General features: G+C 46.9%; 49 protein-coding genes, 1 other RNA gene and 1 pseudogene. 14 read left to right on the top strand and 37 right to left on the bottom strand.

What is annotated here, in order from left to right; genetic code table 11:
* Positions 1–325, top strand: a 325-nt coding sequence (locus CIK04_RS33185; RefSeq protein WP_325205696.1) for a hypothetical protein, incomplete at its 5' end; no start/stop codon positions are given.
* Here CIK04_RS33185 and CIK04_RS05645 read toward each other — a convergent pair.
* The gene (locus CIK04_RS05645) at positions 309–1589 is read right to left on the bottom strand and encodes a dicarboxylate/amino acid:cation symporter (protein WP_038963539.1); all 1281 of its coding nucleotides are present in this window, start codon (positions 1587–1589) and stop codon (positions 309–311) included. The two genes, CIK04_RS33185 and CIK04_RS05645, sit on opposite strands and share 17 nt — an antisense overlap.
* A 282-nt stretch (positions 1590–1871) precedes the next feature.
* The gene (gene grpE, locus CIK04_RS05640) at positions 1872–2468 is read right to left on the bottom strand and encodes a nucleotide exchange factor GrpE (RefSeq protein ID WP_097353366.1); all 597 of its coding nucleotides are present in this window, start codon (positions 2466–2468) and stop codon (positions 1872–1874) included.
* Between the two features lie 145 nt (positions 2469–2613).
* Here grpE and nadK point away from each other — a divergent pair.
* From nadK to bamE, 3 genes and pseudogenes are all read left to right on the top strand, one after another.
* Positions 2614–3497: pseudogene (nadK, locus tag CIK04_RS05635) on the top strand (NAD(+) kinase).
* Between the two features lie 259 nt (positions 3498–3756).
* The gene (gene recN, locus CIK04_RS05630; RefSeq protein WP_038969453.1) at positions 3757–5421 is read left to right on the top strand and encodes a DNA repair protein RecN; all 1665 of its coding nucleotides are present in this window, start codon (positions 3757–3759) and stop codon (positions 5419–5421) included.
* A gap of 177 nt (positions 5422–5598) precedes the next feature.
* Entirely contained in the window at positions 5599–5958 is a 360-nt protein-coding gene (gene bamE / locus CIK04_RS05625; protein WP_017789139.1) for an outer membrane protein assembly factor BamE, read from the top strand.
* Positions 5959–6054: 96 nt separating this feature from the next.
* Here bamE and CIK04_RS05620 read toward each other — a convergent pair whose 3' ends face one another.
* Entirely contained in the window at positions 6055–6408 is a 354-nt protein-coding gene (locus tag CIK04_RS05620; RefSeq protein WP_017420009.1) for an RnfH family protein, read from the bottom strand.
* Positions 6405–6836: an SRPBCC family protein gene (locus CIK04_RS05615; protein ID WP_026050324.1), complete on the bottom strand. Its 432-nt coding sequence runs from the start codon at positions 6834–6836 to the stop codon at positions 6405–6407. The genes CIK04_RS05620 and CIK04_RS05615 overlap by 4 nt, the downstream gene beginning before the upstream one ends.
* Positions 6837–6952: 116 nt before the next feature.
* Between CIK04_RS05615 and smpB the strand changes: the two genes are divergently transcribed.
* Together smpB and ssrA are read left to right on the top strand one after the other, a co-directional pair.
* Positions 6953–7438 (top strand): SsrA-binding protein SmpB, encoded by a 486-nt coding sequence (gene smpB, locus CIK04_RS05610; protein ID WP_017420008.1) that lies wholly within the window; start codon positions 6953–6955, stop codon positions 7436–7438.
* Positions 7439–7505: 67 nt separating this feature from the next.
* Positions 7506–7872, top strand: a transfer-messenger RNA (tmRNA) gene (gene ssrA, locus CIK04_RS05605).
* A gap of 228 nt (positions 7873–8100) precedes the next feature.
* On the opposite strand, the gene CIK04_RS05600 is transcribed toward ssrA, so the two are convergent.
* The 6 genes from CIK04_RS05600 to CIK04_RS05575 are packed head-to-tail and all read right to left on the bottom strand — an operon-like array spanning position 8101 to position 13426.
* Positions 8101–9843, bottom strand: coding sequence for a lysophospholipid acyltransferase family protein (locus tag CIK04_RS05600; RefSeq protein WP_097353365.1), 1743 nt, complete (start codon positions 9841–9843; stop codon positions 8101–8103).
* A gap of 42 nt (positions 9844–9885) precedes the next feature.
* Positions 9886–10323, bottom strand: a complete 438-nt coding sequence (locus tag CIK04_RS05595) for a YHS domain-containing (seleno)protein (protein ID WP_017420004.1) — start codon at positions 10321–10323, stop codon at positions 9886–9888.
* Between the two features lie 14 nt (positions 10324–10337).
* Positions 10338–11093, bottom strand: coding sequence for an NRDE family protein (locus tag CIK04_RS05590; protein ID WP_097353364.1), 756 nt, complete (start codon positions 11091–11093; stop codon positions 10338–10340).
* Position 11094: 1 nt separating this feature from the next.
* Positions 11095–11649 (bottom strand): hypothetical protein, encoded by a 555-nt coding sequence (locus CIK04_RS05585; RefSeq protein WP_097353363.1) that lies wholly within the window; start codon positions 11647–11649, stop codon positions 11095–11097.
* A 23-nt stretch (positions 11650–11672) separates the two neighbouring features.
* The gene (locus tag CIK04_RS05580) at positions 11673–12800 is read right to left on the bottom strand and encodes a D-alanine--D-alanine ligase (protein ID WP_176463289.1); all 1128 of its coding nucleotides are present in this window, start codon (positions 12798–12800) and stop codon (positions 11673–11675) included.
* A complete protein-coding gene (locus tag CIK04_RS05575; RefSeq protein ID WP_097353361.1) occupies positions 12797–13426 on the bottom strand; it encodes a DedA family protein in 630 nt (209 codons plus the stop codon). Before CIK04_RS05575 ends, CIK04_RS05580 begins: the two co-directional genes overlap by 4 nt.
* Positions 13427–13710: 284 nt before the next feature.
* Here CIK04_RS05575 and CIK04_RS05570 point away from each other — a divergent pair, with 284 nt between their 5' ends.
* From CIK04_RS05570 to CIK04_RS05560, 3 genes are all read left to right on the top strand, one after another.
* Positions 13711–14673 carry an L-threonylcarbamoyladenylate synthase gene (locus CIK04_RS05570; protein WP_038969448.1) on the top strand — a complete coding sequence of 321 codons (963 nt, stop codon included), beginning with the start codon at positions 13711–13713 and terminating at the stop codon, positions 14671–14673.
* Positions 14674–14973: 300 nt separating this feature from the next.
* On the top strand, positions 14974–15579 hold the full coding sequence (locus tag CIK04_RS05565; protein WP_039539125.1) for a DedA family protein: 606 nt from the start codon (positions 14974–14976) through the stop codon (positions 15577–15579).
* A 224-nt stretch (positions 15580–15803) separates the two neighbouring features.
* A complete protein-coding gene (locus CIK04_RS05560) occupies positions 15804–17717 on the top strand; it encodes a BCCT family transporter (protein WP_011149614.1) in 1914 nt (637 codons plus the stop codon).
* Positions 17718–17765: 48 nt separating this feature from the next.
* Here CIK04_RS05560 and CIK04_RS05555 read toward each other — a convergent pair whose 3' ends face one another.
* The gene (locus tag CIK04_RS05555) at positions 17766–18743 is read right to left on the bottom strand and encodes an ion channel (protein ID WP_017419997.1); all 978 of its coding nucleotides are present in this window, start codon (positions 18741–18743) and stop codon (positions 17766–17768) included.
* A gap of 89 nt (positions 18744–18832) precedes the next feature.
* Positions 18833–19735: a LysR substrate-binding domain-containing protein gene (locus CIK04_RS05550; protein WP_038939502.1), complete on the bottom strand. Its 903-nt coding sequence runs from the start codon at positions 19733–19735 to the stop codon at positions 18833–18835.
* 109 nt (positions 19736–19844) lie between these two features.
* Between CIK04_RS05550 and CIK04_RS05545 the strand changes: the two genes are divergently transcribed.
* Entirely contained in the window at positions 19845–21098 is a 1254-nt protein-coding gene (locus CIK04_RS05545) for a D-amino acid dehydrogenase (RefSeq protein ID WP_039451878.1), read from the top strand.
* 319 nt (positions 21099–21417) lie between these two features.
* The gene (locus CIK04_RS05540; protein WP_038939328.1) at positions 21418–22959 is read left to right on the top strand and encodes a sodium:alanine symporter family protein; all 1542 of its coding nucleotides are present in this window, start codon (positions 21418–21420) and stop codon (positions 22957–22959) included.
* 124 nt (positions 22960–23083) lie between these two features.
* On the opposite strand, the gene CIK04_RS05535 is transcribed toward CIK04_RS05540, so the two are convergent.
* From CIK04_RS05535 to guaB, 4 genes are all read right to left on the bottom strand, one after another.
* Positions 23084–23677 carry a GPR1/FUN34/YaaH family transporter gene (locus tag CIK04_RS05535; RefSeq protein WP_011078514.1) on the bottom strand — a complete coding sequence of 198 codons (594 nt, stop codon included), beginning with the start codon at positions 23675–23677 and terminating at the stop codon, positions 23084–23086.
* A gap of 160 nt (positions 23678–23837) precedes the next feature.
* On the bottom strand, positions 23838–25541 hold the full coding sequence (locus CIK04_RS05530) for a chitinase (protein ID WP_097353359.1): 1704 nt from the start codon (positions 25539–25541) through the stop codon (positions 23838–23840).
* Positions 25542–25802: 261 nt separating this feature from the next.
* Positions 25803–27356 carry a glutamine-hydrolyzing GMP synthase gene (gene guaA, locus CIK04_RS05525; RefSeq protein ID WP_011149610.1) on the bottom strand — a complete coding sequence of 518 codons (1554 nt, stop codon included), beginning with the start codon at positions 27354–27356 and terminating at the stop codon, positions 25803–25805.
* Between the two features lie 82 nt (positions 27357–27438).
* Positions 27439–28902, bottom strand: a complete 1464-nt coding sequence (gene guaB / locus CIK04_RS05520) for an IMP dehydrogenase (RefSeq protein ID WP_026130501.1) — start codon at positions 28900–28902, stop codon at positions 27439–27441.
* A gap of 233 nt (positions 28903–29135) precedes the next feature.
* Between guaB and xseA the strand changes: the two genes are divergently transcribed.
* Positions 29136–30467 carry an exodeoxyribonuclease VII large subunit gene (gene xseA / locus CIK04_RS05515; RefSeq protein ID WP_097353358.1) on the top strand — a complete coding sequence of 444 codons (1332 nt, stop codon included), beginning with the start codon at positions 29136–29138 and terminating at the stop codon, positions 30465–30467.
* A gap of 8 nt (positions 30468–30475) precedes the next feature.
* Here xseA and CIK04_RS05510 read toward each other — a convergent pair whose 3' ends face one another.
* The 21 genes from CIK04_RS05510 to trmJ all read right to left on the bottom strand — a co-directional run bounded on the left by CIK04_RS05510 (position 30476) and on the right by trmJ (position 50143).
* Positions 30476–30706 (bottom strand): zinc ribbon domain-containing protein, encoded by a 231-nt coding sequence (locus CIK04_RS05510; RefSeq protein WP_097353357.1) that lies wholly within the window; start codon positions 30704–30706, stop codon positions 30476–30478.
* A gap of 26 nt (positions 30707–30732) precedes the next feature.
* The gene (locus tag CIK04_RS05505; protein WP_097353356.1) at positions 30733–31755 is read right to left on the bottom strand and encodes a sensor domain-containing diguanylate cyclase; all 1023 of its coding nucleotides are present in this window, start codon (positions 31753–31755) and stop codon (positions 30733–30735) included.
* Between the two features lie 328 nt (positions 31756–32083).
* The gene (locus tag CIK04_RS05500; protein WP_097353355.1) at positions 32084–32959 is read right to left on the bottom strand and encodes a metal-dependent hydrolase; all 876 of its coding nucleotides are present in this window, start codon (positions 32957–32959) and stop codon (positions 32084–32086) included.
* 122 nt (positions 32960–33081) lie between these two features.
* Positions 33082–34572 (bottom strand): ribosome biogenesis GTPase Der, encoded by a 1491-nt coding sequence (gene der, locus CIK04_RS05495; protein WP_017419985.1) that lies wholly within the window; start codon positions 34570–34572, stop codon positions 33082–33084.
* Between the two features lie 201 nt (positions 34573–34773).
* The gene (gene bamB, locus CIK04_RS05490) at positions 34774–35934 is read right to left on the bottom strand and encodes an outer membrane protein assembly factor BamB (RefSeq protein WP_017789354.1); all 1161 of its coding nucleotides are present in this window, start codon (positions 35932–35934) and stop codon (positions 34774–34776) included.
* A gap of 12 nt (positions 35935–35946) precedes the next feature.
* Positions 35947–36561: a YfgM family protein gene (locus CIK04_RS05485; RefSeq protein ID WP_045627619.1), complete on the bottom strand. Its 615-nt coding sequence runs from the start codon at positions 36559–36561 to the stop codon at positions 35947–35949.
* A 69-nt stretch (positions 36562–36630) separates the two neighbouring features.
* Positions 36631–37899: a histidine--tRNA ligase gene (gene hisS / locus CIK04_RS05480; protein WP_017419982.1), complete on the bottom strand. Its 1269-nt coding sequence runs from the start codon at positions 37897–37899 to the stop codon at positions 36631–36633.
* A gap of 35 nt (positions 37900–37934) precedes the next feature.
* Entirely contained in the window at positions 37935–39053 is a 1119-nt protein-coding gene (ispG, locus tag CIK04_RS05475; protein WP_097353354.1) for a flavodoxin-dependent (E)-4-hydroxy-3-methylbut-2-enyl-diphosphate synthase, read from the bottom strand.
* Between the two features lie 5 nt (positions 39054–39058).
* Positions 39059–40021, bottom strand: coding sequence for a cytoskeleton protein RodZ (gene rodZ, locus CIK04_RS05470; RefSeq protein WP_097353353.1), 963 nt, complete (start codon positions 40019–40021; stop codon positions 39059–39061).
* Between the two features lie 364 nt (positions 40022–40385).
* On the bottom strand, positions 40386–41510 hold the full coding sequence (locus CIK04_RS05465; protein WP_011078528.1) for a bifunctional tRNA (adenosine(37)-C2)-methyltransferase TrmG/ribosomal RNA large subunit methyltransferase RlmN: 1125 nt from the start codon (positions 41508–41510) through the stop codon (positions 40386–40388).
* A 196-nt stretch (positions 41511–41706) separates the two neighbouring features.
* On the bottom strand, positions 41707–42132 hold the full coding sequence (gene ndk, locus CIK04_RS05460; RefSeq protein WP_011078529.1) for a nucleoside-diphosphate kinase: 426 nt from the start codon (positions 42130–42132) through the stop codon (positions 41707–41709).
* 63 nt (positions 42133–42195) lie between these two features.
* A complete protein-coding gene (gene pepB, locus CIK04_RS05455) occupies positions 42196–43494 on the bottom strand; it encodes an aminopeptidase PepB (protein ID WP_097353352.1) in 1299 nt (432 codons plus the stop codon).
* A 152-nt stretch (positions 43495–43646) separates the two neighbouring features.
* The gene (iscX, locus tag CIK04_RS05450; protein ID WP_011078531.1) at positions 43647–43841 is read right to left on the bottom strand and encodes a Fe-S cluster assembly protein IscX; all 195 of its coding nucleotides are present in this window, start codon (positions 43839–43841) and stop codon (positions 43647–43649) included.
* A gap of 80 nt (positions 43842–43921) precedes the next feature.
* On the bottom strand, positions 43922–44260 hold the full coding sequence (gene fdx, locus CIK04_RS05445) for an ISC system 2Fe-2S type ferredoxin (protein WP_011078532.1): 339 nt from the start codon (positions 44258–44260) through the stop codon (positions 43922–43924).
* An 11-nt stretch (positions 44261–44271) separates the two neighbouring features.
* Positions 44272–46125 carry a Fe-S protein assembly chaperone HscA gene (gene hscA, locus CIK04_RS05440; protein WP_017789359.1) on the bottom strand — a complete coding sequence of 618 codons (1854 nt, stop codon included), beginning with the start codon at positions 46123–46125 and terminating at the stop codon, positions 44272–44274.
* Positions 46126–46146: 21 nt separating this feature from the next.
* A complete protein-coding gene (gene hscB, locus CIK04_RS05435) occupies positions 46147–46662 on the bottom strand; it encodes a co-chaperone HscB (protein ID WP_039449967.1) in 516 nt (171 codons plus the stop codon).
* A 60-nt stretch (positions 46663–46722) separates the two neighbouring features.
* The gene (gene iscA / locus CIK04_RS05430; RefSeq protein ID WP_011149601.1) at positions 46723–47046 is read right to left on the bottom strand and encodes an iron-sulfur cluster assembly protein IscA; all 324 of its coding nucleotides are present in this window, start codon (positions 47044–47046) and stop codon (positions 46723–46725) included.
* 72 nt (positions 47047–47118) lie between these two features.
* Positions 47119–47502, bottom strand: coding sequence for a Fe-S cluster assembly scaffold IscU (gene iscU / locus CIK04_RS05425; protein WP_011078536.1), 384 nt, complete (start codon positions 47500–47502; stop codon positions 47119–47121).
* A gap of 43 nt (positions 47503–47545) precedes the next feature.
* Complete coding sequence (locus CIK04_RS05420; protein ID WP_013572350.1) at positions 47546–48760, bottom strand: IscS subfamily cysteine desulfurase; 1215 nt, start codon at positions 48758–48760, stop codon at positions 47546–47548.
* Between the two features lie 30 nt (positions 48761–48790).
* Entirely contained in the window at positions 48791–49297 is a 507-nt protein-coding gene (gene iscR, locus CIK04_RS05415) for a Fe-S cluster assembly transcriptional regulator IscR (RefSeq protein ID WP_013572351.1), read from the bottom strand.
* 117 nt (positions 49298–49414) lie between these two features.
* Positions 49415–50143 (bottom strand): tRNA (cytosine(32)/uridine(32)-2'-O)-methyltransferase TrmJ, encoded by a 729-nt coding sequence (gene trmJ, locus CIK04_RS05410; RefSeq protein ID WP_097353351.1) that lies wholly within the window; start codon positions 50141–50143, stop codon positions 49415–49417.
* Positions 50144–50387: 244 nt separating this feature from the next.
* On the opposite strand from trmJ, the gene suhB reads away from it, so the two are divergent.
* Together suhB and CIK04_RS05400 are read left to right on the top strand one after the other, a co-directional pair.
* Positions 50388–51191: an inositol-1-monophosphatase gene (gene suhB / locus CIK04_RS05405; RefSeq protein WP_011078540.1), complete on the top strand. Its 804-nt coding sequence runs from the start codon at positions 50388–50390 to the stop codon at positions 51189–51191.
* Positions 51192–51326: 135 nt separating this feature from the next.
* On the top strand, positions 51327–51494 hold a 168-nt coding region (locus CIK04_RS05400), incomplete at its 3' end, for a transposase domain-containing protein (protein WP_176463288.1).

Below are 51494 nucleotides of genomic sequence, written 5' to 3'. Positions count from 1 at the left end.
CTGGCTCCCTGTTAACAATGCCACCCTCAAGCACAGCATAGGTCTGACTGAGTATTGGGCTTTGCGATGTTTCGGACGCTTACCCACCTATGCTGCCGAAGCAGGTTCACTTACGTTGTGTACTGTTAACTTCCTATTGCTTCCTTCAGACTCTGCCGTTGGCCAGCAACGCCCTTGCAATTCGGATTATCTTCCCCTCAGTCAGGGCGATTCGGGCTTCTTTCAACCCGACGGGTTTGCCAGCTTCGCTGGGCAAACAAAAAAGCGAAGCCACTTGGCTTCGCTTTTGTTTGGCAGAAAAAGTGTGCTTACGCATTCGCTGTAGTTGAAGCCGCTGTTTGCGCTTCGTCCGCTTCCACACCAATTTCCCCTTCAGATTTCGCAACGATGGTGTTCACCGCGGTATCACCCACCACGTTAGATGAAGTACAGAACATATCGTTGATACGGTCTACCGCGGCAATAATAGCAAGACCTTCAGGTGGCAAGCCAAGTTGATGAAGCAATACACCCACCATCACCACGCCGCCGCCTGGTACACCACCAGCACCAATCGAAAGAAGAAGAATCGTCAAACCCAGTGTAAAGATGTCTGCCGTGTTAATTGGCTGGCCAAATGCGTTTGCCACAAACATGGTCGCCAACGCAATGTAAATAGACACACCTGACATGTTCATGGTCGCGCCCAGCGGCACACCAAAACCAGCCACAGACTTTGATACATTAAGCTTCTCAGTCAGGGTTCTCATGGTCACAGGGATAGTTGCATTCGAGCTCGCGGTCGATAGTGAGAACAAAATCTGCTCACGAGTTGCCCGCAAAAATGCTTTGGGAGTGATCCCAGTTGTAATTCCCACCACCATTGGGTAGAAAAAGAAGATCCAAAACACCAGCATGGCCACAACTAACGCGACATAGCCCGCTACCGACATCAGCGTGTTGGCGTCCAAAGTCGCCCCAAGTTGGATCATCAAAGCAAACACACCGTAAGGCGCAAGGCTCATCACAAGGCCAACCAGCTTCATCATGATCTCATTGGCCATTTTGAAAGTACGGATAGCAGGGCCACCACGAGAATCCAGCGCTTGGATTGCCAAACCAGTCAAAATCGCCATAAAGATAATTTGCAGCATGTCACCATTGGCGAAAGCTTGCACTGGATTGCTTGGCACAATGTTCACCACCAACGAAAAGATATCCGGCGTTTCCGTTGTGGTCAGTTTTACCGTTTGTGAAATGGTACCCGCAAGATGTGCATCCGCCCCTGGCTGGAAGATAAGACCAACCGTCAGCGCTGCCGCAATCGCAATAATGGTATTGATAATGTAAAGCGCAAAAGTTTTACCACCAAGGCGACCGAACGCAGTAATGTCTTTTAGGTCAACAATACCACACACTATCGAAACATACACAAGTGGCACAACCAGCAGCTTGATTAGTGATACAAACATACCGCCAGCGCCCTCTGCAGCACCCAGTAAATAAGTATCAAAGATAGCAACGCCACTAAAGAGATACTGAATAGCAGTACCGATAAGTAGACCAGCAAACAAGCCTACAAAAATCTTACTTGAAAGTGATTTATCCATCCTTCACTCCAGAATGTTGTGTTTGTAATTTATGGTTTTATAGTTAAAACCGCCTATATTTCAGACGGAGTTCGCACATAATACACGCATGAGTTACAAAATGAAGCTTTTGTTTACAATAATGATACAAATTTCCAATCAGAAATTAAATTTCAATTAAAGGAAAAGCAAAGAATAATCGACTAAATCAAAGGGTTGGTTTGCTAGACGCGGCGGCTTTGGAGACATAAAAAAAGAGCGGCAAAAGCCGCTCTGTGTGTTTGAATCGATATATTGGTTTGCTTATTTCGAAACCATAACCATCGCAGGACGAATCACTCGACCATTCAATTCGTAGCCTTTTTGCATCACGAACATCACGGTGTTTGACTCGTGATCTGGGCTTTCCTGAATCGACATCGCCTGATGCCATTCTGGGTTAAATGGCTGGCCTTCAGGATTGATCTCTTTCAAACCAAACTTACTGACCACATCAACAAACGTTTTATGCGTTAATTCAACGCCTTCTAGCAGTGGTTTTACCGCTTCGCTTTCAGCGTCAGCAGCTTGAATCGCACGCTCTAGATTATCAATCACAGGCAGCAGTTCTTCAGCAAAGCGATTCAACGCATATTTACGCGCTTTATCAATTTCTTGCTCAGTACGACGACGCATGTTTTCCACTTCTGCTTTCGCACGTAGCATTGAATCTTGCTGCTCTTTCACACGCGCTTCGCTGGCCAATAAAGCGGCTTCCAGCTCAGCGATCTTCGCCGCTGATTCATCCGCTTCTTCGTTCCATTCGATATCAGCATCAGTGCCAACAGCTTCTACTTCTACTTCCGCAGCGTCTTGCTGTTTAAGCGCTTCTTCGTTGATTTTGTTTTCTTCGTTGCTCATGATATCTCCAGAATTCAACTATTTGTCCTTAAAGCCTTTCACGTTTTAAAGGCTTTATCTTCACAAAAATTCGCAAAGTTAGATAACTTGCCATTATTATGGGGATGATGAATCCCGATTCAAGCCTCTTTAGTGCGGAAAAGCTATGAAAAAACCATTTAACGTGATCGCCATTATCGGTAAGCCAAGAGATCAACAAGCGATTCAGACACATCGCGACCTATATCATTGGTTGAACTCACTCGGCTATCAGGTATTTATTGACGATCGACTTTCCGCCATTCTCAATGATGTTCCCGAAGAGCACTTTGCTGGTTTGGTCGAGTTAGGTGAAAAAGCCGATTTGGCCATCGTGGTTGGTGGTGATGGCAATATGCTCGGTGCAGCACGTATTCTCTCTCGCTTCAACACCCGTGTTATCGGAGTAAACAGAGGCAATCTTGGATTCTTGACCGACTTGAACCCTGAAGATTTCCAGCAATCTCTGAAAGCCGTGTTGGACGGAGCCTACATCGAGGAAGAACGTTTTTTGCTTGAAGCAGAAATCCACCGGCATGGGCAAGTAAAAAGCCACAACGCGGCACTCAATGAAGCGGTGCTCCATCCTGGGCAAGTCGCGCATATGATTGAGTTTGAGGTTTACATCGATGAGAGCTTTGCGTTTTCCCTACGTGCAGACGGTTTAATTGTCTCCACACCAACAGGTTCAACCGCTTACTCGCTCTCTGGCGGGGCCCAATTTTATCACCGAGCCTGAACGCCATTTCTTTGGTGCCAATGTTCCCTCATACACTTTCAAGTAGACCATTAGTCGTAGATGGCAATCGCAGAATTAAACTACTGGTATCGCCAGACAACCGAGGAACACAAGAAGTCAGCTGTGATGGCCAAGTCTCTCTTCCCGTATCTCCCGGCGATGAGATTCACATCTACCAGAGCCCAAATCGACTTCGTCTGATCCATCCAAAAGACTACAGCTACTATCACGTATTACGTAACAAGCTTGGTTGGTCGAGCAAGTTGTTCTAAATCTCCTTCCTTAAAAGGGTTAAGGCGTACCTTAACCCTCTGTACGATCATCAAAAAACACTCTTCCGACAAAGGAAATTCAACTTATCACCTTAACCATCACCTTAGCTTTGCCTTTACGTTTTCTTCTATGGAAACAGCACTCTATTGATGAATAAAACCGCCTTCACATTTTTTATCTTTGAGATCTTTACTGTATAAAGAAACAGTATATACTGCATTTATATACAGTATTGTTCAGTTATACAGGTAAACCAAAATGCTGGCTCATTTAAGTGTTAATAATTTTGCTATTGTTAAGTCTTTACAACTCGAGCTGTCAAAAGGCATGACAACCATTACCGGTGAAACCGGAGCAGGTAAATCCATTGCCATTGATGCACTGGGGCTATGCCTTGGTGGACGCGCAGAAGCCAGCATGGTGAGGCAGGGCGAGGACAAAACAGAAGTCAGTGCCGCCTTTCTACTCGACAACAATCTTCACGCCACACGCTGGCTAGAAGACAACGAACTTTTAGACGGCAGTGAATGTATTTTACGCCGCATTATTACCAGTGAAGGGCGCTCTAGAGCCTTCATCAACGGCAGTCCGGTTCCCCTTTCTCAGCTAAAAGCATTGGGACAATTGCTGATCAACATTCACGGCCAGCATGCCCATCATCAATTGATGAAGAGCGAACATCAAATGGCCATGGTGGATCAATACGCTGGCCACCTCAACTTGCTGAAAAACACACGTATCGCTTACCAAAATTGGCGCCAAGCAGATAATCACCTAAAACAGTTGCAAGAAAACAGCCTCCAAAACCAAGCCCAAAAACAGTTATTGGAATACCAAATAAAAGAACTCAATGAACTTGCGATTGGCGAAGAAGAATTTGCTGAGCTCGAACAAGAACATAAGTTGCTATCCAATAGCGGAGAGCTCGCCAGCACTTGCCAGCATGCGATAGAACTTATCTACGAAGGCGAAGAAGTCAACGCACTCGGTATTTTACAAAGCGCCAGCAATGCTTTGATTGAATTAGCGGAGCTAGACCCGAAACTCAGTGCACTTCCTGATATGGTCGCCGAAGCGATCATTCAGCTTGAAGAAGCTAACAGTGAACTCAGAAATTATCTCGATCGTATCGATGTAGATCCAGCTCGTATGGCCTATGTGGAGCAGCGTTTTTCCAAGGTAATGTCAGTGGCTCGTAAACACCACGTTCAACCTGAAGAGCTTTATCAACATCATCAAGATCTGCTGCAACAAATAGACGCGTTAGATTGCTCCGAGGAAAAAATGGATGAGTTAGCCGCAAATGTACAGGTCAAATACCAAGGCTATCTTGAACAAGCGGAGAAACTGCATAAATCCCGCTGTCGCTATGCCAAAGAACTCAACAAGCTGATTACTCAAAGTATGCATGAACTCAGCATGGAAAAGGCGGTCTTTAACATTGAAGTCAACAATGAAGGAACACACCCTTCGCCATTAGGCTTAGACACTGTGTGCTTCTTGGTTTCAACCAACCCTGGCCAACCTCTGCAACCTATTGCTAAAGTCGCTTCTGGTGGTGAGTTATCGCGTATTTCTCTTGCCATTCAAGTCATCACTGCGCAAAAAGTCGACACACCTAGCCTCATTTTTGATGAAGTAGACGTGGGTATCAGTGGGCCAACCGCGGCAGTCGTCGGAAAAATGCTGCGTAAACTGGGAGAATCAACTCAGGTACTTTGTGTAACTCACTTGCCGCAAGTTGCTGGGTGTGGTCATCAGCAAATGTTTGTGGCTAAGAACACCAAAAATGGCACCACAGAAACACAAATGCGCTTGTTAGACCAAAATCAGCGCGTATCGGAATTAGCGCGCCTACTTGGTGGAAGCCAAATTACCGAATCCACACTCGCCAATGCGAAAGAGTTGTTGATCGCAGCGTAGTGTAACCTTCTTGATCAATCAGCCAGGTTCCTTGAGCCTGGCTTTTTTCTTCATAAATGCAACTCATCTCAAAATTCGTTGTCTCATCCTACGTTCTACCCTACAGAGCTTTTTACATCTTGCCCGAGCTTGTTTATTATCGGACGCAGTATTTTTGAGGTTACTAAGAATTTAGCTATGCAATTAAAGAAGTGGCTGATTGCCCTACCTTTGACAATCACAATGCTGACAGGCTGCTCGGTATTAGAAAAACTGGTTTACCGTATCGACATCAACCAAGGTAACTATGTTGAACAACAAGCGGTTGATAAATTGAAATTTGGCATGACCAAAGCACAAGTGCGTTTTGTCATGGGCTCACCAATGCTGATCGAAAATGGCTATCCAAATACTTGGTACTATATCTACCACCATACGGAAGGGCATAAAGAGTCCATCCAGAAAAACCTTATCGTTAACTTCAACGATGATGGCACATTGGTGGATATTGCAGGCGACTTTCCTGCCAGTGATAGCTTTTTTGAAGGACTCCGCTAAGCATTATCGAGTCTCTTCCGCTTCCATTTCGATACTCCTATAACAACAAACCCCGATGAGTTCGGGGTTTTGTTTTATCCAGTATTGAAACTGAACTTAGTCCGCTTTGCGCAGTGGGCTTGGCTTGCCTCCAGTGACAGGATCCGCCACACCACTCTCTTTTGCTTGCTCAGCACGTTTACGGCGAATCTCTTTTGGATCGGCCAATAAAGGACGATAAATTTCAATACGATCTTTATCACGCACCGTTGCATCTAATTTCACCAAACGGCTAAACACCCCGACCTTATTTTTGCCAAGGTCAATCTCAGGGTAGATCTCTAACACGCCAGATTGACGAATGATCTCTTCCACTGTCGCTTGTTGGTTCACCACTAGGGTTAATACACGTTGCTCCTGAGGTAAAGCATAAACCACCTCAACGTGGATCATCTCAGATTCAATACTCATAAATACACCTGCTTCGCACGCTGAGTAAATGCATTGACCATATTGTTGGTCAGCTCATTAAAGATTTTGCCAAATGCGAGCTCAATCATCTTGCTTGAAAACTCAAACTCCAGCTTTAACTCAACTTTGCACGCTTGCTCATCTAAGGCAGTAAAAAACCACCCTCCTTTGAGTGTTTTAAAGGGGCCATCGACCAGCGTCATCATGATTGCTTCACCTGGAACAAGATGATTAGCAGTGGTGAACGTTTTGCTGATGCCAGCCTTTGCCACATCTACCGATGCGACCATATTGGAATCCGACGCCTCGATCACTCGGCTCCCAGAACAACCTGGCAAAAATTCAGGGTACTTTGCCACATCATTCACTAGGGCATACATCTGTTCTGCACTAAACGATACCAGTGCAGACCGGGTGACTTGCTTCATAGACTCTCCTCTCAATGGCTTTCATTTCAAAGCGCTGAACAATTTTACTGTTATTCTGAGCCAGCGCAAATAAAAGCATTTCCTATAAAAGTTGCACACCGTATAATGAGTTCACTATGGCAAAGAAAAATTCAAAACCAAAAGCGGGTAGTAACACTATCGCGCTGAACAAAAAAGCTCGCCACGAATATTTCATAGAAGATGAGATTGAAGCAGGCATGGAGCTACAAGGGTGGGAAGTGAAAGCTCTTCGCCAAGGCAAAGCCAATATTGCTGAAAGTTACGTATTTATGCGTGACGGTGAAGCCTTTGTTAGTGGCATGACTATCACTCCTTTGAATCAAGCATCAACGCACGTTGTAGCTAACCCTACCCGTGTGCGTAAACTGCTGATGAGCCGACGTGAACTTGATAATTTGCTTGGGCGTATCAACCGCGAAGGCATGACGTTAGCAGCACTTTCACTCTACTGGGCTCGCTCATGGGTGAAGATAAAAATTGGTGTAGCAAAAGGTAAGAAGCTACACGATAAACGTGACGACATTAAAGATCGCGATTGGCAGCGCCAGAAAGCTCGCGTGATGAAGAGCTCGCTGCGTTAAACTTAACCACTTAGACGTATACTACTGGACAGGCTAGGCTTTTCTGGTAGTATGCCCAAATTACCTTGGGGCTGATTTAGGATTCGACGGGAATTTTGCAGTCTGAGGTGCATGCCGAGGTGCGGTAGGCCTCGTTAACAAACCGCAAAAAAATAGTCGCAAACGACGAAAACTACGCACTAGCAGCTTAATAAACTGCTCAGAGCCCTCTCGCCCTAGCTTCCGCTTGTAAGACGGGGAATCACGAGGGGTCAAACCAAATCAAGCTGGCGTGGATTCCCCCACCTGAGGGATGAAGCGTAAGATACAATTCAGGTTAGCTATTCATTCGCGTGTCGGTTCGCAGGTGGTAGTGAAATTAAAGATCGACTAAGCATGTAGTACCAATGATGAATGGTTTTCGGACGGGGGTTCAACTCCCCCCAGCTCCACCAAACGTTTGGAAAGGGCGATAACTCTTTGAGTTATCGCCCTTTTTGTATTCTGTCCCTCAATCACTTGGCTGTGAGTACTAAAACAAGGTTCTAAACTAAATCCGGTTACTCGCCTTTCCTCTATCGACGTCCTTGCAAGCAACGCTATTTATTTGAGAGTCGTTCAGCAGTATAAAGGCTAATTCAAAGAGTTAGCCTTTATTAAGTCTCTTCTATTTTTTGTAAACCTTATTGCTCAAGGTAGCGCTGGGCGGCTTCCTTGCCCATATATTTGGCTAACGTTTTCAGCGGTACTTGTTTCAAGTTCACCACGATCAAACCATCCAGCGCGTGATTAAAGGCTGGGTCCACGTTAAAACACACCAGTTTCCCCTTCATGCCTAAATACTGGCGCAGCAATACTGGTAGGCCAGGGCCTTTTTCCAAACGCGAAATCACTTTAGATAGCGCAGAAACACTGGCTAATGCCGAGAGCAAATTCTTGTGCCAAAAAGGTGATGTGCTTGTTTTTAATGGTGTGGTGGGAGTCACTAATCGCGCTTTTTCTTGATCGTAATGATGAATCGAAAGCGTGGCTGCCATCAGTTGTCTCGACACTGAACTGTAGTCGTTGCTAATGCTGACCGGGCCAAACAAATGGGTGTATTGAGGATGTTGCGACACAAACGCAGCGATGCCTTTCCACAAAAGCAGCAAAGCATTCAAACTGCGCTGGTATTTGATGGCAACCACTGAGCGCCCCAATTCAATACTTTTATCCAGCGTATTGAGAAAGGCTTCGTCGTATTGAAACAAGCTTCGCGAATAGAGCCCATCAAGACCTTTCTCTACGGTAAGTTCATCCACCAGCCCTAATCGATAAGCTCCTACCAACTCACCTTCACTGTGATTCCAAACAAACAATTGTCGATAACTGGCATCAAAGGGATCCAAATCGCACGCCAAGCCACTGCCCTCTCCCACTTCACGAAAACTTTCTTCTCGAACTCGGCCAATTTCCCTGAGCATATTAGGGATCGCTGTCGATTCCACGCAGTAGACGGCGTAGTCACCTTGCTCTAGTAGTAACGCGTTTGAAGGCAGAGCCGCCAGATCGCACTCTAACAAAGCTTTCTCAACCGGTTGGATGAGCGGTTGCGTGTACACTGGCGAGCAAAAGGCAAACGGTGGATCTTGCTCTGCGCCCATGAGATACGTATTGAGCCGTAAGTAATGGACAATATCTCGCTCATGTTCAAACTCTTTCACCTCGGAATAAGGAATGGGATTTCCGATCGAAATGGCGATCGTAGAAGTACTCTTGTTCAGCAACTCTCGCCCAAGCAAAGCGGTGCGCAGCAAAGGGTGTACTTTTCCGGCTTTGTAAAAAAGCGCACTATTTTGGCCATTGATGTAAATGGGGATTGTCGTGGCTTTGGCACGAGTGACAAACTTCGCCACCGATTGGCTCCATTCAATATCGGATAGGGTTTCACTCCCCTCTCGATAGGTGGAAACTTCTCCGGCAGGAAAGACAATCAACACACCACCTTGCGCCAAATGACGATGAGCTTCTCGCACCGCGTTGGCATTCGTACGCATGGCACTGCGTCCAGCAAAAACATCGATGCCGATAAACAACTCATCAATTTCAGGCAAACGCTTGAGCAGTTGATTGGCCAGCACCTTTACATCTGAACGCACTGCGCCGACCAAGTCAGCTAAGATCACACCTTCAATTGCCCCAAGCGGATGATTGGCCACGATCACAACAGGCCCTTGCTCAGGAATGTGCGTGACTAAGCCCTGCTCGACACGATAATCGATATTCAGCGCAGAGAGGGTATAGCGCATAAATTCAAAACTGCTTTGAGTGTTTGGACGAGCTTGATAAAAGCCATCAAGCTTTGCTAAACCTGTCATCCACTCAACCAGTGATTCTCCCAAGCCAAAAGGCGTATGTCTGGGTAATCGAAATGGACTGGTTAACATACTTCTCTCTCCACGCGCGTTAAAACCAACATCAAGCGACTATCACTTCAGCATCACTGGCCAATTCGCATCGGCTTGTGTGATGTGTCGCTGCGGTGCTTCGTCCCACCATTGCTTAATTTTTTGGTCGTAGTTGAGGTAAAGCTTGCCATCAACAATCGCCCAGTATTGTGGATCTCCCGGAGCAAAATCGCTCTTTTCGGAAACGGCCCAAGCACAATAACCACCGTATTGAGGGGCGTATTTCTCTGGGTTAGCGAGAAACAAATCAAGATGCGCTTGCGATGCAAACAACCAATCTGCACCTTTGTATTGCGTTTTGAATTTGGCCTCTCCCTTCACTGGTTTGTTTTGTGTGAAGTAAGCAACGGTGTCATACCCATCCAAAGCCTTGTTGCTAAAAAAGCCCGTGTAGACTTCATCAGCGGCATAGCTCGTCGCGCTCACCAGCATCAATAAAACAGCAAACCATTTTTTCATTGTGAACTCCTTACTCAATGATCATTTGCCGCTGCAGCGGCAGGATTAATGTGATAACCGTGTTCTTCGAGTGCGCGTTCTGAAAGCTGTAAAACAGGCAACCCAGGGAGATAACTCATGCGCTTGTGCTGACGATTGACGCTGATCGCGGTGAAGCTCACGGTATGCGCATCTTCTCGTAGCATGCACGGGGAGAGGTGTGGCTCTTTTTCCTCAAAGGCACGATGAAATGCCAACAGAGACTCGCGCGTTTTCTCTTTTGCGGTGTATTCACGGTAAAGTTTCTGACGATAATGCTGCACAGCATCGAAATGCACAGCGGAAGAAAACAGCGGACTATCCACTGGCAAGATCCGTAGTGCGTCACCATTCCATTCAAATGCCATGACATCACCAAAACGCGCCGTCAACGATGGATCAAACGCCAGCAAAGTAAAAGGTGCTAAGCGTTTCAACTGAATGGTTCGAAACACTTTCACAATGTCCTCCACTCTCTGATGGGGCGAAAGATGACGCAACAATAAACCGCGACTAACCAACTCCCCGGCAGGCACCTTTCCTTGATAGTAATTAAGCAGACACAAGGAAAGCCCATGCTCATTGAGCGAGATCCAACTGCCTCGTCCTTTGGGATCAATCGGCATGAGAACCAATGTTTGTTGAATGCAAACTTGCTGAGGGGGCAACGCCAGTGGCCTTGCCTTTTGCTCATCACGATTAAAAAACAGTTGATAACCATCGGGCTCTATAAGCCAAGTCACCGAACACATGCTATTCACCTCGGATGTAAGTCGCGGTGGCTGGTGCAAGGCCAAACGCGCTATTGGTTTCCACTTGCATCACCTGCGCCGCCACTTTGGCCATAGCGAAATGATGATTGGCGTGCAGCGCCGCGAAAGCCAACTCTCGCTCAAGGGTTGATTGCATCTCTGCAATCCGAGTTTGATAGAGTGTCACTTCACTGGTCACGGAGACTTTCATCACTGCGGCTTCGGCGCTCAAATTCCCTAGCCACGTTGTAAGTTGCGCGATTTCTGCTTGCGCCTGTTCGATAGAGTGCTCAACAGCGTGACCACGGCGACGTTGGTTGTAGTCAATCTCTTCGCTGGCTAAGCGAATCGCATGAAAAATATCTAACCAATGACGAAAATGTTCTCCAATACTGCTGCTTACGTACGGGGCCGCAGGTGTCACATAATGACGATCTTCAATATCGAGTAAAAATTGCTGTGCTTGTTCAAGGGTCTCTAAACACCCCTGCACAACTGCGGGATAACTCATCACCATTCTGGCTTGTTGGTTGTCTGATTTGGCAATCATTAACATAAGGAAATTCCTAACAATGTGGGCTAATCGGTAGCGGGATACTGACGAACTAATTGACGCTCAGTTTGCCAAGCTCGAAGCAATTCACGGATTTTCGGCGTGCGGTGGCCCAGTTTTTTCTGTTGCGCACCAATTTGGAAAAGCAGTCGGTATTGCAAAAGCAGCGTAGAAAAAATCTCCAGCAAAGGCGTTTCGCTATCCCAGATATGGGCAGCCTCACTGCTGGCACCATTCACTTCTAAAATGGTGAAATTTTCTCCAGCCATAAACTGTTCAATATCTGCAAACTTGATATCCAACCGTCCATAATGAAAGCCGTTGAAATCATCAAAAATGGCATCTAAACGCTGATTCAGCTCAGGGGTGATGTATTGGTTACCATTGCGAAATATCGAACCGCGACTGTGGCTTCCCGCAAACGCTAGCTGCACTTCTTCACCAGCACCAGGCACCCAATCCAACTTGTTGCTGTGCCTTGGGAAATACAAATGCGTCAACTTCCCTGCTCGAGGCGAGTCTTCAATTAGTGCTTTCAGTGTTCGCTGACCATCACCCACCACCGATGGCGCGTACTTCAACGTGATCGAAATAATCCGCCCCTGCTTTTCTTGTGGATGACGAACGTAAAACACCCCTGCCTCCGCGGAAAAAGGCGCTTTTTTCTGCAACAGAAACCGCGCTTTCTGTGGAAAAGTGTGCAAATATTGACGGAGTTGCAGCTCGGTTTCGATAAGCTTCACGCCCGCGCCACGACAACCAAGATCGGGTTTTGCCACTAAGGGATAAGTCAATCCGGCATCAAGCAACGATTGCTCAATCTCGACCAACAAAGTCTCAATATCCTGCCCATGCTTGCTGACGGTGATAAAAGGAGAAATCCAGCGCTGCGCCTCTTTGCCCGCTAAGGTCAAAATATCATGCTTGGACTCCCCCACCATGCCGCTGAGATGTATGGCGGGATTTGCAATTAATGGCAGCGTGATGTCTCGATGCCACAAACCTTGCACGACACTCTGCGCCACCACCGGAGTATAAAAAAACCAGCTCGGCAGAAACTCATAAGGTGATATCTCACGCTTGGGTGATTGACTTAACAACGGCATGCCTGCATTCACTCGACCTTGTTCAATCATTTCAATGGCTCGATTCATATTGATATTTTTCCTTTTGACCAAGACTGGCTCACGACACGATTCATAACGGTCAGCAGTAAAAATGCGCCTAACACCCACCACCAAAGCCACGAGCTTTGCGCCAAGAAAGCTTGGCTACCTAACCAGTACACCGATCCAAACACGCCCCCGACCCAGAGCGCGCTGGCGAGCATGACCGCCAACAAAAAAACACGCATCGGCACCAGGCAATAGCCACTTAGGGTGTAACCTAAAGTGCGCAATCCAGGGATAAAGCGAATCACAAGCAAACTCACGAAAGCCTTACTTTGAATACGCCCTCTCACCTGGCGAAACGCTTTATGCTTGAGCGTGTGATAACGCAAAAAACGAACACTTTGACCATATTTGCCCAACCAATAGAGCGCTAAATCACCTGTCGTAATACCGACAAAAATGGCAACGATAGCAACCAAAGAAGGGAGGTAACCTTCCACGGCCAACCCTGCGGCCAGCACAATGGCAAGATCTTCCAAGAGATAGGAAATCAGCACGATGCCAATAAACAGCCACAGCGGCGAGCTCAGATGTAAGCTCAATATTTCTTGGATATCGGCGGCCAATGTTTCCCCTCCATGAAGTCCAATGTCACATTTGAAATGCATACGCTGCTTGAATAGACCGGAAGGGGATAAAAAAAATTACGCATTGAAGAAAAATACGCGAATGATAAGGCAGAGCGAGGTCAGCAGTTTTGCTCTGCTGACCATTTATCAATAGCTTAATGAAGGAATCAACGAGGCAATTTTGCGCGAACAAAGCACAGTACTGCTAGTGCTCGCATCTTCACACTAGTTGAGTATAATGTCGCCTTCGTTTTGAACCGCACGGCGCGGGCTCGGATAACGCAGTACATCGGTCTCTCGTGACCAATTCTGAGGAAGTAACATTGAACACGCTTTATCTTTCTGCCCTAGAGCAAAAAGACATCGATCAAGCCAAAGAGATTCTCGCCAGCGGTGAGCTCGTGGCGATCCCCACTGAAACGGTTTACGGCTTAGCCGCAGATGCCACCAATCCAGACGCTGTGAAAAAGATATTTGCCGCGAAAGGAAGACCTGCCGATCACCCTTTGATTGTGCATATTGGCCGCGTGGAGCAACTGACCGATTGGGCGATCGACATTCCTGAAGAAGCGTATACTTTGGCACAAGCCTACTGGCCAGGCCCCGTTACCTTGCTGTTGAAAAAAGCGCCTCATGTGACGCCTGTGGTTACGGGTGGCTTAGAGACCATCGGCATTCGAATGCCTGCGCATGACGTATTTGCGACTCTATTGCAATCTTCCGGAATGGCAGTTGCTGCGCCTTCAGCGAACCCGTACAAAAAACTGAGCCCGACTTCAGCCAAGCACGTCATGAATTCACTCGGTGGCAAAATTGCGGCCGTATTAGATGGAGGGGATTGTGCTCACGGGCTTGAGTCGACGATTGTCGATCTGACTGAAAAACCTTTCCGTATTTTACGTACCGGCCCAGTGACCGCTGCGCAACTCTCTACCACGTTGGGCGAGGAAGTGAGCTCTCCGGTTAGCCATAATGTTGCAGTACCCGGTAATGTCACTAGCCACTACCAGCCCAATACCCGCGTTCGTTTGGTTCAAGCTAGCGATCTGGCACTGGTTGGGGACAAGAAGATCGCCTACCTTCACTACACGCCGTTTACTGCGCAAGAGAATATTGAAGCCAGACAGATGCCCTCTTCAGTAGCCGAATACTCGCATGACTTATATCGCACACTCGATGAAGCGGACAAATGGGGCTGTGAGGAAATTTGGGTAGAAAGACCACCGGTAACCGAAAGCTGGTTTGCCGTTCATGATCGACTCAATCGAGCACAATCAAAGCTCTGATTTAAAAGAGAATAACTAGAAAACCCAGCTGCTTTTGCTGGGTTTTCTTTATGTCTATTTCCCCCACTTTTTCAGCCGTTGGTTCTGCTTTTTAAGCATTAGGATCATCATGTTCCAAATGCTTTAGGTACATGATGATCTAAATACTTCTTAAGCTGTACACATCCCCATTGCTAATTCACCGCTCGACAACTGAACGGTTTTGTAAAATCCACGCAAGAACCCATCAGCACGCTTGATTCGCGCCATAGACAGGCGTATTAACATCTCTTTATCGCATCACCCCTCAGGACAGTGACCGTGCAACATCTCAACCAACTGCTGATTTCTATGCAACCTTTGTTGGAACAATATGGCTACCTAGCGTTGATCGTCAGCATAGTGCTTGAGGGCGTAGGCGTACCGATGCCAGGACAATCGCTGATGATCGCTGCATCCATCCTCTCTTCTGATGGTGTGATGAATTTTTATTGGGTGATGATCGTCTCTTGGTTGAGCTGTTTTATCGGCAACAGCTGTGGTTATTTGTTGGGTTACCACTTTGAGTCTTGGCTGGATAAAAAAGGCTACATTTCAGGTGCTAAGTTTCACAAGCTGCAACAGGCCATTCAAAAATATGGCCCAGCGTGCTTAGTCATCAGTCGCTTTGTTGAAGGGATGAAACAATTTATGCCACTGGCATGTGGGATTGCCAAAATGCCCCTCAAAGAATTTCTCTTAGGCAATCTTCTCGCCACCAGCATTTGGGTTGCAGTATTTGGCTTACTGACTCACTTTGCCTTCGAACATTTGCATCAGATCACCCATTTTTATTCTGCCCACCACTTTGTTATTTGGGGGATCAGCGCCCTGCTCTTCTGTTCGATGATTTATGCTGTCATCAAACACCGACGCCGTTCAAAATAACCACGAATAGAAGACACGGTTATGCCTACACCACAGTAAAGGTGACGTTTCCCTTTTTGTTATTCTCAAAAGTAATTACTCACCACCAAATCTAGCACCATCATGAATACTATAAAAAATTCATGTGGTTACCATTCGATATTTCAATTGCACAAATAGACTCCCTCATTAGTATCGAACAATTAGTATTTCATACTGATTGTAATTTTGTACTAGGGAATTTTATGAAAAGGCACTTTGAACTCATCGATAAACCCACTTTTTTTGGCGCTCTAGCGCTTCTTTTTTCGGTGATTATTCCACTTCTTGTTTGGCCATCTCAGGGAGAATACTGGATAGGCGTAGCAAAAACATTCATGACCGATAAGCTTGGTTTTCTTTACCTAGGCCTTGGTTTGGCTGCATTTTTCTTCATGGTTTACATCATTTTCAGCGATATCGGTCAAATTAAACTGGGCGATGCCGATGAAAAGCCAGAGTTTGCCACAGGCTCCTGGGCGGCGATGCTTTTCTGCGGTGGGATCGGTGCCAGCATTCTTTATTGGGGCACTATCGAGTGGGCTTACTACTACCAAAATCCGCCATTCCAACTAGAAGCAGGCAGTGAAGAAGCCATTCGCTGGGCCGCTACTTACGGTATTTTCCACTGGGGGCCGATTGCATGGTCTATCTATCTGATTCCAGCTTTACCCATTGCTTACTTCTTCTATGTTCGTAAGCAGCCAGTTCTGAAAATTTCTGCGGCACTGATGCCTGTGATTGGAGAAGCAAGAAGTTACGGAAAATTGGGCAAAGTGATCGATGTTTTGTTTATTTTTGGCCTTCTTGGTGGCGCAGCCACCACGCTTGGTTTAGCTGCCCCTCTCATCAATGAAGGGATCAGCTATTTATTTGGCATCCCTTCAACAACACTCTCGCAAATTGGTGTACTGCTCCTGTGTACTGCGCTGTTCGCCTATTCCTCTTATAAAGGCATGGATGGTGGTATTAAAGTACTCAGCAACATCAATTTCTGGGGTGCGCTTGCCTTGCTCGCTTTCATCTTAGTGACAGGCCCAACACTCTTCATGCTGGAAACCGGCTTAGATTCTATCGGCCGAATGCTGTCCAATTTCTTCGTTATGGCAACATGGGCGGAACCATTTGGCGGTTATGGGCCATTCGAGGATACCCACTTCCCTCAAGACTGGACGATTTTTTACTGGGCATGGTGGCTAGTGTTTGCCCCAAGTATGGGACTGTTTGTTGCGCGAATATCTAGAGGTAGAACCATAAAGCAGATGGTGTCAGGGTCGATCTTTTTCGGCTCGATGGGCTGTGCGCTCTATTTTATGGTACTGGGTAATTTTGGTTTATCATTGCAACTTTCGGGTCAATTAGATGTAGTCGCCATTCTTAACCAGCACGGTGCGACAAGAGCCATTTTTGCCATTCTGGAACAACTTCCGCTCAGCACTGTCGTGATCGCGGTATTCACTATTTTGTGCATTATCTTCACTGCGACAACCTTCGATTCGATTTCATTTATTCTCGCGTCCGTTGTACAAAACAATGTCACGGAAGATCCACTACGCTGGAACCGACTGTTTTGGGCTTTCACCTTATCACTCATGCCTTCCATTCTCTTATTCATGGGTGGCTTAGCGACATTGCAAACCGCAGCCATTGTGGGCGGTTTACCATTGCTAGGTATCGCCATTATGTTGATGATTTCCGGAATCAAAGCCGCAAGCTTAGACTTAGCACACCAAGAAGGTTATGAAGATCCGGTTATCAATATAGAAGAGTTTCCGGATGTTGATCCTTGGTCACGAGAAGGTATGGCACTGGCGAAATTCGAACGATTGAAAGATGAAGCGGTTGAGGCCGCAGAGCAAGAACGTGAGGCTCTCGCTGCCATCTGGAAACTGAAAAAAGTGATACGTTCTGAAGCGCTCTCTCGCGGAGAAAGCGGCTTAGAACTGGGAGAAGCTCCTGAGGAACAACTTACAGAAATTCAACGCCTAACGAACGCGGCAATGGAGGCTAAAGAACACAAACTGCAAGCCTCTGAAGCGGCTCAAGCAGCGCGCATTGAGTTTAACGAGCTAATCAAAGAAAAAGAGTTGCAATCTCTTCAGTCAGAATCACTCAGTTAATCACTCATCACAACAAAGAAGCTCACTCATGTACGAGTGAGCTTTCTTTCATCGCGTCATTTTCTTTACAAACACCACCACAAACAAAGCCATGGTAAAGCTACCAAGAAACGCCTCCAATGCCGCGATAAAGCGTGCCACGCCAACCGGCGATATGTCTCCGTAACCAAGCGTGGTAAATGTAACCACACTAAAATAAAGGGCATTAAGAAACTCCAGCAAATAGAACTGCCAACCCGTCACATCGGCATAAATCGGGTTAGCCGAGGTGGTGTCTAAGAAAAAGTAGGCCGCTGCACTGGCAAATATCAAAAAGAGCGAAAACAGCACCACTCTCAATGGATCTTCACCATAACCACAAAAGAGATCGACGATCTTAGATAAAATACGCTGCAAACTGAATTTTGGCATTTGATAGCGTCGAAAGCGCATTTCTTTTTTAAAAAACAATCCTGCGGTTTCAAACAACCCTTGCTTCTCACATTGTTTACGCACGCCTCGGCAGACTTCTTCTGCTTCTTGCCATAGTGAACGCGCTTTTTTTCTGTCGCCTTTTTTTATTGCTATCCGAGCTTCATACTCTTGTTTGAGCTCATCCCCCCACTCAATGTTTTCGAGGCGGGCACGCGCCAAATCCGCTCCAAGTAAATTGCAACCCTCTAGTTTTGCACAGTGCAAATTAGCACACACCAATTTGCTCTTCATCAGTGAAGAACCGCGTAAATCTAAGCCAAAAAAGTGAGCATCACTTAAGTCTGCGCGATAGAAATCGGCACCTCGACACTGAAACCCAACCTTGCTACCACGGTTAACCAAATTGAGATCAACCAAGTTTGTTTTTGCCAACTGAAATCCGTCTAAAGGTTTACCTTCTGCTGCCCATTGCTCAACCTGCGACTTTACGTCGTCATTGCTTTTATCGACTTTGGGATCGTGCCAGTAACAAAGACCAGACTCCCCACACGGTTGATCGCAGCACCAGCCATCAGGATTTTGATAGCTGCATCGGCCTTTTTCTGACTTCATTTGCTGCCCCTCTTGTCATACCGATTTGGATTTATTTTTTATGACCACGGTATAAAACTAAGTGTAGGAGCTAGTTATTGAGTTGCCACTCAATTTGAAATTTGTTGCTTAAGCCAAGTGGTAAACGCTGCGGTACTGTCGTTTTTGCTGTTGTGGATCAAATAGTAACCCGCCTCTGCTCGGATGGGCTGAAAAGGAGAAACTAAGCGGCCGGTTTGCAACTCATCATCAATCAGCGCCATACGAGCCATAGCGATACCCACCCCGGCTTCCGCCGCTGACATTGCCATATCCGTTCGATTAAAGAAATGGCCTCTTTCGGTTGGTAAATCGAGCCGTCTCTGCGCGACCCAACTAAGCCATTCATAATCTCTAGGCGCGTTTTGCCACGGCATAGCGTCGTGCAAAAGTACCACTTGGCTCCACTCATCTGGCGCATAAACAGCATTGTGCAACCAAGCGTGCGTTTGCAAATATCTGGGGTTCATCACGGGCAGCAAATATTCATCCAATAGCAACTCGGTATTGGCTTGACGAAATGGGTGTGGGCGGTAATCAATCGCGAGGTCAAAATCTCGCGTATCACTGTTCACCAACGCGCCTTCGGCAAAAATTTGGATTTGAATATCGGGATACTGCTGGTGAAAGCTTTCCAACTTGGGTACTAGCCATTTGAAGGCAAAAGAAGGGGTCAGTTTAAGACGCACTTCCTGTGGGCGACTCTGCTCTTGCTTTAAACGTTGGATTTCCGCAGCCATTTCGCCAAAGTGCAACGCTGCACATTGATGAAGTTGCCGCCCCTTCTCCGTAAAACGGATACCACGAGAATGCCGTTCAAACAAACTAAAACCAAGTTGCTGTTCTAATTGCAATAGCTGCTGACTCACCGCTCCAGTGGTTAAGCACAGTTGCCTTGCTGCCTCGGTTAAACTGGGGTACTTACCCACTTCCACAAAAGTATGCAGTGCCGATACGTAAGTGCTTTTGATCATTTTCGCCCGCTTGCGTTTAGTTTATCTATAAGCAGCAATTAATTTATATCGATTGTTACCAAGTTGTAAACCTAAGAAACTCATGCTGTTTCTAATCAGGAGAAAATCGATGAAAGCAGTGGTATTGGGCAGCGGTGTGGTTGGCTTGATGAGCGCGTGGTATCTACAAAAAGCAGGCTATCAGGTAACCGTTGTTGACCGCCAAGCGCGCAGCGCGGAAGAAACCAGTTTTGCCAACGCAGGGCAGATCTCTTACGGCTACTCTTCGCCTTGGGCTGCACCGGGCATTCCACAAAAAGCAATTCGCTGGCTGATGGAAGAGCACGCACCACTGAAAATCAAACCCTCTCTTGATCCTCAACTGCTGAAATGGGCGACACAAATGTTGGCCAACTGCCAACTCAGTCGTTATCAAGTGAACAAAGCAAGGATGTTGGCGATTGCCAATCACAGCCGTGAATGCCTTAGCCAACTTCGCCAAGAGCACGATATTGAATACCAAGGCCGCCAACAAGGTACGTTGCAGGTTTTTCGTACGCAAAAGCAGTTGATCGCCATTGAAAAAGACATCGCATTACTTGAGCAAAGCGGTACGCGCTTTCAACGTATGAGTGTCGATGAGTGCATTAAACAAGAACCGGGATTGGCAGCCGTGAGCCATAAACTGACGGGCGGTCTCTATCTACCTGACGATGAAACGGGCGATTGCTATTTGTTTTGCCAACAGATGACAGAACTGGCACAACAGCAAGGCGTGACCTTTTTGTTCAATACGAACGTGAATAAGGTCAATACTCAAGGTAACCAAGTAGTGAGTGTGTCTACTGATGTTGGCGAGCTGCAAGCCGATGTATACGTGGTGGCCATGGGCAGTTATTCCACCGCGCTACTCGCGCAATTGGGGATAACGATACCTGTTTATCCGGTCAAGGGTTATTCCCTGACCGTTCCGATCACCGATGAAAGCCAAGCTCCGGTTTCTACGGTCATGGATGAAACCTATAAAGTGGCACTGACTCGATTTGATGACCGCATTCGCGTGGCTGGCACCGCAGAGCTCGCTGGATTCGATCCTGCGATTCCTGAGAAACGCAAAGCAACCATTTCTATGGTGGTGAACGATCTTTTCCCTCGTAGCGGTGATTTTGCCAAGGCGGAATTCTGGACTGGTTTTCGCCCTATGACACCAGACGGCACACCACTCATCGGTAAAACCCCGATCAAGAATCTCTATACCAATACCGGACATGGCACCTTAGGTTGGACCATGGCGTGTGGCTCAGGTCACTTGCTGAGCCAAATCATCACCGGCGAGCAAACGGAGAATTCGGCAGGGTTGGATCTCTTCCGCTACGCCAGCTAGCCCAACACACCATAAAACGGCCAGATAATCCATTAGAGGATTTATCTAAAATTCCCCAACATCGCAGAACTCATCTTATACAAAAGATGAATAGTTCTGCGATGCATTATTCTGCAATAAAAGTAAATAGCCACCAATATCCCGCATCTTGTTCTATACAACACTTTTAGCATTTTCCAATTAACAATTTATTAGCATTTTGTGTTCACAGTCACGAAGGTGATATGTTTTAGATATTTTAATTAACAATTGCATTACAAAAAGATTAATATACCGAACAGAAAACAAACAACACAAACATCTAACAGGGAAAATACTCATGCAGTCTTTAGTTGATTTTCTGAATGGAATTATCTGGAGCCCGGTGCTGATTTATCTGTGCTTAGGCGCTGGTCTGTTCTACTCCATCGTGACTCGCTTCGTTCAAGTGCGTCACTTCTTCGAAATGTGGCGCCTACTCCTTTCTGGCAAAAGCTCTTCAAAAGGGATCTCCTCTTTCCAAGCATTAGCCGTTTCACTTTCTGGTCGCGTCGGTACAGGTAACATCGCAGGTGTCGCAGCAGCGATCGGTTTTGGTGGTCCGGGAGCGGTATTCTGGATGTGGGTTGTTGCCTTCTTTGGTGCAGCAACCGCCTATGCAGAATCCACACTGGCGCAAATCTACAAAGAAGAAGACAACGGTGAATTCCGTGGTGGCCCTGCTTACTACATTGAAAAAGCCATGGGTCAGAAGTGGTACGCGTGGGTCTTCGCTATCGCGACTATCTTTGCGTGTGGCTTCCTGCTACCTGGCGTTCAATCAAACAGCATTGGTAATGCGGTTGAAGCGGCATTTGGCCCAGGAGAGATGATTGAAACCGCACTGGGCACTTTCAGTTTCGCAAAAATTTTAACCGGTACGGTCATCTCAATCATCTTAGCATTCATCATTTTTGGTGGTGTAAAACGTATCGCAAACTTCACCCAAGTCGTGGTGCCATTCATGGCTCTTGCTTACGTGATCACAGCGTTCGTGATTATCCTACTCAACATTGGTGAAGTACCACGCATTGTTGCCATGATCGTGGGTGATGCATTCACACCAATGGCGGGTGTCGGCGCTGCAATTGGTTGGGGTGTAAAACGTGGTGTTTACTCAAACGAAGCAGGTCAAGGTACAGGCCCTCACGCAGCAGCAGCGGCCAGTGTTGATCACCCTGCGCAGCAAGGTTTGGTGCAGTCGTTCTCAATCTACATCGATACTCTGCTCGTCTGTTCAGCGACCGCCTTTATGATTCTGATCACTGGCGCGTATAACGTTCATGGTGCAGAAGGTTTCCTTGTGCAGAACATCTCGGCAGAAATCGCAGCCAACGGCCCTGTGTTTACACAAATGGCAATTGAAAGTGCATTGCCAGGTGTAGGTAAACCATTCATTGCGGTTGCGCTGTTCTTCTTCGCCTTTACCACGATTCTTGCTTACTACTACATTGCAGAAACGAACATCGCGTACATCCGTCGCAGCTTCAAAGTGAATGGTTTGATGTTTGTACTGAAAGTGGCGCTGATTGCTGTCGTCTTCTACGGCACAGTGAAAACCGCGAACTTAGCATGGGCAATGGGTGATGTGGGCGTTGGCTTGATGGCATGGCTCAACATCGTTGGCATTCTAATCATCTTCTTCATGTCAAAACCAGCGATCAAAGCGCTGCAGGATTATGAAGAGCAACAAAAGCAAGGCGTGACCGACTACACCTTCAACCCTGTAAAACTGGGTATCTCAGGGGCGACTTACTGGGAAGAGAAATACAAGCGTAAAACCGGTCAAGATCCACAAACGGAAGAAAAACAAACCACCGTCGTGGAGCAGCCTTCACTCTAACTTCTCAGGAAGTAAACACAACATCGTACAATAAGAAAAAGGCAGTGTTGCCCTCACGGGCAAATAAGAAAAGGGGTTAGCCATTGGCTAACCCCTTTCATTTCTGTTCCCAAAACGATGTGGCTTATGCAGCAAGCTCTTGCGCGTTCACCGCAGGCGCTTTCTTTTCACCAATCGGCAAAATAGTGCGGCCATATTCGTTATTTAGCACTTGAGCCATAGCAAAGTAGATTGCGCTCGCACCACAGAAGATGCCTTCAAAGCCCGCGATCGTGCCGATAAGTTCGCTGCCCGTAAAGTCACGTGCTGCTAGCAGTGCGAAAAGAATGGTCAATGAACCAAATACCACTTGTTTGGCGGTTGGGTAGCAAAGTGAGCCAATGAACATGAAACCAGTGAAAATACCCCACAGAGCAAGGTACCAACCCATGAAATTCGCAGGGCTTGCTGGTAGGCCCATGTATGGCATCACGATCAACGCAACCAGCGTCAACCAGAATAGGCCGTAAGACGTAAACGCTGTGGTGCCAAAGGTATCACCACGCTTAAAGCACATGATGCCTACGATCACTTGGCTTAGACCACCGTAAAAGATGCCCATTGCCAAGATCATAGAGTCAATCGGGAAGAAACCTGCATTGTGAATGTTGAGCAGGATTGTAGTCATACCGAAACCCATTAGACCAAGTGGCGCTGGGTTAGCCAGTTTAGTAGACATAAACGCGTACCTTTTCAAAAATGTTTATAAAAATTACGCGCGGATTTTAATGAAGCGTTGGATAAAAGATAGCTAGCTAAAGTGCAAACTAAGATTTCATATAAAACGAGCTGAATAAACAAACTCTGGCATAGCCAGAGTTTGTTTGAGGTTGGAAAGGTTACTGACAAGAAATCTCATCCCAGAACCAGTTTGATTGCGTTGGCGTCTCCCAAACTCCTGGGCCATTTTTAGCGATAAAGCACTTACCGTTGTAAGTCACTTTTTCACCATTCGCAACCTGCGTCACTCCCAGCTCCCACTGAATAAAGGTACCTGGGACAGGGGTGGGATCTGGTGTTGGTTCAGGTGTCGGATCCGGTGTTGGCTCTGGGTCCGGAGTCGGATCTGGCGTTGGAACAGGATCCGGGGTTGGCGTTGGCTCCGTTGGTGTTCCCGCCACCAATTCCCAAGGCCCACCTAAGCTTGGATCGTTGCCTTGTGTCCACCACTTCGCCTTGTATGTCGCACCTTTGTAGGTGACTTGATCGCCAGCCACGTAAACTTTACTTGCGCTCCACTCATTGCCACCCGGTTGGGTTCCTGGGTCTACAGGGTCCAGTTTGTCAACCACACGCACTTCTGGCCAACTTGCGTGCGAGCCGTAGAAGTTAGTCACACATTTTTCGTAGTCGCCTGGTACTAACGCCGAATAGGCCGTTTGGAAGCCCACCAATTCACATTCAAAGGAATAGCCTCCTGGGCGATCGGCGTAATATTTCCAGTTGCCGTCCCAGTTGGTGTAGAGCACGTCGGTTGCACCATTGAGGTTCAAACTGCCATAAGGGGTTTGCTGCCAACAGGTGTTCTTCTCATCCGCTTCCACAGGGATTTGATAGTGTGATGCCAGCCCTTCCCAGTAACGAATACGGTTAACCGGCTGGCCTTTGTCTTTATTCTGCTCACCACACTCAATGCCACCATTGATAACGTTAATCGTGGTACCAAAGCCGTAACCAATACCCGCGTCCACTTCACGTTGGGATGGCACCCAAGTACGGTCGATCACATGCAGCATGGCTGGTTTCGGCGCTTGAGGTGTTAAGAAAAACCAAATGGCTGAAGCGAGGTTTAACCAAGAGTCCGCCACCAAAGCAGGGTTCTTAAGCAGCACGGTGGCATCACCATCGTACATCACTTCCGAAAACGCACCGTAGTTGAAGTGGTAAGAAAGCTGTTTTGCCCCACGGCCAAAATAGCCCTGCCCCGCTTCACACGGCCAACGTTTGTTTTGCCAATCGTTCTGGCCACACCCCGTGGTGTAACCGGCTTGACCTTCCGACCACCCCATTTCACGAACATGAACTAACGCTTGTTGCCACTCTTCCAGACCTAGTGGGTTATCAGAGACGTTGTCAATCGCAATGTGGCCACCGGTTTCTTGCGAGAAATGAGCAAAAGCAGTCACGATGGATTTTTTACAGATCGCATCTGAATCCCGTCCATCCGTGTACTCACCACAGAAGGCAGGGAACTTACCGATCGCCTTTAAAAAACGCGTATAAGTGTATTCGGGTGCAGCCATATGAGTGAGAAAATCCCATTCACTTTGTGGGAAAACACGTTCAGTACGCTTTACGTTATCAGGGTTGCTCGCCGCGCCGGGAGCAATGGCTTCGACGATGGTATTCGAGCGTGTTTCTAACGCCTTTGACCAAATCGCGTACATGGGATTTGAAGTTTGCGCTTGCTCTGCTGCTTGCAGATCCACTCGTGAAACGACATATCCATTCGGGTTTTGAGGGTCTGGTTGGATATTCATTGCCGCTTGCGCTCCAGCGGCTAACGTACATCCGATCAGAACCGACAGATGGGAAATCTTCATTCTTCCTTATCCTTTTTCTCTACACAAAAAATGTTACATTTCTGGCAGATTAGACCTTAATCCTTGGTAAAGTCAGAGAGATTCACCATTATTGAACAAAACTGCGAGTCATTTCAGCATCATGCAAATGGAACAACGTTCTACGACAAAGCGAATGCTACCCCTGTTCCAAAACCAACAACCCGAGTAAACAGCAATAAAAAACCCCGAGTGTTCACTCGGGGTTTATTCGATGGATCAATGCACTGCGTTAACGCAAGATTATTCCCACTCGATGGTTGCTGGTGGCTTACCAGAGATATCGTAAACCACGCGCGAGATGCCGTTTACTTCATTGATAATGCGGTTAGAAACCTTACCTAGGAAATCGTACGGTAGGTGTGCCCAATGCGCCGTCATGAAGTCGATGGTCTCTACAGCACGCAGAGAAACAACCCAGTCATACTTACGGCCATCGCCCATTACGCCTACAGAACGCACTGGTAGGAATACCGTAAACGCTTGAGATACCTTGTTGTAAAGATCCGCAGCGTGGAGCTCTTCAATAAAGATAGCGTCCGCACGACGTAGCAAATCACAGTACTCTTTCTTGATTTCACCAAGAACACGAACACCTAGACCCGGACCAGGGAATGGGTGGCGGTAAAGCATTTCGTAAGGTAGGCCAAGTTCTAGGCCAATCTTACGTACTTCATCTTTGAACAGCTCACGCAGTGGCTCAACAAGACCCATTTCCATATCGTCTGGCAGACCGCCCACGTTATGGTGAGATTTGATTACGTGCGCTTTACCTGTCTTAGAGGCTGCTGACTCGATTACGTCTGGGTAGATGGTACCTTGAGCGAGCCATTTCGCATTCTTCAGCTTCTTCGATTCTTCATCAAATACATCGACGAATACGTGACCGATGGTCTTACGCTTCTCTTCAGGATCAGATTTGCCTTCAAGTGCTTTTAGGAAGCGCTCTTCAGCATCAACTTTGATGATGTTTAGGCCAAACTTGTCGCCAAACATGTCCATCACTTGCTGACCTTCGTTTAAACGAAGTAGACCGTTATCAACAAAGACACACGTTAGCTTGTCGCCGATTGCACGGTGAACCAACATGGCTACTACTGATGAATCTACACCACCAGATAGACCTAGGATCACTTCATCGTCACCCACTTGCTCTTTAATACGAGCAACCGCATCTTCGATGATGGATTCTGAAGTCCATAGACGCTCACAACCACAGACGCCAAGAACAAAGTTCTCTAGCATTTGTAAGCCATTTTTAGTGTGCGTTACTTCTGGGTGGAACTGAACACCGTAGTATTTCTTCTCTTCGTTCGCCATTGCAGCGTAAGGACAAGTGTCTGTTTCACCTACTTTGGTGAAGCCCGCTGGAATCTCAACGACTTTGTCACCGTGGCTCATCCACACATCTTGAGTAGCTTCAAGATCTTTGAAAATAGCTGACTCACCAGACACTTTTACAGCTGCATAGCCAAACTCGCGCTCGTCAGAAGTCGATACTTTGCCGCCTAGCTGTTCAGCCATGGTCTGCATGCCGTAACACACACCCAGTACTGGCACGCCTGAATCGAATACATATTGAGGTGCGCGAGGAGAGTTATCTTCTGTCACGCTCTCTGGGCCACCAGAAAGAATAATACCGTCTGGGTTGAATTCACGAATATCCGCTTCTTCAACATCCCAGCTCCAAAGCTCACAGTAAACGCCGATTTCACGTACGCGGCGCGCAACAAGTTGAGTGTACTGCGAACCGAAATCTAGGATCAGAATACGTTGGTCATGAATATTTTTAGTCATTGAGGTTAATCTCGATATCAAATTTGGTGGATGGGGAGCCAATCTCGCTCCCCATAAGCTTTAAATTTCAACTCAGGGTCAATTAACCCAAGCGATAGTTAGGTGCTTCTTTGGTGATTTGTACATCGTGCACGTGAGACTCTTGCATGCCCGCGCCCGTGATGCGTACGAATTCGGCTTTAGTGCGCATTTCTTCAATCGTTGCACTGCCTGTTAGGCCCATGCTTGAACGCAGACCACCCATTTGCTGGTGAACGATCTCTTTTAGGCGGCCTTTGTACGCGATACGGCCTTCGATACCTTCTGGTACCAGCTTGTCTGCTGCGTTGTCTGTTTGGAAGTAACGATCTGAAGAACCTTGAGACATTGCACCCAAAGAACCCATACCACGGTAAGCTTTGTAAGAACGGCCGTTGTAAAGAATCACTTCACCCGGTGCTTCTTCAGTACCCGCAAACATAGAACCAACCATCACACAAGATGCGCCCGCCGCAATCGCTTTACAGATATCGCCAGAGAAACGGATACCACCATCAGCAATCACTGGCACGCCATATTGGTTCGCCACTTCCGCTGCGTCTGCAATCGCGGTAATTTGTGGAACGCCTACGCCAGTCACGATACGAGTCGTACAGATAGAGCCAGGGCCGATACCCACTTTCACTGCGCTAACGCCCGCTTCAATCAGGGCTTTGGCACCCGCTGCTGTTGCAACGTTGCCGCCAATGATATCAAGATTCGGGAATGCCGCTCGTGTATCACGAATACGTTGTAAAACACCTTCTGAGTGACCATGTGAAGAGTCAATCAACAATACATCAACACCGGCTTCAACCAGTGCAGCAACGCGCTCTTCGTTACCTGCACCCGCCCCAACCGCTGCGCCTACGCGTAGACGACCTTGAGCATCTTTACATGCGTTTGGTTTACGTTCTGCTTTGTGGAAGTCTTTTGCCGTGATCATACCGGTCAATTGGAAATCATCATTCACAACCAGTACTTTCTCAACGCGGGCTTCATGCATTTTTTCTTGCACTTCAGCGCGAGTTGCACCTTCTTTTACGGCAGCCAAGTTTTCTTTTGGCGTCATGACAGAAGAGACTTTCTTAGACAGATCCGTCACAAAACGTACGTCACGACCAGTGATGATACCCACTAGCTCATTGCTTTCGGTAACCACAGGGAAACCAGCAAAGCCGTGCTTGTCGGTCAGCGCAACCACATCCGCGATGGTCGCATCAGGGCTTACAGTGACAGGATCCGTTACGACACCCGCTTCAAACTTCTTCACTTTACGAACTTCAGCAGCTTGCTGTTCGATAGACATATTCTTGTGAATAAAGCCAATGCCACCTTCCTGCGCAAGTGCAATAGCGAGACGAGCTTCCGTCACGGTATCCATCGAGGCAGAGATCATAGGAATGTTCAGTGTGATGTTTTTGGTCAACTGAGTGCGAAGATCAGCTGTGTTTGGGAGAACAGTGGAGTGAGCTGGCACGAGTAGTACGTCATCGAATGTCAGCGCTTCTTTGGCAATTCTTAGCATTTGCAATATCTCACAATATGTAGAGGTAAAAAGAACAATCCAATCTCATCGTTTCGCATAATGAGGGCAGCAGGCTTTAAGCAACTTGCTACATTTGGATTAGATATTGCGGACGGATTATACGGCCAACGCAATCGCTTGACCACAAATTTTTTAATTTTTTTCTTGCATTCACCCTCTTGCTATGTATTATATTGCGGCTAACTTCCATACCCACGTCTACGGGATTAGCTTTGTCTTCTCTGACCAATCCAAACATCTTCACTGTCTCACGTTTAAATTCTGAAGTTCGTTTATTGCTTGAAAACCAATTAGGCATTGTTTGGTTAGTGGGAGAGATTTCTAACTTCTCTGCGCCGGTTTCTGGCCACTGGTATTTCACCCTCAAAGACTCAATGGCTCAAGTTAAATGTGCCATGTTTAAAGGGAATAACCGCCTCGTTTCTTTTAAGCCAACCAATGGTAATCAAGTTTTAGTCAAAGCACGTCTTTCGTTATACGAGCCACGTGGTGACTATCAGTTGATCATCGAAAGCATGCAGCCAGAGGGCGATGGTCGTCTGCAGCAGCAATTTGATGCTCTGAAGATGAAACTAGCGAGCGAAGGGCTTTTCGCTCAGTCCACGAAATTGACGATCCCAGAACACCCTAAATGCGTCGGTATTATTACCTCTAAAACTGGCGCCGCGCTTTACGACATTCTTGATGTACTCAAACGCCGAGATCCTTCCCTGCCAGTGGTCATTTATCCGACTCTGGTACAAGGAGAAGAGGCCGCCATTCAAATTGCTCAAGCAATTGGACGTGCAAACAGCCGTAACGAATGTGACGTATTGATTGTCGGCCGTGGAGGCGGTTCACTGGAAGATCTTTGGTGCTTTAACAACGAGATTGTTGCTCGAACCATTGCCGCCAGCCAAATCCCGATCATCTCTGCGGTTGGTCACGAGATTGATGTGACAATTGCGGACTTTGTTGCAGACTTGCGTGCGCCAACACCATCCGCTGCTGCAGAACTGGTTAGCCGTGATAACAGCCACAAAGATCAAGCCTTAATCAGCCGTGAGCAAAAACTGCATTCTGCCTGGCGTCATTACCTCACCGAACAAAATCGCACCATAATCTCGCTGAGTCATCGACTGGAGAAACAGCATCCTCGCTATCGCTTGATGCGTCAAACTCAACAAGCCGATGAGTTGCAAATCCGCTTACAACGAGCGATGGAAAAGTATCTGGCACAACGAGAACAAACGGTCTCTCGTGTTCAGCACAAACTGCAATTACTCTCGCCTGTTCGTCAAATCAGTGAACAAAAAAATGCGCTTGCACGAGTAGAACAGAAGATGATGGATGCAATGGACCGCAAGCTGCTAAGGTTGCGCCACCAGATCGCGATCGCCGCAGAGAAACTTGACGCAGTAAGCCCCTTGGCAACACTGAAGCGCGGCTACTCCATTACTCAGAGTGAATCTGGCGAAGTGATTACACGTCAATCACAAATCAAAACGGGCGACACTTTGATCACCCGCCTATCCGATGGTGAAATACGCTCTACCGTGAACTAAGCCATGGCTTATTCTTCGGTTTTCTCTTTGAACTGAAAGCGGATTCTTGATTTCGATTTGAGCTCGTTGCAGTGATTACAGAAATAACTCGCCGCACCGCATGCTTGCAGCTTCTCTAATTCAGCCTCACATTCTGGGCAAAAGCCAAGCTTGGTAAACTCTTTATCACATTGTTGGCAGTGATACTGTCCATTCCACTCCAGCTCTTGCTGGCAAATCGGGCAATGATTCTCGTTCATTTTCTTTTCTCGTTGTCACTATGAGATCAATTCAATCTTGCGCTCACGGTTTGGTGAGCACGCTTCACTTGATACATGCAGATGTCAGCTTGGCGAATAAGTGCATCCACGTTGGCCAAAGACTCACCTTCCGCATAGTCCGCGCCAATACTGACCGAAACAGAATAATCTTCTATCAAGAAAAACATTTTGATCTTGCTTTGTAATTGCTGATAAAACACTTGGAACGCCTGCTTGTGCACAAATGAGCAAATCGCAACAAACTCATCGCCTCCGTAACGAGAAATGACAGCTTGTTGAGGAAACTGCGCCATCAACCAGTTGGCTAAGTTGATTAACACGGCATCGCCAACATCATGGCCAAACCGGTCGTTGATGTATTTAAACTCATCAACATCAATAAAAAAACAGCCAATCCCATACTCATTGTGCCGAGCTGTCTCTAGCAAAGGTTCGGATTCCAAGTAGAAGATTCGACGGTTATAACACTGCGTCAGAGGATCTCGATTAACGTGATAGTGAAGTTGTTCTTCTAATTGGTACTTTTCTAGTGCTATTGAATAAAGCGCAGCGAGAAGATCCAAGATTTCCAGTTCTTCTTTTGCTGGTTTAGAAGGCATGTCGCTGTAGATGGCAAAGGTACCCAGCACTTTATCTTGTCGGGAAACAATCGGGACGGACCAACATGCCGCCACATTCGCCGCTTTCGCTAACTCGGCGTAGGGCTGCCAATTCGGGTGACTCTCAATATCACTCACAACCACGGACTTTCCGCTATAAGCTGCGGCTCCGCACGATCCTACCCTTTCACCAATCTCGACACCTTCAATTGCTTGATTGTAGAAATCAGGAAGATTCGGGGCGTATTCAAGATGCAGTGTATTGTGCTGTGGATCCAGCTTCAAAATCGAGGCCTTACGAGATCCAAACAAATGCTCTGATAAGGATACAATTTCTCGATTTAACTGATCTTTCTCCAAGCCTAAGGCTAACTTCCCCAATAATTGATTGATCGACCTATGGGCGTCCAAAAGTCTCATGCTATCCATAACAGCGCTCTAGTGTACTAACTTTACTCAATATTATTATGATTTACCCTAGTGTTGTTGATTCACTCAGCAACTCTAGGGTATGGTTAGCACGAATTTAACAGAACGATAACATTAATAATCAGACCTTAAACACGCTTATCGGATCTTATCTTGATCGTCTGGTTATTTTATTTTGATCAGCGATCTGCCTAAAAAAGAACATTTATATAACCACACCCCGAAAGCATAAGTTACATATGCTGCATTTCAATTTCAAACAACACAAAACTCTACATATTGATATTTAAATCTGTATTTTTGGTTTTTTATATAAAGATCATTTTCCTCAGTTGGGCGTGACTTGCGTGTGCATTTCAATGGTCTGCTCATCCAACAGCACCAATGTAACGGCAATCTCTTTCATTTCGCTCAACCCAGCAGCATGCGTTCCCCCACAAGGGATAATCGCCGTTGATGCTTCTCCCAAATCACATTGCCAGTAACGAGAGTCGGTTAAATATTCGCCATGACAGTTCATGAATATTTCGGCTCCGCGAGCAAGCCAGCGCTCAAGCTGTACATTGACCTCGGATTCAATCTCGTGAATATTTTCCACAACATCAGCACTGTTCAGCCCTCTTTTGCGTAGCGTTTTTCCCAGTCGATAGGTATCTAAACAACACTCTGGCGTCACAAAGCTACTCTCTTGAGCATAACTGTTAAAATCATAGTAGCCATGAGGGTCTTTGCGATCGGCATCTTTGCGCCAGTAACCTTGTGCCAAGACTTTATTCAATGCCAGGTAGGCTAAATGCCCTGCACTGTGACCTCGACTCAGACTTTGTTGATATTCTTTGTCGACACTCAATCGTACTTTGCTTCCAACTGCAAGTTGCCCAAGCTGGGCTTCAATTTCATGAACCACTACGAAGCTCCATCCCTCTGTATCTCGCTTTACAGGTATCGCTTGATCAACAAACAGTTGCCCCGTTGAACACTCTACAGCGCCAACCCAACAACCGATGATTGGCCATTCTTTGCCATCCGCGATAAGGCTCCCCCGATCTGCAGGATGATCTGGCCAAATATGACTGACCGGATGAAATGGCGTTTGCTGAGTCACGACATAAAGAGAATGTTCATTGACTGAAGTGAGTACAATGTCGCTCTCCAACTGCCAGATCTGATGACAAAAGCGAACCTTAGTGGGTGTTATCTGCATATTTCTTATCTCAACGATGAGGCATCATCCGCTCAATGAATGATGTGGACATGTTATCCATATTGGGAAACGGAAAATAAAAAAATGCCCAAGTAAAACTTGGGCATCAAACACAGTTCAGATTATTTCTTGCGATTTTTTACCGCACTCATCATGCGCTTACGTGCACGCTCTTGAGAAAGGGTCATCTTGTTGACACGGTTCTCAAACGGGTTATCACTGTTTTGGAACTGAATACGAATCGGCGTACCCATGATATCTAGTGACTTACGGAAGTAGTTCATTAGATAACGTTTGTAAGAATCCGGTAATTCGCGAACTTGGTTACCATGGATCACCACGATTGGTGGGTTATAACCACCAGCGTGCGCATATTTCAGTTTCACACGACGGCCACGAACCATCGGTGGTTGGTGATCTTCTGTTGCCATCTTCATGATGCGCGTCAGTACCGATGTCCCTACACGAGTGGTTGCAGAGCGGTAAGCTTCTTGTACTGATTCAAACAAATGGCCTACGCCAGTACCGTGCAACGCAGAGATGAAGTGAATGCGAGCAAAATCGACGAAGCCAAGACGACGATCGAGCTCTTTCTTCACATTCTCTTTCACTTCGTTATCCAAGCCATCCCACTTGTTCACGGCCAGTACGATAGAACGACCCGCATTAAGTGCGAAGCCCAATAAGCTCAAATCCTGATCCGAGATGTTTTCACGAGCATCAATCACTAACAGTACAACGTTGGCGTCTTCAACGGCTTTCAATGTTTTAACAACAGAGAATTTTTCAACCGTTTCATGTACTTTACCGCGACGACGAACACCTGCGGTGTCGATCAACACGTATTCGCGACCATCACGTTCCATTGGAATGTAAATGGAGTCACGCGTGGTTCCTGGCATGTCGTAGACAACAACGCGTTCTTCACCCAAAATACGGTTAGTCAGCGTTGATTTACCCACGTTTGGACGACCAATAATCGCGAGCTTAATTGGCTGATCTTGCAGTCGCTTCAGTGACTCTTCGGCGTCTTCTTCAGAGTACTCTTGCTGCTCTGCGTCTTCATCTTCCATATCGGTCAGATCTTCGATCTCACCTTCGCTGTTAGCACTGAGAAGATTGTCAAAGAATGGATCAAGTGCACGTTCAATCAGCGCAGTCACACCACGACCATGCGCAGCGGCAATTTGGTACATCTCATCAACGCCCAGTTGCCAAAAGTCTGCGCTGGCAGCATCCGCATCGATGCCGTCCACTTTGTTCACCACCAGCATGGTGGCTTTTTCGATTTTACGTAAATGGGCAGCAATCGCCTCATCGGATGGCGTCAATCCTGCGCGGCCATCCACCATAAACAACACAACGTCAGCTTCGCGAATCGCAGCAAGTGACTGTTCTGCCATTTTGGTTTCAACGCCTTCTTCAGAACCATCGATACCACCCGTATCAATCACAATAAAGTCGTGCTCACCTACTTTGGCTTGACCATATTTACGGTCACGAGTCAGACCAGGAAAGTCCGCCACCAATGCGTCACGAGAGCGAGTCAATCGGTTAAACAACGTAGATTTACCTACGTTTGGACGACCGACTAGAGCAACAACAGGTATCATAACAACCTCTACAATAATCTTTGATCTGTAGTTATAGGTAACCACTTGCTTGATAGCATTTCAAACCAGCTTTTTACCTATAACCACAATCGTCTTGTCACAACTGCAATGTTGAACTTTGCAGCGTGTTATTAAAAATTAGCAACAAAACGGCTCCTAACTGTCACCAGCCAGGAGCCGAATGTGAATTATATCACGATATTATTCGTTGATCGTCAGTTTCTTTACATCGCCATTGCGCGTGGTAATGACATAACCATCTGGCAATACCGTTGGACCAACAGCGAAACCACTGTCATTGATCATCTGCTGAGCCACGAACTCACCAGTGGTGCGATCCAACCAATGCAAATAGCCTTGGCTGTCTCCAACGACTAAGTAGTTGTTTACCATCACTGGGGCGGTCAACAAACGATACTCTAGCTGTTCATTTTGCCATAGCTCCGTTCCGCTACGTGCATCGACAGCAACCACATGATCTTTGTCAGTGACAACAAAAAGTCGACTGCCATCGGTCGCCATATCAATCGCTGACGAATAATTACGCTTCCAAACGGCATTGCCAGAACGTAAATCAAGTGCGATAAGTTGGCCATTGTAACCGACAACGTAAAGCATTCCGCCAAGCACGATTGGCGATGAATCCACATCCACCAAGCGGTCGATTTCAGTCGCGCCTTTCGGTGTACCAACTGGCTGTTGCCAAATCAACTGACCACGCTCGACGATAGCGGCCGCTAAACGGCCATTCGCCGTTCCCCAAAATACGCCACCTGATACCGCCGTCGGCGTACTATCGCCGCGCAGAGTCAAGTTAGGTACTTCGGTGCTGATGGTCCACTTTTGTTCACCATTATCTTGGTCGAATGCCATCAAAACGCCATTGCTGGTATTCACAATCACTAGACCATTTTCAGCAACGGGCTTTGCTAAGATCTCGCCGACCACAGCGATGCGCCAAGAGACCTCGCCACTCGCTTCGTCCAAAGCGATCAGATCACCATTTTCACTGCCAATGTAGACATGGCCGTAAGCCGCAGTTAAGCCACCAGACAATCTCGCTGTGTCGCCTTGCTTGACGTTTTGGCTCCACAATTGCTTACCTGATGTCGGATCCAACGCTCTGACCACACCATCACGACTGGCGATAAATAGCTTGTCGTAAGCATATTCAGGTGAGAGTTTAGAGAAGTAATGGCCGACACCATCACCCACACTGGTACTCCAAGCTGATTGCGGTGTGAACTGGCTATTCACCTGTGGCAATGGTGCCATTACAATGGTGTCTTCTTCACTGGCACAACCCGCCAACACACCCACTGTAATCATGCCTAATAAGGCTTTCCTGACCATTTTCTTCATGCCATGAAGTCCTTATTTTGCCAGATCATCCAATTTCATTTGCAGAGTTTGGCCTGCATCAGCGGCTTGTTGCGCTTCAGAATAAGCAGCATAAGCGGCTTCTTTGTCACCCTGACGCAAAGCAATATCACCACGCAATTCTGCTACACGGCCCGCCCAGCTAGCATCTGTGACTTTTGCTAGCTCCGCTTTCGCTGCATCAAAATTGCCTAACTCTGCTTCTACTCGCGCAATACGGTAAGTCGTTAACGGAATAAGAGCCGCATCTTTGCTGTTGCTCTGAGCCCATTTTAGCTGGGTTAGCGCAGCATTAAGATCACCAGCGGTTACTTGTGCTTTAGCCAGTTGTAACGCCGCCAGTACCGAATACTCTTTGACATCATTGGAGGCAATGAAAGCTTCAACATCCGCAGCCGCTTCAGCGCCTTTCGCCTGTAATGCATTAATTGCGGAAGTATAATTTTGTGAAGCGGCTTCACGCGCTTGCGTTACGCTATCTTGGTAGTAACGCCAGCCAAATAGACCACCGAGACCAACAACGGCACCGATGATCACGGCTTTGCCGTTCTCTTTCCACCAATCTTTTATCGCTTCAACTTGCTCTTCTTCAGTATTGTAAACTTCCACTTCCTGTCCTCTTTAAAACTGATTCAATGGCAGCGAATCCGCTGCCATTGTTGTGACTGTTGCCAGAGCTTAAATCAGCTCAGCAATTTTGCTGGCAATCTCTTGCTGTGAATACGTAACTTGCTCACCACCAGCGAGATCTTTCAATACAACGGTGTTGTCTGCAACTTCATTCTCACCCAGTACTAGGGCTACGACCGCACCTACTTTGTCAGCACGTTTAAATTGTTTCTTAAAGTTACCACCACCAAAGTGGTTCATCACGCGAACCCCAGGAATGGCTTCACGCACTTGCTCTGCCAACTTCATGCCAGCCATCATAGTGCCTTCACCCGCAGTGACGACGTAAACGTCCACACTACGACGAACATCCGTCAGCTCTAACGTTTCCAACATTAGCACTAAACGCTCTAAGCCCATCGCAAAACCCACCGCAGGTGTGGCTTTGCCACCAAGTTGCTCTACTAGGCCATCATAACGGCCACCACCACAAACGGTACCTTGAGAGCCTAGGCTTTCCGTGATCCATTCAAAAACCGTGCGGTTGTAGTAATCCAGACCACGAACCAAGCGTTCATTGACTGTGTATTCGATACCCGCAGCGTCAAGAAGTTCACACAAACCCGCAAAATGTTGCGTTGACTCTGTGTCTAGGTAGTCAGATAGACGTGGCGCATCGCCCAAAATCGCTTGTACATCTGGATTCTTGGTATCCAATACACGTAGTGGGTTAGTATGCATACGACGTTTGCAATCTTCATCCAACACATCGATATGTTGCTCAAGAAATGCGATCAGTGCAGTGCGATAGTTTGCGCGCGCTTCCAACGAACCAATCGAGTTCAGCTCTAGACGCACATGTTTATCAATGCCAAGTTCACGCCAAAGACGCGCAGTCATCATGATGAGCTCAGCATCGACATCAGGACCATTAAGACCAAATACTTCTACACCACACTGGTGGAACTGACGGTAACGACCTTTTTGCGGACGCTCGTGGCGGAACATAGGACCCATGTACCAAACGCGCTGCTCTTGGTTGTACAGCAAACCGTTTTCAATACCAGCACGCACACAACCTGCGGTGCCTTCAGGGCGCAATGTTAAGCTGTCACCATTACGGTCTTCAAAGGTGTACATCTCTTTTTCCACCACATCGGTCACTTCGCCAATAGCACGGCTAAATAGATGCGTCATCTCAACGATTGGCATGCGCATTTCATTGTAACCGTATGCGCTAATTACGTTCTTCACTGCGCCTTCTAGCTTCTGCCACAGTGGTGATTGAGTTGGGAGACAATCATTCATGCCTCGAATTGCTTGGATTGTTTTTGCCACAATAATTACCGTAATTTGAATGACTTCGTTGAGATTTAGTTCTGCACTTTAATATCGATGCGGTTGCTTTCATCCATGCGCGCAGCCTTTGCACGGATCTTAGCTTCTAGTTGATTCACCAGATCTTCGTTGTCGAAGCGCTCTTTTTGACGTTTACCATCTTCGTAAAAAGCGCTCTTCTTGTTGCTGCCAGCCAGACCGAGATGCGATACCTCTGCTTCACCCGGACCATTCACAACGCAACCAATGATGGAGACATCCATCGGCGTAATGATGTCTTCCAGTCGCTCTTCCAGTGCATTGACCGTGCTGATGACATCAAATTCCTGACGTGAACACGATGGACACGCGATAAAGTTGATGCCTCGCGAACGAATTCGCAATGACTTAAGAATATCAAAACCCACTTTAATCTCTTCAACGGGGTTCGCCGCCAAAGAGATACGTAGCGTATCACCAATACCTTCCGCTAAAAGCATGCCTAAGCCAACCGCCGATTTCACAGCACCAGCGCGAGCACCACCCGCTTCCGTAATGCCGAGATGCAGAGGTTGATCGATTTTCTTCGCCAACAGTCGGTAGGAATCCACCGCTAGGAAAACGTCTGACGCTTTGACACTGACTTTAAATTGATCAAAGTTGAGGCGATCAAGAATATCAACATGACGCATAGCAGACTCGACCAAAGCTTCTGGTGTCGGCTCGCCATACTTCATTTGCAGATCTTTCTCTAGCGACCCACCGTTGACACCGATGCGAATTGGTATGTTTTTGTCACGCGCACAATCAACGACTGAGCGAATACGCTCTTCATTACCAATGTTGCCAGGGTTGATGCGTAAACAATCCACCCCGTATTCGGCCACTTTCAGTGCGATACGATAATCAAAATGAATATCAGCAACTAATGGAATCGATACTTGCTGTTTAATCAGCTTGAAAGCTTCAGCCGCATCCATCGTCGGAACAGAAACACGAACAATGTCGGCGCCGACATTTTCCAATGCTTTAATTTGAGCAACGGTTGCTGCTACGTCCGTGGTGCGAGTATTGGTCATGGATTGCACCGCGATTGGCGCACCATCACCGATTGGAACATCGCCCACATAAATTCGCGTCGATTTACGACGGATAATTGGAGATACGTTGTGCATAATCTTTACAAAGGTAAGGTGAATCGAGCTACTTTGCCTGCAGTATACCGAGAAAGGTCGACAGGTTCACTTGCAAATGTCATGGTCACGCCTTCTGGCGCGCCCAAAATAACGTTAAAAGGGGCCTGACCAGATAGGTTTAAATCTTGACCCGATTTGCGGATGCCAGAAATCAATGTCTTACCACTGGCGTCTTTAACTTGAACCCAGCAGTCCGAACGAAAAGCCATTGTTAAGGCAGTTTCACCATTGGCTTGGGGGGCTTCAGATGCAACCTCAACCACTGCCGCTTGAGGTTCAACTTGCGATTCAGCGTCAGCTTCTGCTTCAACTATCGGCTCTAAAGTCTCGACTTCCAAGGCTTCTACACTTTCAGGCGATGCCGGACTTTCCTCTGAGCTCACTTCGTTTTGCTCATTGCTCTCTGTCGTCGCATCCATCTCCTGCATCACCACATCATCAATGAGTGGAGGTTCACTCTCTTCGATCACCGCGTCTTCAAGTTGAGCGGCTTGATTGACCGACTGAGCTAAGCTGTTCTCTTGCTGATTTTGCCACCACCAAAGTGAAGAAATCCCCGTAATAATGATGAAAATACCCCAAGTAATCAGCATGATGCGGCTATTGTGTTTCTCCGTATTGGTTTTACGTGAGAAGCTCTGCATCTCCTGCTCTTGGTGCTGTGCGTCACCTGTATTGTCTAACGCATCAAGAATGATTTTTTCATCAAGGCCAACCAATCTGGCGTAAGAACGTAAATACCCGCGAGTAAAAGTCGCCACTTGGCCACTTTCAAACTGGTTATCGTCAATCTGTTCAATCACGTTAACACGTAAACGTAATCGATCTGCGACTTGTTTTTGCGTGTAACCCATTGATTCGCGTTTGCGTTTGAGCAAGGTACCGACTTGTTCAATGGCGAGAGATTCTGTGGCACTGTCTTGTGAAAAATCGTTATCTGTAGTCATAACTGTCTAAAATCTTCAAATAATGAAAGTTAAGTGCGCTTATTATTCATCGTTCTTGGTTTGCACTGAACTTTGGAAAAAGTTTGCCGCGGTGCTTTGGACGCAGCCCTAATTATTTTATTAGCCAACCTACACTGCCAAAATACAGCTGCAGCTTTAAACATGATAAGCCAAACTGTGTTATTGACAAAAACTCTATGCTGAGAAATTTACCTTTAGCTCAAGCTTTTGTCCAAAGTTTGACACAAGAAATTCGATATATCGTCCAATTCGGCATGGAAAATCCACCAAACAAGCAAAAAATTACGATTAGAAGCAAAACAGCCAGAGCGAAGCTCTGGCTGTTTAATAAGAAAATGGTAGCTTATAGCGCCTTAACCTCGATGGTCTCACCTTTGGCCGCTTTCAGCATGGCGGTACGCTTGGTTCGGTCGATCACGTCCCCCACTAACTGACCACATGCGGCATCAATATCATCACCGCGCGTCTTACGAATCGTCACCGTATGCTCATATTGCATCAATGTCTTTTGGAAACGATCAATACGTGAGTTGCTTGGTTTCTTATACGGTGAGCCTGGGTATGGGTTAAATGGAATCAAGTTGATTTTACAAGGTGTATCCTTCATCAACTGCGCAAGCTCATGAGCATGTTCAGTACCATCGTTAACATGATCAAGTAGCACGTATTCCACCGTCACTTTACCGCGGTTGGCATTGGAAGAAGCAATGTAACGACGCACCGATGCTAAGAAATCCTGAATATCCCAACGATCGTTGATCGGCATAATTTCACTGCGCAATTTGTCATTAGGTGCATGCAAAGAAATCGCCAGTGCGACGTCAATTTTGCCCGTCATCTGATCTAAGCCAGAAACCACACCCGAAGTCGACACTGTCACGCGGCGTTTAGAGAGACCAAAGCCCAGATCATCCAGCATAATTTCCAAAGCCGGAATGAGGTTTTTCATGTTCAGCAACGGTTCGCCCATGCCCATCATCACCACGTTGGTGATCGGACGACGTCCAGTCTCTTTCTCAAGCCCTACCTCACGTGCCGCACGCCACACCTGACCGATGATTTCTGACACTTTTAAGTTACGGTTGAAACCTTGCTGCGCCGTTGAGCAGAATTTACATTCCAGTGCACAACCCACTTGAGATGAAACACAAAGCGTTGCGCGGTCTTCTTCTGGGATATAGACCGTTTCAACATCTTGATCACCAACACGCATGGCCCATTTGATGGTGCCATCTGATGAGTGTTGAGCTTCTGAAACAACAGGGGCGACGATCTCGCATTTCTGCTTAAGCTTCTCTCTCAACTGCTTGTTGATGTTGGTCATGTTATCGAAATCATCGACACCGAAATGGTAGATCCACTTCATTACCTGATCAGCACGAAACGCTTTTTCGCCTAACTCTTGGGCGAACAGTTCACGCATGCCTTTGCGATCAAAGTCGAGTAGATTAATTTTTTCAGTGCTCATGGTGCCTCTCAATGACTGAACAAGATTAAGGGCGCGAATTGTACAGGCTTTATGCAGTGACAACAAGGGCTGTAAAACCACGAAGATGCTAAGGCGATAAAACCAAACGATTAAAATATCACCACACTTTTCCTGAGTCAGAAAAAAGCCCAGCTTGCGTGCTGGGCTTGGGAATTCATCGACTTATTCAAACCGCTTAACGAGGACAGATTTCTGACTCTGGGAAGAAAAACGCAATTTCACGCGCTGCTGATGCTGGGCTGTCACTACCGTGCACGGAGTTGTGACGCATACTCAATGCATAGTCGGCGCGAATGGTGCCACAAGCCGCTTCTTCTGGGTTGGTTTTACCCATCAACTCACGGTAACGTGCAATGGCATTTTCGCCTTCTAGAACCTGAACCATGATGGGTCCTGAAGTCATGAACTCTTTCAATGCTGGAAAAAATTCTTTTCCTTCATGCTCAGCATAAAAGCCACTTGCTTGTTCATCATTAAGATGCACCATTTTTGCCGCGATGATGCGTAATCCCGCCTTCTCAATACGGTGGTAAATTTCACCGATTAAGTTACGTTCTACAGCGTCAGGCTTAATGATCGAAAATGTTCTTTCTAGAGCCATAAGGTGTCCCTTTATTTCATGTCGTTGTTATAGTCAGCAGCCCAATTGGACTGCTGTGAAGTATTACTTATTCGCTTGTGCCACTAACAGGTTGGCCAGAGTGCAAACCCCCATACCTGTCGCACCCGCAGACCATTTGTCGCTAGCGGCCTTACGGTAAGTGCCCGAACAATCGAAGTGCAACCAACCTGTTTGGTAATCTTGCACAAAGTAAGAAAGAAATGCCGCCGCCGTGCTGGCACCAGGAGAGTAGTCACCGCCGCCGATATTAGACAGGTCGGCAAAGTTTGATGGCAGCATTTCACGATGGAATTCTGCTAGTGGCAGTGGCCACAAGCCTTCTTTTTCTTCTGCTGCTGACTTTAGTGCTTCTTGCGCCAGTGCTTGGTCAAACGTCAATAGTGCGTGGTAATCGTTACCTAGTGCATTTTTCGCCGCGCCCGTTAAAGTCGCACAATCAATGATCAACTCTGGATTTTGTTCCGAGGCGTAAATCAGGCCATCTGCCAGCACCAAGCGACCTTCCGCATCGGTGTTCATGATTTCAACCGTCTTACCGTTTTTGTAGGTAATCACATCACCCAGTTTCAACGCTCGGCCAGAAATCATATTCTCCGCACAGCATAGGATCAGTTTTACGCGCTTGTTCAGTCCGCGCATGATCGCTAAGCCCAAACCACCCGTGATCGTACCTGAACCGCCCATGTCCGCTTTCATTGAATCCATGAAATTGGACGCTTTGATACTGTAGCCGCCCGAGTCAAAAGTAATGCCTTTTCCGACTAAACACGCCCAAACAGGGGCATTTGCATCACCCGTTGGGTTAAAGTCGAGTTGAAGCATCGCTGAAGTGCGATCAGAACCACGGCCTACGGCGTAAATGCCTTCCCAGCCTTCAGCAAGCAGATCTTTATCTTTTACGATACGCGCTGTCACTGTGCCTTCAGGAGCCACAGAACGAATGAACTCTGCCGCCATCGTCGCAAGTTGACGTGGGGCGACTTCTTCCGCCGGTTTGTTAATGATATCGCGAGTAAACTCAGTGGCTTTAATGCGAGCTTCCAGCTCTGCTTGTGCTTTCTCTTCTAACGCAACCCACTCAACTTGACTGTATTTTTTTGGATTGCGATAACCTTGGTGGAAAGCCCAAATCGCTTCCACATCCCAACCATCGCCATCTAGAAATACGTTCTTGATGCCTTGCACATCAAACTTGCGCGCTGCGCGTTGGATTTTAATTAAATCCGTGCTTTCGCCTGTATGGATAAGAGCGCCCTGCTCATTGAATGATACCAGTGCTTTATCGCCCCACTGTGGAGCTGCGACTTCGTGACTTAAAAATACAGACATCTGTGTAGACATGGTTTCTCCTTGCCTTATAACGGCGTTACCTACGCCTTTCTATTTGAATAACTCACGGATGTTAGCATTATGTAGGGTAGAAATGTCAAATTGATAAAAAAACGGACCTAAAGGTCCGCTTTTTTTGATGAATTTTGTTAACTGGGCTGGATTTATTCCCATTCATCCAACCAGCAAAGAATCACTGCTTCGAGGATCTTTTCATTGGAATGATTGGGCTCGTCATCAAAATCTTCAATCTCTAAAATCCACTGATGCAGATCGGTAAAACGCACCGTTTTTGGATCCATATCTGGAAATCGTTCACAGAGCTCGATGGCGATATCACGTGAATCTGTCCATTTCATACTCATCTTCCTTCGAAAAATTAGTCACTTGGGTATGTGTTCGCTAGGCCAATAGGCCCAACGAACTGCGTGACCATCGATTAATGGTCTTCCGATGCGTGGTTGAGCGTGTATTTTGGAATCTCAACCACTAGGTCTTCATCCGCTACTTTCGCTTGGCAGCCTAAACGCGATTCTGGCTCGAGGCCCCACGCTTTGTCGAGCATGTCATCTTCTAACTCATCGCTTTCTTCAAGTGAATCAAAGCCTTCACGAATGATGACGTGACACGTAGTACAAGCACAAGACTTCTCACACGCGTGCTCAATCGCAATCCCATTTTTCAGTGCCACATCTAATACTGTGTCACCACTGTTTGCTTCTAGCACGGCACCTTCTGGGCACAAATCTTCATGAGGCAATACAATAATCTTAGGCATAGTTGTTACTCTTAAATAGTGTCAATTGACTGGCCAGCCAGTGCTGCACGAATAGACTTATCCATTCGACGAGAGGCAAAATCTTGGCTCGCTTTGTCAGTGTCTTTAATACCTTGCTCAATCGCATTCGCTTCGTTGCCATTGCGCAGTTCAATCAAGGATTCAATCGCTTGCAGTAAGGTGGCTTTTTCAGCTTCGCTGAGTAGCTCATCCCCGTCAGCTTGCATCGCGGCAATAAGACCTTCAATCACTCGATCCGCTTCTACACGTTGCTCAGCTAAAGCGCGAGCTTGCATGTCTTCTTTGGCATACGTCATTGAGTCACGAAGCATGTTCGCCACTTCGTCATCACTCAGACCATAAGATGGCTTCACTTGGATTTCTGATTGAACACCTGTGCTTTTCTCCATCGCGGTCACTGACAGCAGGCCATCTGCATCCACTTGGTAGGTAACGCGAATATGAGCAGCACCCGCAGCCATTGGCGGAATGCCTTTGAGTGAAAAGCGAGCGAGCGAACGACAGTCATCCACCATCTCACGTTCACCTTGAACAATATGAACGCTCATTGCGGTTTGGCCATCTTTAAACGTGGTGAACTCTTGAGCGCGTGCTACCGGAATGGTGGTATTGCGAGGAATGATTTTCTCAACCAAACCACCCATGGTTTCAATCCCCAACGAAAGAGGGATCACATCCAGCAATAGCATTTCAGAATCAGGCTTGTTGCCCGCCAGAATATCCGCTTGAATACCAGCGCCAATGGCAACCACTTCATCAGGGTTGATGTTGGTTAATGGTGTGCGACCAAAGAACTCACCCACCATTTCGCGAACCAATAAAGTGCGAGTAGAACCGCCAACCATGACCACTTCAAGTACTTCGTCAGCGTCCACATCTGCGTCTTTCAACGCTCGACGGCAGGACATCAGCGTTTTTTTCACAAGCGGACGAATCAGCTCTTCAAATTGCTCACGCGTAACTATTCCTTTCCAACCAAAGATATCCACTTCAACTGAGTCTTGCTCAGAGAAGGCAATCTTAGTGGTCGTCGCAATGTTCAGTAGGGTGCGGTTTTTTTCTGCGCTCAAAGGCATCTCTAAGCCCGCTTGCTCGGCAAGAAAATCGGCCAACAGATGGTCAAAATCATCGCCACCCAACGCAGAATCACCGCCGGTGGCCAGCACTTCAAACACCCCTTTTGAAAGGCGCAAAATTGAGATATCAAATGTACCACCACCCAAATCGTAGACCGCAATGACCCCTTCTTGACCAGAATCTAAACCATACGCAATGGCGGCGGCAGTCGGTTCGTTCAGTAAGCGAAGCACATGCAGGCCAGCAAGTTTCGCTGCATCTTTAGTGCCAGCTCGCTGCGCATCATCAAAGTAGGCAGGAACGGTAATGACGACACCAGAAAGCTCACCACCGAGGCTCTCTTCTGCGCGTTTTGCTAGCACTTTTAGGATATCGGCAGAAACTTCAATTGGGTTTTTGTCCCCTTGAGTCGTCTCAAGAACAGGCAAACCATTCTCACTGGCTTTAAAACGATAAGGCAAAGAAGGATAACGAGTCTGAATGTCCGTTAACGAACGACCCAATAAGCGTTTTACCGAGATAATGGTATCTTGCGGCTGAGATTCAGACAGTGCTTTCGCCGCGTAACCGACAATCGCCTCGTCATTAGCATAATTAACAATCGATGGAAGAAGACTACGACCTTGAGCATCTTTCAAAGTGTCTGCGGTGCCGCTTCTGACTGAAGCGACCAAAGAGTTGGTGGTACCAAGATCGATACCGGCTGCTCTTTTGTGCTCATGAGGTGCCGAGCTTTGGCCCGGTTCTGCGATTTGAAGTAATGCCATGATGGATCCTTGTTTTTCAAACTAGCCGAAGAGTTTCTCTTCCACTAGCTCTATTTCATTCTTTAGTTTGGCAATAAATTTCAGCTTACGTACGCGATCGGCGGCTTGTGGCCACTGAGCGTCATTCAGCTCTTGCTCAATCGTTGCGAGATGTTGTTTGTACATTTTGCTCACTCTGGCATCAAACGCAGCCAAAGCACTCTCAGCATCTGAGCTTTGAGGGATCTCTTCCAACTCTTCACGCAATTCCATCTGTTCCATCAGAAACATGGGATCTTGCATGGTTTGCTGCTCACCGCGGATTTCTAAACCGTTTTGCGACAAAAGGTATTCCGCACGAGAAATGGGATTTTTCAGCACCTGGTAAGCGTCATTAATTTGCGCTGCTTTTTGCACCGCTAACAAACGATCGCGTTCAGAAGCGGTCGCAAAATTGTCCGGATGGAAGCGTTTTTGCAATTCTCGGAACTGAGAAGAAAGAAGGCTACCATCCAGCGAAAACTGAGGTGGTAGCCCAAACAATTCAAAGTGATTCATTGATCTATGGTCCTTGAATAAACCTTCTGAGCCGACGGTAACGGCTCAGAATTTCAGTCATTAGACGTTGAAGCTTTCACCGCAACCACATTCACTTTTCGCATTTGGGTTGTTGAATTCAAAGCCTTCATTCAACCCTTCTTTTACGTAGTCAAGTTGCGTGCCGTCGAGGTACACCAAGCTCTTTTTATCGATAATCACCTTAACGCCTGAATGTTCAAACACTTCGTCTTCTTCATTCAGTTCGTCAACAAACTCAAGGACATAGGCCATACCCGAACAACCAGTCGTCTTCACACCTAAACGTAAACCAATGCCTTTGCCTCGGTTATCTAGGAATGCTCTTACTCGATTTGCTGCGGAATCTGTTAATGTAACGGCCATACTGCACCTTAGTTAAATAGTTTACCAATGGAATGGGAGCATAAGGCCCCCATTATAACCTCAAAAAAAACCTTAAAGTTGGTGTTTTTTCTTGTAGTCAGCCACTGCGGCTTTAATTGCATCTTCTGCAAGAATTGAACAGTGCACTTTCACTGGTGGCAATTCAAGCTCTTCTGCAATTTCCGAGTTTTTGATCGAAGCCGCTTCTTCGATGCTCTTGCCTTTTACCCATTCGGTAACCAATGAGCTTGATGCAATCGCACTACCACAACCGTAAGTCTTGAACTTTGCGTCTTCAATGATGCCTTCTGGCGTTACTTTGATTTGCAGTTTCATTACGTCACCACATGCAGGAGCACCAACCATGCCGCTACCTACCGATGGATCTTCTTTGTCAAACGAACCAACGTTACGTGGGTTCTCATAGTGATCAATTACTTTTTCGCTGTATGCCATGATATTTACCTCGAATCCTCTATAACTTGTCTATGAATTGATCTTAGTGGTGAGCCCACTCAACCGTGTTGAGATCAATTCCTTCCTTGTACATATCCCATAGAGGAGACATGTCGCGCAGCTTTTCAACCGCTACACGGATTTGTTCAATTGCGTAGTCGATCTCTTCTTCCGTGGTAAAACGGCCAAAAGAGAAACGAATCGAGCTATGTGCTAACTCATCATTTAGACCGAGAGCACGCAGCACATAAGAAGGCTCTAGACTCGCTGAAGTACAAGCACTGCCTGACGATACAGCAAGATCTTTTAGAGACATCAGTAACGACTCACCTTCAACAAAAGCAAAGCTGATGTTCAAGTTGTGTGGAACACGCTGCTCAAGATCGCCGTTGATGGTCACCGCTTCCATGTCTTTCACGCCATCTAACAGACGGTTACGAAGCGCTAACGCATGTTGGTAATCTTTTTCCATATCAAGCTTGGCGATACGGAAAGCTTCACCCATGCCAACAATTTGGTGAGTCGGTAGCGTACCTGAACGGAAACCACGTTCATGACCACCACCATGCATTTGAGCCTCAAGACGAATACGTGGCTTACGGCGTACATAAAGCGCGCCGATACCTTTCGGACCGTAAATCTTATGTGCAGACAGCGAGATCAAGTCTACTTTTAGCTTCTGTACATCAATCGCCACTTTGCCCGCTGACTGCGCTGCATCGACGTGGAAAATGATTTTACGAGAACGGCAAAGTTCGCCAATGGCTTCAATATCTTGAATCACACCAATTTCATTGTTCACGTGCATAATAGACACAAGAACAGTGTCGTCACGCATTGCGGCTTCAAGCTTGCTTAGGCTGATAAGACCATTTGATTCAGGCTCGAGATAAGTCACTTCAAAACCTTCACGCTCAAGCTGACGGCAAGTATCCAGTACGGCTTTATGCTCAGTTTTGCTAGTAATGACGTGCTTACCTTGTTTTGAGTAGAAGTGAGCTGCGCCTTTGATCGCTAGGTTATCTGATTCTGTTGCACCAGATGTAAACACAATTTCACGAGGGTCGGCATTCAACAATTCTGCGATTTGCTCACGCGCGGTATCAACCGCTTCTTCTGCCTGCCAACCGTAGCGATGAGAACGTGACGCTGGGTTACCAAAGGTACCATCCATCGTCATGTACTGAACCATTTTCTCAGCGACACGTGGATCTACCGGGCAAGTTGCCGAATAGTCTAGATAAATAGGCAGTTTCATTCTTCACTCCAATGTAAACTTTTTGGCCGCTTAAGAGCGGAAATTTACACCGATGGGCGCGGTGTTAATTGTTTTGTTAGCCAACCCATGATTTACCGCAAGATCAATATCCTGACGGTCGGAAATTTCGATGACTTCATTATCACTCATGAGCTCGCCAAGCGTGATGTTGTTTAGGAAGTCTGTAATGCGCGAACTCAGGTCACGCCAAAGTGTATGAGTAAGGCAGCGAGTGCCGCCTTGGCAATCTCCTTTGCCCTGACACTTAGTTGCGTCAACCGATTCGTCAACGGCCGCGATCACCGTTCCAATTGAAATGGTAAATGCGTCTGCGCCAAGACGGTAACCTCCGCCAGGACCACGAACACTCGCAACCAAACCTGCTTTACGCAATTTGGAAAAAAGTTGCTCTAAGTAAGAGAGCGAAATCCCCTGACGCTCGGAAATATCTGCCAGAGGTACAGGACTTTTTTGCGAATGCAGTGCCACATCCAGCATTGCCGTTACCGCATATCTTCCTTTAGATGTCAGTTTCATATCACACCGTATCCACACTGTTTGTAATGATACGGATTTTTCCATACCCGACTAAAATGGTCAAGTATTTATTTGACTAAAATAGTCAGGTATTCATCCCTATGAATAGCAGGGATACTATTGCTTATTGATGCTCTTTTCTAACGAAGTCAAAATGCCACGCAAAATGTTCAACTCTTGCGCTTCTGGACGAGCTCGGCTGAACAGTCGGCGCATTTTATTCATGACTTGGTTAGGTTGATCAGCTCGCACAAATTCGGTTGTCAGTAACACTTTCTCTAAGTGCTGATAAAACAGTTCAAGTTCACTGTGGCGTGGGTATTCCGCAGTTTCTTGCGTTGGATACTGGCTTTGTTGATGACGCAAATAAGCCATACGAACTTCGTAACTTAAGGTCTGTACTGCCATCGCGAGATTCAATGAGCTGTATTCTGGGTTTGCAGGAATACAAACGTGATAATGGCAGCGTTGAAGCTCATCGTTTGTGAGACCAGTACGCTCACGGCCAAACACCAAAGCCACATGACTCGTTTGCCCCTCTTGGACAAACTTTTCCGCACATTCAAACGGTTCCAACATCGGCCATTCAAGGGTACGAGAGCGGGCACTCGAACCGACAACCAGCGCACAATCGGCCACCGCTTCTTCTAACGAATTCACCACTAAGGCATTCAATGCGATATCCGCCGCTCCCGATGCCAAAGCGATGGCTTGAGCGTCAACCTCACATTCAGGCTGAACAAGCACAAGCTGCGATAAACCCATCACCTTCATGGCACGAGCTGCAGACCCAATATTTCCGGAGTGAGAGGTACCAACAAGGACGACTTTTACTTTATCTAACATGCAAACTTTCAATGGCTGATTTCAAACCGCGGGATTTTATCATAGTTTTTTCCCACACCCTATATTGGATATGATGAGAACAGGCCTCACGCCCTCTCTTCCCTTTTTCATGTAAACGATTTCTTGAGTTTCGTCACACCAGTCAACCTCAAAAGAACAAAAATTAACCACTTCCCTTTTGGGTTTTCTCTGGTATACTCCCCGCCGCTTTTATTTGTTCTTTAACATCCGTTGGGAAAATCGTATGCATCCAATGCTAAACATTGCTATTCGCGCTGCGCGAAAAGCAGGTAACCATATTGCTAAATCACTAGAAAACGTTGAGAAGATTGAATCTACACTAAAAGGCACAAACGACTTTGTGACTAACGTAGATAAAGAAGCTGAAACAATCATCATCGACACCATCAAGAGCTCATACCCTGAGCATTGCATCGTGGCTGAAGAAAACGGCCTGATCAACGGTAAAGATAAAGATGTGCAATGGATCATCGACCCACTGGATGGCACGACAAACTTTGTAAAAGGTTTGCCTCACTTCGCTGTTTCAATCGCGGTACGCATCAAAGGCAAAACCGAAGTTGCTTGTGTATACGACCCAATGCTAAACGAGCTATTCACCGCTCAACGTGGTGCTGGCGCTCAACTTAACAACGCACGTATCCGCGTTAAACAACCAAAAGACCTTCAAGGCGCAATCATCGCAACAGGTTTCCCATTCAAGCAAAAGCAACACTCAGAGTCTTACTTCAAGATCATGTCTGCGATGTTTGTAGAAGTGGCAGATTTCCGCCGCGCTGGCTCAGCTGCACTTGATCTATGTTACGTGGCAGCTGGCCGTGTAGATGGTTACTTTGAGCTAGGCCTAAAACCTTGGGATATCGCTGCAGGTGAACTGATTGCTCGTGAAGCAGGCGCGATCATCACTGACTTTGCTGGCGGTACAGAATACATCAAGTCAGGTAACGTTGTTGCATCAAGTGCTCGTGGTGTTAAATCACTACTGAAACACATCCGTGAAAACGGCAACGAAGCGATTCTTAAGTAATCTCTAGCCCGTCACGCTGATTACTTTTGAATAAGCCCTCGCATTATGCGGGCAATGTAGATCAGATAAGGATCGGTTGACCGATCCTTCTGATGAGAGACAATCGGAAACCTGTTTATAGGTTTCCGATTTTTTATGTCTATCCAAAACTATTTTGCTGACTTTCTTGAAGAGAGTCCTGTTGATGTCGCTCAGCTAACCACCTTCTCCGAGCATATTCCTGATGAGTGGGTTGCTAAAGCGGCAACACTTTCCGATAAAGCGACAATTCGTCGACGTCGTTTACCTAGTGATATGGTTCTT

It is taken from the genome of Vibrio sp. 03_296 (assembly GCF_002265885.1).
This window is presented reverse-complemented; position numbering and strand designations above follow the sequence as displayed.

Coding starts and splice junctions, on each gene's coding strand:
- CIK04_RS05645 (WP_038963539.1), bottom strand. CDS start 1,589: ATGGATAAATCACTTTCAAGTAAGATTTTTGTAGGCTTGTTTGCTGGT.
- grpE (WP_097353366.1), bottom strand. CDS start 2,468: ATGAGCAACGAAGAAAACAAAATCAACGAAGAAGCGCTTAAACAGCAA.
- recN (WP_038969453.1), top strand. CDS start 3,757: ATGCTGGCTCATTTAAGTGTTAATAATTTTGCTATTGTTAAGTCTTTA.
- bamE (WP_017789139.1), top strand. CDS start 5,599: ATGCAATTAAAGAAGTGGCTGATTGCCCTACCTTTGACAATCACAATG.
- CIK04_RS05620 (WP_017420009.1), bottom strand. CDS start 6,408: ATGAGTATTGAATCTGAGATGATCCACGTTGAGGTGGTTTATGCTTTA.
- CIK04_RS05615 (WP_026050324.1), bottom strand. CDS start 6,836: ATGAAGCAAGTCACCCGGTCTGCACTGGTATCGTTTAGTGCAGAACAG.
- smpB (WP_017420008.1), top strand. CDS start 6,953: ATGGCAAAGAAAAATTCAAAACCAAAAGCGGGTAGTAACACTATCGCG.
- CIK04_RS05600 (WP_097353365.1), bottom strand. CDS start 9,843: ATGTTAACCAGTCCATTTCGATTACCCAGACATACGCCTTTTGGCTTG.
- CIK04_RS05595 (WP_017420004.1), bottom strand. CDS start 10,323: ATGAAAAAATGGTTTGCTGTTTTATTGATGCTGGTGAGCGCGACGAGC.
- CIK04_RS05590 (WP_097353364.1), bottom strand. CDS start 11,093: ATGTGTTCGGTGACTTGGCTTATAGAGCCCGATGGTTATCAACTGTTT.
- CIK04_RS05585 (WP_097353363.1), bottom strand. CDS start 11,649: ATGTTAATGATTGCCAAATCAGACAACCAACAAGCCAGAATGGTGATG.
- CIK04_RS05580 (WP_176463289.1), bottom strand. CDS start 12,800: ATGAATCGAGCCATTGAAATGATTGAACAAGGTCGAGTGAATGCAGGC.
- CIK04_RS05575 (WP_097353361.1), bottom strand. CDS start 13,426: ATGCATTTCAAATGTGACATTGGACTTCATGGAGGGGAAACATTGGCC.
- CIK04_RS05560 (WP_011149614.1), top strand. CDS start 15,804: ATGAAAAGGCACTTTGAACTCATCGATAAACCCACTTTTTTTGGCGCT.
- CIK04_RS05555 (WP_017419997.1), bottom strand. CDS start 18,743: ATGAAGTCAGAAAAAGGCCGATGCAGCTATCAAAATCCTGATGGCTGG.
- CIK04_RS05550 (WP_038939502.1), bottom strand. CDS start 19,735: ATGATCAAAAGCACTTACGTATCGGCACTGCATACTTTTGTGGAAGTG.
- CIK04_RS05545 (WP_039451878.1), top strand. CDS start 19,845: ATGAAAGCAGTGGTATTGGGCAGCGGTGTGGTTGGCTTGATGAGCGCG.
- CIK04_RS05540 (WP_038939328.1), top strand. CDS start 21,418: ATGCAGTCTTTAGTTGATTTTCTGAATGGAATTATCTGGAGCCCGGTG.
- CIK04_RS05535 (WP_011078514.1), bottom strand. CDS start 23,677: ATGTCTACTAAACTGGCTAACCCAGCGCCACTTGGTCTAATGGGTTTC.
- CIK04_RS05530 (WP_097353359.1), bottom strand. CDS start 25,541: ATGAAGATTTCCCATCTGTCGGTTCTGATCGGATGTACGTTAGCCGCT.
- guaA (WP_011149610.1), bottom strand. CDS start 27,356: ATGACTAAAAATATTCATGACCAACGTATTCTGATCCTAGATTTCGGT.
- guaB (WP_026130501.1), bottom strand. CDS start 28,902: ATGCTAAGAATTGCCAAAGAAGCGCTGACATTCGATGACGTACTACTC.
- CIK04_RS05510 (WP_097353357.1), bottom strand. CDS start 30,706: ATGAACGAGAATCATTGCCCGATTTGCCAGCAAGAGCTGGAGTGGAAT.
- CIK04_RS05505 (WP_097353356.1), bottom strand. CDS start 31,755: ATGGATAGCATGAGACTTTTGGACGCCCATAGGTCGATCAATCAATTA.
- CIK04_RS05500 (WP_097353355.1), bottom strand. CDS start 32,959: ATGCAGATAACACCCACTAAGGTTCGCTTTTGTCATCAGATCTGGCAG.
- der (WP_017419985.1), bottom strand. CDS start 34,572: ATGATACCTGTTGTTGCTCTAGTCGGTCGTCCAAACGTAGGTAAATCT.
- bamB (WP_017789354.1), bottom strand. CDS start 35,934: ATGAAGAAAATGGTCAGGAAAGCCTTATTAGGCATGATTACAGTGGGT.
- ispG (WP_097353354.1), bottom strand. CDS start 39,053: ATGCACAACGTATCTCCAATTATCCGTCGTAAATCGACGCGAATTTAT.
- rodZ (WP_097353353.1), bottom strand. CDS start 40,021: ATGACTACAGATAACGATTTTTCACAAGACAGTGCCACAGAATCTCTC.
- CIK04_RS05465 (WP_011078528.1), bottom strand. CDS start 41,510: ATGAGCACTGAAAAAATTAATCTACTCGACTTTGATCGCAAAGGCATG.
- ndk (WP_011078529.1), bottom strand. CDS start 42,132: ATGGCTCTAGAAAGAACATTTTCGATCATTAAGCCTGACGCTGTAGAA.
- pepB (WP_097353352.1), bottom strand. CDS start 43,494: ATGTCTACACAGATGTCTGTATTTTTAAGTCACGAAGTCGCAGCTCCA.
- iscX (WP_011078531.1), bottom strand. CDS start 43,841: ATGAAATGGACAGATTCACGTGATATCGCCATCGAGCTCTGTGAACGA.
- fdx (WP_011078532.1), bottom strand. CDS start 44,260: ATGCCTAAGATTATTGTATTGCCTCATGAAGATTTGTGCCCAGAAGGT.
- hscA (WP_017789359.1), bottom strand. CDS start 46,125: ATGGCATTACTTCAAATCGCAGAACCGGGCCAAAGCTCGGCACCTCAT.
- hscB (WP_039449967.1), bottom strand. CDS start 46,662: ATGAATCACTTTGAATTGTTTGGGCTACCACCTCAGTTTTCGCTGGAT.
- iscA (WP_011149601.1), bottom strand. CDS start 47,046: ATGGCCGTTACATTAACAGATTCCGCAGCAAATCGAGTAAGAGCATTC.
- iscU (WP_011078536.1), bottom strand. CDS start 47,502: ATGGCATACAGCGAAAAAGTAATTGATCACTATGAGAACCCACGTAAC.
- CIK04_RS05420 (WP_013572350.1), bottom strand. CDS start 48,760: ATGAAACTGCCTATTTATCTAGACTATTCGGCAACTTGCCCGGTAGAT.
- iscR (WP_013572351.1), bottom strand. CDS start 49,297: ATGAAACTGACATCTAAAGGAAGATATGCGGTAACGGCAATGCTGGAT.
- trmJ (WP_097353351.1), bottom strand. CDS start 50,143: ATGTTAGATAAAGTAAAAGTCGTCCTTGTTGGTACCTCTCACTCCGGA.
- suhB (WP_011078540.1), top strand. CDS start 50,388: ATGCATCCAATGCTAAACATTGCTATTCGCGCTGCGCGAAAAGCAGGT.